Annotated in this window: 46 protein-coding genes, 26 tRNA genes, 3 rRNA genes and 1 riboswitch (1 of these 76 only partly in view); of the genes, 11 read left to right on the forward strand and 64 right to left on the reverse strand. The window is 42.0% G+C overall.

The genetic code is table 11. The annotated features are described in order from the left end of the window. From ACYQ1I_RS11715 to ACYQ1I_RS11735, 5 genes are all read right to left on the reverse strand, one after another. Window positions 1-373: the start of a response regulator gene (locus ACYQ1I_RS11715; RefSeq protein ID WP_459765556.1), read on the reverse strand. The gene continues 530 nt to the left of window position 1, outside the view; 373 of the gene's 903 nt are visible here — the first part of the coding sequence; it begins with the start codon at window positions 371-373; its stop codon lies off the left edge, out of view. Window positions 374-385: 12 nt separating this feature from the next. Then, the gene (locus ACYQ1I_RS11720; RefSeq protein WP_459765558.1) at window positions 386-1,651 is read right to left on the reverse strand and encodes a sensor histidine kinase; all 1,266 of its coding nucleotides are present in this window, start codon (window positions 1,649-1,651) and stop codon (window positions 386-388) included. A gap of 108 nt (window positions 1,652-1,759) precedes the next feature. Beyond that, window positions 1,760-2,386: a hypothetical protein gene (locus ACYQ1I_RS11725; protein WP_459765560.1), complete on the reverse strand. Its 627-nt coding sequence runs from the start codon at window positions 2,384-2,386 to the stop codon at window positions 1,760-1,762. Between the two features lie 177 nt (window positions 2,387-2,563). Next, on the reverse strand, window positions 2,564-4,357 hold the full coding sequence (pepF, locus tag ACYQ1I_RS11730; protein WP_459765562.1) for an oligoendopeptidase F: 1,794 nt from the start codon (window positions 4,355-4,357) through the stop codon (window positions 2,564-2,566). 118 nt (window positions 4,358-4,475) lie between these two features. Next, window positions 4,476-5,621, reverse strand: a complete 1,146-nt coding sequence (locus tag ACYQ1I_RS11735) for a dicarboxylate/amino acid:cation symporter (RefSeq protein WP_459765564.1) — start codon at window positions 5,619-5,621, stop codon at window positions 4,476-4,478. Window positions 5,622-5,875: 254 nt separating this feature from the next. Here ACYQ1I_RS11735 and ACYQ1I_RS11740 point away from each other — a divergent pair, with 254 nt between their 5' ends. Continuing rightward, complete coding sequence (locus ACYQ1I_RS11740; protein ID WP_459765566.1) at window positions 5,876-7,126, forward strand: [Fe-Fe] hydrogenase large subunit C-terminal domain-containing protein; 1,251 nt, start codon at window positions 5,876-5,878, stop codon at window positions 7,124-7,126. A gap of 32 nt (window positions 7,127-7,158) precedes the next feature. Here ACYQ1I_RS11740 and ACYQ1I_RS11745 read toward each other — a convergent pair whose 3' ends face one another. The 8 genes from ACYQ1I_RS11745 to ACYQ1I_RS11780 form a co-directional block, all read right to left on the reverse strand. Next, window positions 7,159-7,824 (reverse strand): HD domain-containing protein, encoded by a 666-nt coding sequence (locus tag ACYQ1I_RS11745; protein WP_459765568.1) that lies wholly within the window; start codon window positions 7,822-7,824, stop codon window positions 7,159-7,161. A 146-nt stretch (window positions 7,825-7,970) separates the two neighbouring features. Then, window positions 7,971-8,321, reverse strand: a complete 351-nt coding sequence (locus ACYQ1I_RS11750) for a GIY-YIG nuclease family protein (protein ID WP_459765570.1) — start codon at window positions 8,319-8,321, stop codon at window positions 7,971-7,973. Window position 8,322: 1 nt separating this feature from the next. After that, entirely contained in the window at window positions 8,323-9,249 is a 927-nt protein-coding gene (locus ACYQ1I_RS11755; protein ID WP_459765572.1) for a CGNR zinc finger domain-containing protein, read from the reverse strand. A 241-nt stretch (window positions 9,250-9,490) separates the two neighbouring features. Further along, complete coding sequence (locus tag ACYQ1I_RS11760) at window positions 9,491-9,949, reverse strand: FMN-binding protein (RefSeq protein WP_459765574.1); 459 nt, start codon at window positions 9,947-9,949, stop codon at window positions 9,491-9,493. A 20-nt stretch (window positions 9,950-9,969) separates the two neighbouring features. Beyond that, a complete protein-coding gene (locus ACYQ1I_RS11765) occupies window positions 9,970-10,278 on the reverse strand; it encodes a hypothetical protein (RefSeq protein ID WP_459765576.1) in 309 nt (102 codons plus the stop codon). Window positions 10,279-10,356: 78 nt separating this feature from the next. Beyond that, window positions 10,357-10,941, reverse strand: a complete 585-nt coding sequence (locus ACYQ1I_RS11770; RefSeq protein ID WP_459765578.1) for a TetR/AcrR family transcriptional regulator — start codon at window positions 10,939-10,941, stop codon at window positions 10,357-10,359. 298 nt (window positions 10,942-11,239) lie between these two features. Beyond that, window positions 11,240-11,315 (reverse strand) — tRNA-Val (locus ACYQ1I_RS11775). Window positions 11,316-11,385: 70 nt separating this feature from the next. Then, window positions 11,386-12,024 carry a non-canonical purine NTP pyrophosphatase gene (locus ACYQ1I_RS11780; protein WP_459765580.1) on the reverse strand — a complete coding sequence of 213 codons (639 nt, stop codon included), beginning with the start codon at window positions 12,022-12,024 and terminating at the stop codon, window positions 11,386-11,388. Between the two features lie 203 nt (window positions 12,025-12,227). Between ACYQ1I_RS11780 and ACYQ1I_RS11785 the strand changes: the two genes are divergently transcribed. Genes ACYQ1I_RS11785 through ACYQ1I_RS11805 form a run of 5 tightly spaced genes read left to right on the forward strand, consistent with a single transcriptional unit; the run spans window position 12,228 to window position 16,157 of the window. Further along, window positions 12,228-13,193, forward strand: a complete 966-nt coding sequence (locus ACYQ1I_RS11785; protein ID WP_459765582.1) for an RnfABCDGE type electron transport complex subunit D — start codon at window positions 12,228-12,230, stop codon at window positions 13,191-13,193. Continuing rightward, window positions 13,190-13,807 (forward strand): RnfABCDGE type electron transport complex subunit G, encoded by a 618-nt coding sequence (locus tag ACYQ1I_RS11790; RefSeq protein WP_459765584.1) that lies wholly within the window; start codon window positions 13,190-13,192, stop codon window positions 13,805-13,807. Before ACYQ1I_RS11785 ends, ACYQ1I_RS11790 begins: the two co-directional genes overlap by 4 nt. Continuing rightward, window positions 13,800-14,441, forward strand: coding sequence for an NADH:ubiquinone reductase (Na(+)-transporting) subunit D (locus ACYQ1I_RS11795; RefSeq protein WP_459765586.1), 642 nt, complete (start codon window positions 13,800-13,802; stop codon window positions 14,439-14,441). Before ACYQ1I_RS11790 ends, ACYQ1I_RS11795 begins: the two co-directional genes overlap by 8 nt. Then, the gene (locus ACYQ1I_RS11800) at window positions 14,441-15,031 is read left to right on the forward strand and encodes an NADH:ubiquinone reductase (Na(+)-transporting) subunit E (RefSeq protein ID WP_459765588.1); all 591 of its coding nucleotides are present in this window, start codon (window positions 14,441-14,443) and stop codon (window positions 15,029-15,031) included. The genes ACYQ1I_RS11795 and ACYQ1I_RS11800 overlap by 1 nt, the downstream gene beginning before the upstream one ends. Before the next feature lie 16 nt (window positions 15,032-15,047). After that, window positions 15,048-16,157, forward strand: a complete 1,110-nt coding sequence (locus tag ACYQ1I_RS11805) for an NADH:ubiquinone reductase (Na(+)-transporting) subunit F (RefSeq protein WP_459765590.1) — start codon at window positions 15,048-15,050, stop codon at window positions 16,155-16,157. Window positions 16,158-16,205: 48 nt separating this feature from the next. On the opposite strand, the gene lysA is transcribed toward ACYQ1I_RS11805, so the two are convergent. The 11 genes from lysA to ACYQ1I_RS11860 form a co-directional block, all read right to left on the reverse strand. Further along, on the reverse strand, window positions 16,206-17,435 hold the full coding sequence (gene lysA / locus ACYQ1I_RS11810) for a diaminopimelate decarboxylase (protein ID WP_459765592.1): 1,230 nt from the start codon (window positions 17,433-17,435) through the stop codon (window positions 16,206-16,208). Next, window positions 17,422-18,627, reverse strand: coding sequence for an aspartate aminotransferase family protein (locus ACYQ1I_RS11815; protein WP_459765594.1), 1,206 nt, complete (start codon window positions 18,625-18,627; stop codon window positions 17,422-17,424). Before ACYQ1I_RS11815 ends, lysA begins: the two co-directional genes overlap by 14 nt. After that, window positions 18,624-19,844 carry an aspartate kinase gene (locus ACYQ1I_RS11820; RefSeq protein ID WP_459765596.1) on the reverse strand — a complete coding sequence of 407 codons (1,221 nt, stop codon included), beginning with the start codon at window positions 19,842-19,844 and terminating at the stop codon, window positions 18,624-18,626. Before ACYQ1I_RS11820 ends, ACYQ1I_RS11815 begins: the two co-directional genes overlap by 4 nt. A gap of 14 nt (window positions 19,845-19,858) precedes the next feature. Continuing rightward, a complete protein-coding gene (gene dapD, locus ACYQ1I_RS11825) occupies window positions 19,859-20,572 on the reverse strand; it encodes a 2,3,4,5-tetrahydropyridine-2,6-dicarboxylate N-acetyltransferase (RefSeq protein ID WP_459765598.1) in 714 nt (237 codons plus the stop codon). 42 nt (window positions 20,573-20,614) lie between these two features. After that, window positions 20,615-21,334 (reverse strand): 4-hydroxy-tetrahydrodipicolinate reductase, encoded by a 720-nt coding sequence (gene dapB, locus ACYQ1I_RS11830; RefSeq protein ID WP_459765600.1) that lies wholly within the window; start codon window positions 21,332-21,334, stop codon window positions 20,615-20,617. A 13-nt stretch (window positions 21,335-21,347) separates the two neighbouring features. After that, window positions 21,348-22,220 (reverse strand): 4-hydroxy-tetrahydrodipicolinate synthase, encoded by an 873-nt coding sequence (gene dapA, locus ACYQ1I_RS11835; RefSeq protein WP_459765602.1) that lies wholly within the window; start codon window positions 22,218-22,220, stop codon window positions 21,348-21,350. Between the two features lie 17 nt (window positions 22,221-22,237). Then, window positions 22,238-23,236: an aspartate-semialdehyde dehydrogenase gene (locus ACYQ1I_RS11840; protein ID WP_459765604.1), complete on the reverse strand. Its 999-nt coding sequence runs from the start codon at window positions 23,234-23,236 to the stop codon at window positions 22,238-22,240. A 275-nt stretch (window positions 23,237-23,511) separates the two neighbouring features. Beyond that, window positions 23,512-23,696, reverse strand: a riboswitch (Lysine riboswitch). A gap of 159 nt (window positions 23,697-23,855) precedes the next feature. Then, the gene (locus ACYQ1I_RS11845) at window positions 23,856-24,755 is read right to left on the reverse strand and encodes a cell wall hydrolase (RefSeq protein WP_459765606.1); all 900 of its coding nucleotides are present in this window, start codon (window positions 24,753-24,755) and stop codon (window positions 23,856-23,858) included. Window positions 24,756-24,836: 81 nt separating this feature from the next. Beyond that, window positions 24,837-25,049: a DUF3006 domain-containing protein gene (locus tag ACYQ1I_RS11850; RefSeq protein ID WP_459765608.1), complete on the reverse strand. Its 213-nt coding sequence runs from the start codon at window positions 25,047-25,049 to the stop codon at window positions 24,837-24,839. A 40-nt stretch (window positions 25,050-25,089) separates the two neighbouring features. Next, the gene (locus ACYQ1I_RS11855; protein WP_459765610.1) at window positions 25,090-26,112 is read right to left on the reverse strand and encodes an alpha-hydroxy-acid oxidizing protein; all 1,023 of its coding nucleotides are present in this window, start codon (window positions 26,110-26,112) and stop codon (window positions 25,090-25,092) included. 99 nt (window positions 26,113-26,211) lie between these two features. After that, complete coding sequence (locus ACYQ1I_RS11860; RefSeq protein WP_459765612.1) at window positions 26,212-27,054, reverse strand: carbon-nitrogen hydrolase family protein; 843 nt, start codon at window positions 27,052-27,054, stop codon at window positions 26,212-26,214. A 145-nt stretch (window positions 27,055-27,199) separates the two neighbouring features. Between ACYQ1I_RS11860 and ACYQ1I_RS11865 the strand changes: the two genes are divergently transcribed. After that, on the forward strand, window positions 27,200-27,913 hold the full coding sequence (locus ACYQ1I_RS11865; protein ID WP_459765614.1) for a lysophospholipid acyltransferase family protein: 714 nt from the start codon (window positions 27,200-27,202) through the stop codon (window positions 27,911-27,913). 4 nt (window positions 27,914-27,917) lie between these two features. Here ACYQ1I_RS11865 and ACYQ1I_RS11870 read toward each other — a convergent pair whose 3' ends face one another. Next, window positions 27,918-28,529: a DNA-3-methyladenine glycosylase gene (locus ACYQ1I_RS11870; RefSeq protein ID WP_459765616.1), complete on the reverse strand. Its 612-nt coding sequence runs from the start codon at window positions 28,527-28,529 to the stop codon at window positions 27,918-27,920. A 102-nt stretch (window positions 28,530-28,631) separates the two neighbouring features. On the opposite strand from ACYQ1I_RS11870, the gene ACYQ1I_RS11875 reads away from it, so the two are divergent. Then, entirely contained in the window at window positions 28,632-29,450 is an 819-nt protein-coding gene (locus tag ACYQ1I_RS11875; protein ID WP_459765618.1) for a ZIP family metal transporter, read from the forward strand. 89 nt (window positions 29,451-29,539) lie between these two features. Next, window positions 29,540-30,532, forward strand: coding sequence for a lipoate--protein ligase (gene lplA, locus ACYQ1I_RS11880; protein WP_459765620.1), 993 nt, complete (start codon window positions 29,540-29,542; stop codon window positions 30,530-30,532). A 51-nt stretch (window positions 30,533-30,583) separates the two neighbouring features. Here the strand turns inward: lplA and moaC are convergent, their stop codons facing one another. The 4 genes from moaC to ACYQ1I_RS11900 all read right to left on the reverse strand — a co-directional run bounded on the left by moaC (window position 30,584) and on the right by ACYQ1I_RS11900 (window position 34,202). After that, a complete protein-coding gene (moaC, locus tag ACYQ1I_RS11885) occupies window positions 30,584-31,072 on the reverse strand; it encodes a cyclic pyranopterin monophosphate synthase MoaC (RefSeq protein ID WP_459765622.1) in 489 nt (162 codons plus the stop codon). Window positions 31,073-31,092: 20 nt separating this feature from the next. After that, window positions 31,093-32,268, reverse strand: coding sequence for a tRNA uracil 4-sulfurtransferase ThiI (thiI, locus tag ACYQ1I_RS11890; RefSeq protein ID WP_459765624.1), 1,176 nt, complete (start codon window positions 32,266-32,268; stop codon window positions 31,093-31,095). A gap of 7 nt (window positions 32,269-32,275) precedes the next feature. Further along, complete coding sequence (locus ACYQ1I_RS11895) at window positions 32,276-33,430, reverse strand: cysteine desulfurase family protein (RefSeq protein ID WP_459765626.1); 1,155 nt, start codon at window positions 33,428-33,430, stop codon at window positions 32,276-32,278. Between the two features lie 160 nt (window positions 33,431-33,590). After that, window positions 33,591-34,202 carry a lactate utilization protein gene (locus ACYQ1I_RS11900; protein WP_459765628.1) on the reverse strand — a complete coding sequence of 204 codons (612 nt, stop codon included), beginning with the start codon at window positions 34,200-34,202 and terminating at the stop codon, window positions 33,591-33,593. 381 nt (window positions 34,203-34,583) lie between these two features. On the opposite strand from ACYQ1I_RS11900, the gene ACYQ1I_RS11905 reads away from it, so the two are divergent. Beyond that, window positions 34,584-35,576: an asparaginase gene (locus tag ACYQ1I_RS11905; protein ID WP_459765630.1), complete on the forward strand. Its 993-nt coding sequence runs from the start codon at window positions 34,584-34,586 to the stop codon at window positions 35,574-35,576. Window positions 35,577-35,623: 47 nt separating this feature from the next. Here the strand turns inward: ACYQ1I_RS11905 and ACYQ1I_RS11910 are convergent, their stop codons facing one another. Both ACYQ1I_RS11910 and ACYQ1I_RS11915 read right to left on the reverse strand, forming a co-directional pair. Then, on the reverse strand, window positions 35,624-37,660 hold the full coding sequence (locus ACYQ1I_RS11910) for an ATP-dependent helicase (RefSeq protein ID WP_459765632.1): 2,037 nt from the start codon (window positions 37,658-37,660) through the stop codon (window positions 35,624-35,626). Between the two features lie 142 nt (window positions 37,661-37,802). Then, the gene (locus ACYQ1I_RS11915; protein ID WP_459765634.1) at window positions 37,803-39,209 is read right to left on the reverse strand and encodes an S-layer homology domain-containing protein; all 1,407 of its coding nucleotides are present in this window, start codon (window positions 39,207-39,209) and stop codon (window positions 37,803-37,805) included. 248 nt (window positions 39,210-39,457) lie between these two features. On the opposite strand from ACYQ1I_RS11915, the gene ACYQ1I_RS11920 reads away from it, so the two are divergent. Then, complete coding sequence (locus ACYQ1I_RS11920) at window positions 39,458-40,495, forward strand: ribonuclease H-like domain-containing protein (RefSeq protein ID WP_459765636.1); 1,038 nt, start codon at window positions 39,458-39,460, stop codon at window positions 40,493-40,495. 86 nt (window positions 40,496-40,581) lie between these two features. On the opposite strand, the gene ACYQ1I_RS11925 is transcribed toward ACYQ1I_RS11920, so the two are convergent. The 33 genes from ACYQ1I_RS11925 to ACYQ1I_RS12085 form a co-directional block, all read right to left on the reverse strand. Next, window positions 40,582-40,657, reverse strand: a tRNA-Phe gene (locus tag ACYQ1I_RS11925). A gap of 8 nt (window positions 40,658-40,665) precedes the next feature. After that, window positions 40,666-40,742, reverse strand: a tRNA-Ile gene (locus ACYQ1I_RS11930). Window positions 40,743-40,765: 23 nt separating this feature from the next. Then, window positions 40,766-40,857 (reverse strand) — tRNA-Ser (locus ACYQ1I_RS11935). A gap of 16 nt (window positions 40,858-40,873) precedes the next feature. Then, window positions 40,874-40,962: transfer RNA gene (locus tag ACYQ1I_RS11940), tRNA-Ser, on the reverse strand. Window positions 40,963-40,981: 19 nt separating this feature from the next. Beyond that, a tRNA-Gly gene (locus ACYQ1I_RS11945) sits at window positions 40,982-41,055 on the reverse strand. Window positions 41,056-41,065: 10 nt separating this feature from the next. Then, window positions 41,066-41,141, reverse strand: a tRNA-Thr gene (locus tag ACYQ1I_RS11950). A gap of 5 nt (window positions 41,142-41,146) precedes the next feature. Then, window positions 41,147-41,235: transfer RNA gene (locus ACYQ1I_RS11955), tRNA-Leu, on the reverse strand. Between the two features lie 5 nt (window positions 41,236-41,240). Beyond that, a tRNA-Asn gene (locus ACYQ1I_RS11960) sits at window positions 41,241-41,315 on the reverse strand. A 323-nt stretch (window positions 41,316-41,638) separates the two neighbouring features. Further along, a tRNA-Arg gene (locus ACYQ1I_RS11965) sits at window positions 41,639-41,715 on the reverse strand. 1 nt (window position 41,716) lies between these two features. After that, a tRNA-Cys gene (locus tag ACYQ1I_RS11970) sits at window positions 41,717-41,791 on the reverse strand. Window positions 41,792-41,798: 7 nt separating this feature from the next. Continuing rightward, window positions 41,799-41,874 (reverse strand) — tRNA-Lys (locus ACYQ1I_RS11975). A gap of 3 nt (window positions 41,875-41,877) precedes the next feature. Beyond that, window positions 41,878-41,953, reverse strand: a tRNA-Gln gene (locus tag ACYQ1I_RS11980). A 10-nt stretch (window positions 41,954-41,963) separates the two neighbouring features. Beyond that, window positions 41,964-42,039 (reverse strand) — tRNA-His (locus ACYQ1I_RS11985). A 6-nt stretch (window positions 42,040-42,045) separates the two neighbouring features. Beyond that, window positions 42,046-42,120: transfer RNA gene (locus ACYQ1I_RS11990), tRNA-Gly, on the reverse strand. 26 nt (window positions 42,121-42,146) lie between these two features. Further along, window positions 42,147-42,229: transfer RNA gene (locus ACYQ1I_RS11995), tRNA-Leu, on the reverse strand. A gap of 13 nt (window positions 42,230-42,242) precedes the next feature. Next, window positions 42,243-42,327 (reverse strand) — tRNA-Tyr (locus ACYQ1I_RS12000). A 5-nt stretch (window positions 42,328-42,332) separates the two neighbouring features. After that, a tRNA-Thr gene (locus ACYQ1I_RS12005) sits at window positions 42,333-42,408 on the reverse strand. Between the two features lie 14 nt (window positions 42,409-42,422). Beyond that, a tRNA-Asp gene (locus ACYQ1I_RS12010) sits at window positions 42,423-42,499 on the reverse strand. A gap of 29 nt (window positions 42,500-42,528) precedes the next feature. Beyond that, window positions 42,529-42,604: transfer RNA gene (locus ACYQ1I_RS12015), tRNA-Val, on the reverse strand. A 44-nt stretch (window positions 42,605-42,648) separates the two neighbouring features. After that, window positions 42,649-42,723: transfer RNA gene (locus tag ACYQ1I_RS12020), tRNA-Glu, on the reverse strand. Between the two features lie 9 nt (window positions 42,724-42,732). Then, window positions 42,733-42,809 (reverse strand) — tRNA-Met (locus ACYQ1I_RS12025). Between the two features lie 8 nt (window positions 42,810-42,817). Continuing rightward, window positions 42,818-42,893: transfer RNA gene (locus tag ACYQ1I_RS12030), tRNA-Met, on the reverse strand. Window positions 42,894-42,907: 14 nt separating this feature from the next. After that, a tRNA-Leu gene (locus ACYQ1I_RS12035) sits at window positions 42,908-42,996 on the reverse strand. 5 nt (window positions 42,997-43,001) lie between these two features. Next, a tRNA-Asn gene (locus ACYQ1I_RS12040) sits at window positions 43,002-43,076 on the reverse strand. A gap of 6 nt (window positions 43,077-43,082) precedes the next feature. Continuing rightward, window positions 43,083-43,199: ribosomal RNA gene (gene rrf, locus ACYQ1I_RS12045) — 5S ribosomal RNA — on the reverse strand. 176 nt (window positions 43,200-43,375) lie between these two features. Further along, window positions 43,376-46,454, reverse strand: a 23S ribosomal RNA gene (locus ACYQ1I_RS12050). A 123-nt stretch (window positions 46,455-46,577) separates the two neighbouring features. After that, window positions 46,578-46,653 (reverse strand) — tRNA-Ala (locus tag ACYQ1I_RS12055). A 173-nt stretch (window positions 46,654-46,826) separates the two neighbouring features. Next, window positions 46,827-48,453 (reverse strand): 16S ribosomal RNA (locus tag ACYQ1I_RS12060). Together the 16S, 23S and 5S rRNA genes with 25 tRNA genes alongside form the textbook arrangement of a ribosomal RNA operon. Window positions 48,454-48,893: 440 nt before the next feature. Next, entirely contained in the window at window positions 48,894-49,811 is a 918-nt protein-coding gene (locus ACYQ1I_RS12065; protein WP_459765638.1) for a bifunctional enoyl-CoA hydratase/phosphate acetyltransferase, read from the reverse strand. 183 nt (window positions 49,812-49,994) lie between these two features. After that, window positions 49,995-51,122 carry a tetratricopeptide repeat protein gene (locus tag ACYQ1I_RS12070; protein WP_459765640.1) on the reverse strand — a complete coding sequence of 376 codons (1,128 nt, stop codon included), beginning with the start codon at window positions 51,120-51,122 and terminating at the stop codon, window positions 49,995-49,997. Between the two features lie 16 nt (window positions 51,123-51,138). Continuing rightward, complete coding sequence (locus tag ACYQ1I_RS12075; RefSeq protein WP_459765642.1) at window positions 51,139-51,630, reverse strand: GNAT family N-acetyltransferase; 492 nt, start codon at window positions 51,628-51,630, stop codon at window positions 51,139-51,141. Between the two features lie 29 nt (window positions 51,631-51,659). After that, complete coding sequence (locus tag ACYQ1I_RS12080; RefSeq protein ID WP_459765644.1) at window positions 51,660-52,409, reverse strand: hypothetical protein; 750 nt, start codon at window positions 52,407-52,409, stop codon at window positions 51,660-51,662. 23 nt (window positions 52,410-52,432) lie between these two features. Continuing rightward, window positions 52,433-54,193: a B12-binding domain-containing radical SAM protein gene (locus ACYQ1I_RS12085; protein ID WP_459765646.1), complete on the reverse strand. Its 1,761-nt coding sequence runs from the start codon at window positions 54,191-54,193 to the stop codon at window positions 52,433-52,435. Window positions 54,194-54,370: the final 177 nt, after the last annotated feature.

A 54,370-nucleotide genomic window follows, 5' to 3' on the forward strand; every position in this document is an offset into this window, starting at 1 on the left:
GACGATGCTTTTCAATAACCTTTTTCATAATAGAAACCACTTCGTTAACATTGATGGGCTTGTTAATAAAATATTCAATACCAGCTTCATAGGCCTTAGCAACCATGTCCTTGGCAGAAACCTGGGAAATCATAACGAAAAGCATATCCTTTGTAATGGATTTCGCCTTACTAACCAGCTCTATTCCATCCAGGGTAGGCAGTAACAGGTCAACAATAATGATATCAGGCTTTAGTAGGACCAGTTCCGTTAAGGCCGCTTCACCATCATGGGTTTCTCCAACTATATTTCCAAGCTGATTAGTCATAATAATATTTTTAATGATTTGTCTTATGCTTATGTCATCATCAATAATATAAATATCTAATTCCATTAACCATTCCCCCTATAGATTGGTTATAGGCAACTCAACTGAAAAGCATGTTCCCCCTTTTATTTCAGAAAAAACATCAATTCGACCGTTAAAATGAACGGTAACCAGATGCTGTACATGGGTCAATCCGATTCCTGTACTCATTTTTCCTGTTAGTTGGTCAAACTTTGTAGTGTAGCCGGGTTCAAAGATAATATCATATTTGTCAGTTCCAATACCCGGTCCCTGGTCACGAATTACAATTTTTAGGTGCTGCCCTTTCACAAAGGCCTCGACCCGTACTTGTCCTTGTTCTGGGCTGGCTTCGATGGCGTTTGTAATTAAGTTATTAATAATTGAGATCAGCTCGTAGGCCCTTTTAATGAATACATTTCCCATCGGCTTAAAGTGTAAACTGATCTGTTTATTATCCTTAGCAATTGTTTTTTGAAAGCTGTCTTCTATTACATTGAATATATCTTTTAGATACATTCCCCCGTAGGCCTTCATTTCAGGCATGACCTTTTCCAAGCCCGCTGTTACCCTTAAATAATCCTTCTTTATCTCATGAATATCCTTCGCCACCGAAAGGGCACAAAAGGAAAGGTCCTTTAAATCAGGATACTGAAGCTCCTTTAATTGATGATATAGCCCATAGCTTTTGGCCATGGCTTCTTCTATGTCCTCCATAGACTTCCTTAAAAAAAATATTTCTGATTTTAAATTAGCTGTTAATAGAATAAGTTGCTTGTAACGAGCTTCATGCTGTTCCTTTACTAAAAGCATTTTATAGTATTTTAATGCCTCTATTACCAATAGGGTCACCAGGCCTCGAATCAAACCAGCTAATAGTAATGCAAAAATGGTCTGGCTAATGGTAGCTTCCTGCCTAATTATAATTTCAGTTAGATTCGCCAGGGTATCAGCCGCAATAAGTAATAGAATAAAGCTGCGCCTGTCTTGATGCAGGTACCGAAAATTAAATATTCGTAAGAACATTCCAAAGACAAGATAATAAATAACAACAGGAAAATGTACTCCCATCAGGGTCAGGAAGGACCCTGCCCCTGGCTGGGTAAATTGTATTAATGTTCTAAAAAACCATAGGAACACCCCTGTTATAAGGGAAACCGGTACAATCTCCAATTCCTGATACCAATATATAAATAAAGCAAAGGCAACAACACTTAATGAAAATCTAAAATCACTGTCAAAGGGATTTACATAGATTTGACCCATAAAGGTTGTTGCCAAACAGAGCAAAAGGAGTCTTCTTACCTTAGCATTAAGACATTTCAAATCTTATCACATCCTGCCTAAGGGTATATCCTTTTTAAAAGGCTTTTTACAATTTTGTTGTTATATTAATTGTCACTTACATTATATAGCATAATCAATGTATACACATTATTTATTTAATTCTTCAAAGATAAAATTTGCTTGGGTTTCGACCCATTGCCTGTGTTCCTGATGATTTTTAAAGAAGGTTAGAGTCTGACTGGGCCAAGAAAAACGCCACTCACCCATTCCCTTTTCATAATCCTCTCTGGCTAAAAACCCTTCCAGTATCATGAAATTTTCCTGATAATTTTCCTTGTATATCTCTTTTAAAGATGTTCCTTCCGCATTTAAGTGCTGATAGGTATCAATTGCCATTGCCCTTAAGGCCCATTCCAGCTGCCTCATTGTAGAAACCATTAAGGACATATAATACCCACGCTCTAAAAACACATGGGTTTCTATGTCTTCAGTGGCATTAAAATCTGAATTAAGCTCTTCAAAGGCCCTCTGGCTTACCTTAATCCAGCCTGCCTTTCGGAGCTTCTCTTTAATACTGTCTAGTATTTCTTGCTTAGCCAGGGAAATTTCCTCTAAAAGAATTTTCTCATCATAGCTATCGTAATCTAATACCTCCATAAACAAGTCCATTAAGGTTTCTTCGTTAACCCATATCCATTTTTCATAATGTAGTGCTTGTCCGAAAAGATCCTCTGCACTATATGGCGCTAGTAATTCCAACGGTTTAATCTTCACTTGTTTCACCCTCTATCTAGTACCCTGTTTTAATTGCCACGGGGATAATCTGTTTAACATATATAAAACTATACCATAAATCTATAGATATTGGTGGATTTGTATAATAAAAAATATAATTTTAATGGGCTGTTTAAGCAGCCCATTAAAGTTACCTGTTTAATCGCAATGATAATTTCATCCCATCTGTTCTAATTGATCCAATAGCTTTTCAAATACCTCAAGGGCTTGAATAATTGGTTTTGAGGTAGTCATATCAGCACCGACCCTTTGTAGTACATTAATGGGATAATCACTGTCTCCTGCCCTTAAAAATTCCAGATAGGCTGCCACAGCAGGCTCTCCCTTTTCAAGTATATTTTTAGATAGAGCAATGGCCGCTCCATAGCCTGTTGCATATTGATATACGTAAAAGTTCCTGTAGAAATGAGGTATTCTAGCCCACTCTATGGCAATTTCATCATCAACCACCATATCTTGGCCAAAGTATGCTAGATTTAAATCATAATAAATTTTACTAAGCTCCTCGGCATTCAAGCTTTGGCCTGAAGCCACCTTTTCGTGGGTTATTTTTTCAAATTCGGCAAACATCACCTGTCGAAAGATGGTCCCTCTGAACTGTTCCAGATATTGATTAATGTAATACATCTTTTCTTTAGGTTCTTCAGTGTTCCTAATCATATAATCCATTAACAGGGCTTCATTGACCGTTGAGGCCACTTCGGCAACAAATATCTTGTACTGGGAATAAAGAAAGGGTTGATTCCGGGCTGTATAATAGCTGTGTAATGAATGGCCCATTTCATGGGCCAGCGTAAACATGTCTCCCACCTTGCCTTGATAATTCATTAAAACAAAGGGATACGAGTCATAGGTACCCCATGAATAAGCTCCTCCTGTTTTTCCTTTATTTTCGTAGACGTCCACCCACCGATTTTCAAATCCAAACCTTAATAAATCAACATATTCCTCTCCTAGAGGAGCAAGACCCTTTAATATTGTTTCCTTAGCCACTTCATAGGGAATTTTGATATCAATTCCTGTCACGACAGGGGTATACAGATCATACATATGCAGCTCATCCAAATTTAAAAGCTCCTTCCTCAGTCTTACATAGCGATGAAGCAGCGGCAGCTTCTGATGAACGGCTTCTATCAATTGATCGTATACGGTAGTGGGTATATTTCCATTGAATAAAGAGGCTTCCAGGGACGATGAAAAGTTTCGAACCCTTGCATAAAAATAATCCTTCTTTAGATTGGTGGAATAGATGGCGGCCAGCGTATTTTTCATTTTTTCATAGCTGTTATGAAGGGCTGAAAAGGCTTCTTTTCTTACTCTCCTGTCGGCACTTTCCAACAGGGTAATGTAGTTGCCTTTTGTCAGCTCAACCTGTTCATGCTTTTCATTTTCAATGATGGGAAACTTTATATCTGCATTATTAAACATTGAAAATATGGTCGCCGGCCCTTGAGCTATGGAACCGACCCGTGCTAATATATTTTCTTCTTTACTGGTTAGCACATGGGCTTTTCCCCTTAATATATCATCAAAAAAATGCTGGTATTTAGGGTTCCTTAATAAAAATTCCTCTAATTGATCTTCCTTGAGCTTAAGTAATTCGGGAACCAGAAAGGAAAGACTGGTTTCTGCTTCAATATAAAGGCTTTGTCCCTGATCAGCCAGTTTCTGGTATTGAGAAAGGGTATTGTCTTCATCCCTTTTCATTTTTCCATAGGCAAATACCTTCAAGCTTAACCTCATAATTTCTTCATACAGTTCCATAGCCCTTAGCAGGTTATCCTGACTGTGTAAATTACCCTCAAGCTGTTTAATTTTCTTTAATAGTACCTTTACATGATCGTAATCCTGCTTCCAATGCTGGTCTGATTCATAGATTTTTTCTATAGCCCACTTATATTGCTCCTGCTGATCCCTTCGGTCGATTAACCCCTTATTTTGATCCTTCATACTAAGCAGCTCCTTCAAAATATGATTATATTATATCTCTATTAAAATTTCCTAAAAAATTGCCTTTTTATAACAATCAATTTAATTAAAAAGGAGATCTGTAAAGACCTCCCTTTTTCTATTTTGATGCCAGCTTATTGACAATTAGAGCAATAGCGCCATCTCCTGTGACGTTGGCGGCAGTACCAAAGCTGTCTTGAGCAATATAGATTGCCATCATTAATGCAAGCTGCGGTTCATTAAAGCCCAGCATAGTCTCTAACAGACCCAGGGCCGCCACCACTGCTCCTCCCGGTACTCCAGGGGCGGCAACCATTGTCACGCCCAGCATCATAATGAAGGGAACAATTTGACCCAGTGTAACCAGTTGTCCCTCTAGGGCTAAAACGGCAATGGCACAAATGGTTAGGGTGATGGTACTACCGGCCAGGTGAATGGTGGCACATAGAGGTACTGCAAATTCAGCCACCTCATCACTCACATCGTTGGCTAAGGTTGAACGAACAGTTACCGGAATGGTTGCCGCTGAAGATTGGGTACCGATTGCTGTAAAATAGGCCGGAAGCATATTTTTTAAAGCCTTGATTGGATTACGACCAGTATAGCTGCCTGCAATAAGGTATTGTAGTAATATGTATATTAGGTGAACAGCGAACACGAGTAGTACCACTCGCCCAAAAACTGAAAGGGTCTTCACAACCTCTCCCGTATAGGCCATTCTGGCAAATATTCCTGCAATGTGAATTGGCAGCAGCGGAATAATGATAAATCTAATTACCTTATTAATAATCTCTTGAAACTCCTGCATAAAATGAAAGATGGTCTTTCCCTTTATTGATGCCATTCCTAGACCCAACAGAAAGGCGGTCACCAAGGCCGACATAACCCCCATGATCTGAGGGATCTCAATATCAAAAAATGTGCTAATGCTCTGACCTTCGCCGGCTATCTCACCACCTCCAGGGATGATGGCTGGCAAAATCAGTGAGGCAGCGAAAAAAGCAAGAATACCAGCTATGATGGTAGATAGATAAGCAATACCTGTGGTAATGCCAAGCAGCTTTCCTGCCTTACCGCCAAGCTCTGCAATACCCGGGGCCACAAAGGCTATAATCAAAAGCGGAACAATAAAGCTTAAAAAATTACCAAAGATACCACTAAAGGTGATCAACAGCCTGGTTAAAAATTCGATTCCTGTAATGCCAATTATGATTCCTGCAACAATTCCAATTACCAACCGAGGCAATAAACCTAATTTTTTCATATTTTTCCTCCATTCTGCAATATTATTTATATTTTAGCTTTCATCCGGCCATAGTAAGAAATTTTTAGCATATCATAGCACCCAGCAGAATAGTCTCCTATAAATAAAGATGCTGGCTATAGCCGAATTAAAATTGTATTACTTTTCAGAAATATAAAATATTTGCTTGATTTGATTTCACTTGTGATCGTTTTCATTGTATAATATTGATATGCTTTAAATTCTAATTTATTATTACCTTAGGAGGAGTCCTTATGCATTCTAAAATTCATGCAATTGCCCTAGATCCTTCTAAATGTGTTGGCTGTACCAACTGTTTAAAGTGCTGCCCAACAGAGGCCATACGGGTGAAATCTGGCCATTCCAAAATTGTTAAGGAACGTTGTATTAACTGCGGTCAATGTATTCAGGCATGTCCCCGTAGAGCCAGATTCGGCGTTACCGATGACCTCAGTGCCATACAGCATTATCAATATAAAATTGCCTTGGTAGACCCTGTCCTTTATGGCCAGTTCCACGAAATATATAGTCCCTCTCAGATTTTAAAGGGAATTCTAAAATTAGGCTTTGATAATATTTTTGAAATTTCCCAGGGAGCAGATTTAATAACCGAATTTACAAGGAATTTTATCGCTAAATCAACTAAATTTCCAATCATATCCTCATCCTGTCCAACGATCGTTAGGTTAATTCAAATAAGGTTCCCTGAATTAATCGACCATATTTTACCCTTTGACTCTCCTGTAGAAATATCCGCCCATTTAGCCAGAAAAGATGCCATGGAGCAGCAGGACCTTAATGAAGAAGACATCGGTGTATTTTATATTTCTCCATGTCCGGCTAAAATTTACAGCTTTCAAAAGCCTGTAGGTATTAAAAAATCGAGAGTGACCGGTACCCTATCGGTAAAATCAGTATTTCTAGAGATCAGTAAAACTATAGAGGCTGCTCAAGGCACCATCTCTGACTTTTATTCTTCAGGCAGGGGAATTGGTTGGGCCCGTTCTGGGGGACAAAGTCAAGCCCTGGCCATAAAAGAATTTTTAGCCGTTGATGGTATTCAAAATGTCATTAGTGTATTGGAAGAAATAGAATATCACAAAATTAATGACCTGACCTTTGTAGAATGCCATGCCTGTACCAATGGTTGTGTAGGCGGAAGCTTGAATATTGAAAATTCTTTTGTGGCAAGAAATCGAATTCGTCGATTGGTAGAACAATACGCCCAAACAGCCCCCAGGATACATCAGGCTTCCTTTGAAGAATATAGATTAACTGAACCCTTATTGCCTATTCAAGTTATTAAGCTGGATGAAGATATTTCTGAGGCCATCAAGAAAATGGAATCCATTGAGCGGGTTTTAGCTACATTGCCCAATATTGATTGCGGGGCCTGCGGTTCGCCTTCCTGCCGAGCTTTGGCAGAAGATATCGTACTGGGCTATGCCAAGGCTGACGACTGTATTGTTAAATTACGGCACAGGTTGGAAAAAAGCAATCAATAAGCCAGGTCTCCTGGCTTTTATTGAAGCTTCTATTATAATAATTTGGTACCATTAATGACCAATTCAAACTTAGCCCCCAGAAAGTCTGCTGCCCTTCGGCACATCATCATTCTGGTTAAGAATATCTCAAAATATTCCATTAGGGAGCATATTTTAGTATCAATGGTTAAATTCAACAGTACCGATTTAATCTCTCCATCAATGATGATCTTTGCATCCTCAACGGCATAATTGACCCGGTCGTGTATATCAAAGGTGGCGAAGTCATCATTTCTGACACGGCTTCGTCTTACATCGGTTTTATCGGCCAGAATTAAGGCAGCAGACACACTGCTTACTGGTGCCCCAGACCCCTCATCATGGTTTCCTATGGCCGCCACAATAATACCGATTTCTTCCGGTTTCATCCCAAGTCTGGTGAAAATATTAAAGGCCAGCAGGGCACCGGTTTGAGCATGATCCACCCGATTTACCATATTTCCTATATCGTGGGTATAGCCGGCAATTCGGGCCAGCTCCGCCTCCCTTTCTGTATAGCCCAGCTTTAATAATATTTTTGCTGCTGTTTCGGCAACCTTTCCTGCGTGTACATAGGCATGTTCCGTATAGCCTAAAACTCCCAAAAGATTATCCCCCATCTGAAGATAGGTTTTAATTTCCTCATTTTTTCTGATTTCCTGATAGGTTATTTCCCCCATAGATGCCTCCTTGTTAAAAATAGGTCTTATCCTATTTTACCCTTTTTTATGATAGTCAAACAACCCCTTTTATTAGCTTTTAGTCGACATATATAACTGTAGCCTACTTACCCATGGCTATCTTAAAAATTCCTCTGCTTTGTCTTTTATCTTTCATATGGTTCCATACCAGCTTTACATAATTTTTCATACCAGATCATTTTCATGATTTCCAGTTCTTCACTATAGTCTTTATTTCCCTCCTTTTCATCGTATTTCAATGGTTCCAGCACTTCAAAAACAAAGGATGCTTCTCCATATTGGTTCCAATCCAGTTGTAATTCCTTAAAACGATGGCTTCCGGCCTTAAGCTGAAACCGATCTCGATTAATCATGCTTTTGGTATCGGTTGTGGCATGAAGAAGAAACCTGTTATTTTCAATATTTTTAATTATCAAAATCCCCATGGGGGTTTTCATTTCCTTATACATTTGCTTCAGTTCCTTTTTTCTGTTCAATTTATTCACTCCCTTTATTATTATTTTTTCTGCTTCTACTTTTCTTGACATTGGCATAATTTCTACACGATGGACTACAGTACTTTTCCCTGCTGCTGTTGGCAATGAAGATCTTATCACAGTGGACACATCGACTTAATAAAATTTTTTCGTCTGTAACCCCGAAGGCATAGATTGTTTCGACGGCTGTTTTTAATGAATCAAATTGCCATGCTATAGTTGTTTTATCCAGCTGATTGATGGTAAAGCCAATTTTTTCGGCATGGAATTGCCCTGCCATAATAGTTACATTTTCAGTCAAATAGGCTGAGGAATTTCGATAGGTCAGAAGCTGATTAAAATGAGTAACAATTAATTTAGCAAAATCTGCAATCCACTTAACCTGTTCGGCGTAAAACCGGGAGAAGATTAAATCCATAACCACAGGCCGTTTTCCAAAGAATTTTGGTGATTCTTCCCATTTTACGACATCAACACTATTTCGATACGTTTTAAAAAACACTTCATCCTCTTTTACAAAGGGAATAAACAGGTCTATATATTCCTTTGCTTTCATTACCCTTTCCCGTGTTATATGATTGCCTTCAATCATTAATACAAGTTCTTCACCGATAACATTTCGATTATATACACTGCCACTAATTAAGCCCAGTAGACCATATTTTTTGGCAAAGATCACGATTGCGCTTAATAGTTCCGGATGATTTCGGTCTTCCTTTTTTTTGTCTAGCTTCAAGACAATTTGTCCGATCTCCATTAAATCTATCAGTAAATCCTCTGCCACATTAAAGGGATTATACATGCTGTAGGCTGCGTCCTTAGTAGGGACTATATAAAGGGTCCCTTTATCATTTTCTTTCAATTCATAATTACTGTATCGAATCCAGTCCGTTGCAAAGCTCCCAATTAATGCAATTTTACCGTTCATTTTTTAAACCTCCTTTTGTAATAGTATTAATATATCTAACTATTACATTAATTACAATTATTATATGTTTTTCTATTCTTAGTGTCAATTATTTTTTTTAAAAATATTAATTAACGTTTTAAGTAGTACAAGTTTTGTTTTAGGAGATTTAAAGTCGACCTTGAATAAAATACCTCCCGAAGCAGATGTTCGGGCTGTAAAAAGGCCCTCCATCGGAGAGCCTTTTGGCGATATTATTGAACTAATCCTTCATCCCTTTCCTTAGGGCGTTCTCCAATGCTTTCAGATGAGCTTTAGAGGTAAGGGTTGCTCCGCTGATAGCATCTACCTGTAATGATTTCGATCTGATCACCCTTTGAAGCAAATCATCCATAGTCATTCCGTCTGTTACTTCAACAGGATTTCCATCACTGTCCAAGGCACCTTTTAGTATTTTTATATCTGTAATTTCACCGCCGAATATCGTTACTTCGACGGTTACATCTCTAGAATTTCCCTTCGTTCCATTGTATTCCCCGACATAGGTTCCATCCTGCAGCTTATTAAAGTCAACGTTTCCGATGGTAAGCATTTGAAGCTCCTGCCGTTCAGGGGTATCAGTAAGAAGTGCAATCATTGAGCCCAGTACGCCCACACCTAATAGAATCAAAACGATAAGCCAGACTTTGATATTCTTTCTGCCTGTTTTAAAAGCTCCCATTTACATACCTCCCACCCTTTTTATTCCAGGGTAATTGTCACATGCTTGTTTTTTTCCAGTTCGTCAACATCCACCAAAGTACAGGGGAGTGAAAGCTCTCCGCTGTTCAGTTCTTCTAAAATGGTATCAATATCGATGTTTTTGAGTCTTTCCAGTTCGTCTTCATGGCTTCCTTTCTTTTTGGAGTTATCCGCCATTTGTCCGAATTTCAATCCCATCTTAACAATAAAGTACGGAATCTGCACATTTGCGGTTAATACACCATTTTCTGTGACTTGAATGCGAATACCCTTTGGCTTAACAGGTTTTGAATTTTCTTGATTTTTCATTGAAATTTCCTCCTTTATACTATATGAATGAATAATAAATTATTCGTTCATTTTCTTGGTGAAAAAATACTGCCCCATTTAGTATTCGGAGCAGTCCATCAGACCTTTCATAATTAACTCCGTCATGTGCTCCAGGAGCATCGGAAAATATTCAAGTCCGATTTCCTCCTTGTGCGTATCGACGTTTATAATTGCTGCGAAAATCATCATAATCATTTTGCTGTCAATGTCTTTACGCATTTTTCCCTGGCCCTGCCACTGCGAAACAATTTCGAGGAAGCTGTCATATAAAAAGCCTACCGCATCTACCCCATTTTCTTCTCTGTAAATCTGCTGGAGCTTTTCAAAAACACCTTTGTTATACCACTCCCTTAGAATGGGGTTTGCTCTCATTCCCTCCACATTGAGCTTCAACATTTGCTTAACCACCATCAAGGGACTTTGACTGAGGTCAAGAGTCTGAAAACAGTTTTGCTTGAGCCTTGCATTTTCTTCCAAAAAAATATCCATAAACAGTTTTTCTTTGGATGGATAATAGTTGTAAAAGGTTCCCACAGCCATCCCGGCTTTCTTAGTTATCTCTGAGATGTTCGTATCCTTAAACCCCTTTTCGCTGAACAATTCCTTTGCACAATGGTAGATTAGCGTCTTTTTATCTTCCATATGGGTACCTCCAAATTCACAAAATATGAATGAATTTCTATTTATTCATTCACATTATAGAATAAAAACCAAGAATTGTCAAGACCTGTATGCAATATAAATTTCTATATGCTGTCTATTGGTATGGAACACGGCATTTTCCTGCTTGACATATTAATAGAGGACAAGAAATTAGGCCATAGCCGAGTATTCAAATTCACTTATTAAAAATGATGATAGAAAAAATGGTATAAAAACAGAAAAAATGCAAGTTTCCAGCTTGTTCCATTGCTGAATACCTTGCATTTACGATTATTATTGGTGGGCAATAAGGGACTCGAACCCCTGACTTCCTCCACGTCAAGGAGACACTCTACCAGCTGAGTTAATTGCCCAAATATTAGTGTTTTAAGCTACAATCTATATTACCATCTTTGGAAAAGGATTTCAAGTATTAATTTAGTATTAAACAGGTTTTTTTAAACTGGTTTTTGCATATTTTTTAAGGGCGGCTTCAAAAAAACGCCTAAAACCTTCCTCCCTTACAAAATCCCATTCCGATTCAGGTTCTAAGTCATAGTAGTAGCATCCGCTGGATGGATCCACCGAAAGGGAATCTAAGGGGAATCCCTTTTCTCTTTTTTTGTGGGGTGTATCCACCAATAGAAAATAGCCTGAAGAAAGATCCTCTCCCTGGTCTTCAAAAATATGCTCAGAATCAATTACCAGGCAAATGGCATTTTTATATTGGGCCTTGAGGCTTCCTCCCCTTTTTCTTGCCATGTTTGAATAATAACTGATCATTTCCTCATCGGTTAGCTCCTTGCCATTGATTCGCCGAACAAATACCCCCGGCTGCAGCTCCGGCTCCAGGCCTTCAAAATATAAACCGCTGTCACAGGAAAAAACCGGCAAACCAGTTGCTTGATAGTAGGCCAATGCCTTTTTTCTTGCATTTTCTAGGGGATTTTTCCCATCCTCTTCAATTTTGGGTAAGCTCATCTTTAGTTCATTTAAGCCTATCATTTCAATATCGGTTTCCTTAAGCATTTCTCTCATAGCCTTAATCTTTGCAAGATTTGAGGTACCGTAGATTAATTTCATTTAGTAATACTCCTTATTGTTTTTTTCTGCATATTCTATAATGAATTTATTTTACCCAATAGCTTTAAGCTATGCAAGTCCCTTAATGTAAAATATTTTGACAGAGGTTGACAAACTCTGGAAAAGTTTTATCGTTAGTTGTTTTGTATTTTAAATCATTGGGTAGATAATTATTATCATTTAACAGACAGGAGGTCAGAATAATGGCTTTAAAAGAAAACATACGCTTTATGAAGCAGCCTCTCATGAGAAAAGTCTTACTTAGCCTTTTGCCAGTAATCATAGGTAGTATTTACTTTTTTGGCTGGAGGCCGCTGGTACTTATGACCATAGTCACATTTTTCGGTGTCATGACAGAATATCTGTTTAAACGGAAATCTGGAAAGCCTGTTACCGAAGCAGTTATTGTAACCAGTGTTCTGTTTACCCTGACCCTGCCGGCATCAACTCCCTTCTGGGTGGGGGCCGTGGGAATTATCTTCGGTGTGGCCTTTGCCAAGGAAGTCTTTGGTGGCTATGGCTTTAATGTTTTTAACCCTGCTCTGGTGGGCAGAACCTTTTTATACGTTTGCTTTCCGGAGTATCTGACTGTACAATGGAATCTTCCCGCCCAGGGCTTTCCCGGGGGCTTTACTGCCTATTTGACACCGGCCCTTGATACAGCCAGCGGTGCCACGCCCCTTACCCTTTTAAGACAGACCGGTGCAGACTTACCCCTGGGGCAACTATTTCTTGGCAATATTCCTGGTTCCTTGGGAGAGACAAGTGGCCTGTTAATTTTACTGGCAGCTACCATTTTATTAATTACAAAGACAATTGATTGGAAACTCCTGGCTGCCCCCATTATAGGCTTTACCGCTGCATCTGGCTTTTTACACATACTTCATCCCGATACTGTTCCAGGCCCCCTCTATGGCCTGCTTTCAGGAGGGTTTTTATTGGTGGCGGTTTTCTTTGTCACCGAGCCCATTACTGCCCCTAAAACAACCCCCGGAAAATGGATTTATGGTTTATTGATTGGTCTTATCACAGTATTGATACGAATTTATGGAATTTTTGTAGGGGGAGCCATGTTTGCCGTCCTGATTATGAATACCTTTGTTCCCATATTAGATGAAGGATTCAAATACCTAAAGGCAGCTCGTAAAAGAAAGCAGGTGACAGCATGAAAAAAATCAATTACCGTTCAATTCTTTTCATGATTGCAATTACAGTAATCTTTACGGGTACCCTGGCCACCATTAATGAGCTGACAAAAAATCAAATTGACCTCAATGAAGCCCTTAAGCAGCAAAAATCCCTGCTGTATGTGTTAGATTTCCCCATTGAAGATAAAAATGCCATCGAGGTAAGCAACCTTTTTTCCACCCAAATTAAGGCCGTGGAAAGGAATGGCCTTCATTACTATGAAGGGTATGAAAACGATTCTTTGGTTGGCTATATTTTCCCCATTGAAGGGGACGCTGTTTGGGGAAGTTTACAGGGCTATGTTGCATTAAGCCCTGACCTACATCAAATTTTAGGGCTAGATTTTCTTTCCCATAGTGAAACCCCTGGGCTGGGTGGCCGAATTGATGAGCCGGCTTTTAAGGAGCAATTTAGACAAATCGACATTAATCCTGATCAGAAGGACACTGACTTTATCATATATCGTCCCACCCCGGGGGGACAAGTGGATGCCATTACCGGTGCCACTGGAACCTCCAACGCCGTCAGACGGATTTTAAACAGCAACCTGCAGGAAATTATTAATCAAATGAAGGGAGGGTCTTTATATGATTAAGGGAAAGGAGCTAAAAAACATATTTGCCATGGGCATCTTTAAAGACAACCCGATTTATCGGCAGATCCTAGGAATATGCTCTGCCCTGGCAGTTACGAATTTGATGATGAATACCCTGGTAATGGGGATTGGACTAATTTTTACAACTGCCTTTTCCAGCTTGACTGTTTCGCTGCTTAGAAAACATACCCCCAGGCATATTCGTATGATGGTTCAAACTCTAATTATATCTGCCTATGTGATTATTGTTGACATTACGCTGAAGGCCTATTACCCTGCCATGAGCGAGGCCCTTGGCCCCTACGTGGGGTTAATTATTACCAATTGCATTGTAATGGGCCGCTGCGAGGCCTTTGCACAGAAAAATCCTCCCATAGCCTCCTTCTTAGACGGAATCGCCGCTGGGCTAGGCTATACCTTTGTTCTGCTGATCATCGCCTTTTTCAGAGAATTATTGGGCTTTGGCACCCTGTTTGGAATAGCCGTCATGGGGGATTGGTGGACCAACTGGATTTTTATGATTATGCCCCCTGGCGCCTTTTTCATGCTGGCCCTGGTCATATGGGCCGCCAACAGCCTTTCAGCATCCAGAGATCAAGAAGCCACAGCTTCGACTGCAGGAGGTGTTAAATAATGTCTGATATCCATCCCTTTGTCATCTTATTTGCCTCTATCTCTACCAGCAATATGGTGCTTGCTAATTTCCTTGGTATGTGCTCCTTTATTGCTGTATCTAAGGAAATTAAAACCGCCCTGGGATTAGGCCAGGCTGTTACCTTTGTTTTAACAGGCACCACCATCATTAATTATATAATCTATCATTATGTTTTGGTTCCCTTTGGCCTGGAATATCTCAGGTTTATCGTCTTCATTATCACCATCGCTGCCTTTGTACAGCTGGTTGAAATGGTCATAGAGCGATACCTGCCCAATCTATACTACTCATTAGGTATATTTTTACCTTTAATCACTGTCAATTGCGCCATTTTAGGTGTGTCTCTTTTTATGGTAATCCGTAATTATTCCTTTACCCAATCCATCGGCTTTGGTGTAGGCTCCGGCTTAGGCTGGGCCCTGGCAATTCTGGCAATGGCAGGCATTAGAACCAAGCTAAAGAAAGCACCCATTCCCAAAGGCCTTGAGGGACCTGGTATCACCTTGATTATTACTGGCCTGATGGCCCTGGCCTTTATTGGATTTTCAGGAATTGTGAGAATACAGTAGCAAGGGGGGCTGACAAATGAACACAATACTCATCACCACTGGTATTATTACTGGAATTGCAACAATACTGGCAATTATTCTAACCCTGGCCGATGCATTGATTGCCGATTATGGAGAAAAAAAGATTCGTATTAATGGTGATAAGGAACTAATGGTGGAAGGGGGAAAAACCCTCCTTTCATCCCTGGTGGGCAATGAAATTTTCATTCCCTCGGCCTGCGGCGGCAAGGGAAGCTGCGGCTACTGCAAATGTAAAATAAATCAAGGGGCAGGGCCTGTATTGGCAACCGAGCTTTCCTATTTGACCGAAGAGGACCAGCGGAATAATATCCGGCTTTCCTGTCAGATTAAGGTCAAGGAGGATATGGAAATTGAAATTCCAGAGGAGCTTTTTAATGTAAAAATGTACACAGGTGTAGTGGATACCATAGTGGATCAGACAGAAAAAATAAAGCTGTTAAGGATAAACATTACCGGTGAAAACCAACCAGAGATAGACTTTAAACCGGGCCAGTACATTCAGCTTTCTGCTCCCCCCTATCCTGGAAACCAGGAGGAGGTTTATCGGGCCTACTCCATCGCCTCACCAACCAAGCAGAAAAGGTCAATTGACCTACTAATCGGCTATGTTGAGGGCGGCATATTGACCACCTACGTTCATCAGCATCTTTCAAAGGGGGACTCAGTAAGCTTGAATGGCCCCTATGGAGACTTTTATCTGCAGAATACAGATGCTGAAATTGTTTTGGTTGCTGTGGGAACTGGTATGGCGCCAATATTAAGCATACTTTATGAGCTGCTGGAAAGAAACAGCCCAAGAAAAACCACCTTTTTCTTTGGTGCCAGAACCAGGTCTGATCTATTTATGCTGGAGCAAATGAAGCAATTTGAGGAAGAACTAGAGGATTTCACCTTTATTCCTACCCTTTCAAGGCCCACCGAAGCAGATCAATGGGAAGGAAGCGTCGGTCGGGTAAATGATGCCATTGATCGGTACCTAGCTGCTTCAAAGGCCGAACGAGAGGCCTATCTTTGCGGTAATGGGCCAATGATTCAATCCACCATTGATAGCCTAATGAAAAAAGGGTTCGATGAATCAAAAATCTATTATGACAAGTTCAACTAGAAAAAGTGCTGCAGCCAACAGGCCGCAGCACTTTTACAATTTTATTAATTAATCTCTATAATAGGCAATAACCGATTCAAAGCGCTCTCTGGGTCTTATCTCTTTAATTTCTCCATCGATCATCAAATATTCAGCAGGACGAAGAGAAAAGTTGTAGTTTGAGCTCATGGAATGACCATAGGCGCCGACGTCACAAACCACCAGGTATTGATCCTTTCCCGGAGCCTTCATCCTCCGATCCTCTGCAAAACGGTCACCGGTTTCACATAGGGGGCCCACAATATCATAAATGCCTTCTTTTCCGTCGTCAAACTGAGGATAGATATGATGATACCCTTCATACAGGCTGGGCCGTATTAAGTCTGCCATAGAGGCATCGGTCACCACAAAGGTTTTATAGGCTGTCTTCTTTACATACTCAACCCTGCCTATCAGTACCCCGGCATTTCCAATAATAAAGCGGCCCAGTTCCATAATGATTTCCATATTGAATTTCTTCAATACCGGAATTACCCTTTCCTGATAGACAGTCAGGGGAAATTCACTGCCGTCCCGCATATAGTCTATGCCCCAGCCACCGCCGATATTAATAAAGCTCAAGCTGTGATCCTTTAGGCCCTCAACAAATTCATAAACCTTGGTGTAGGCATCCTCATAGGGGCTGACCTGCAGAAGCTGTGATCCAATGTGCAGATGTAATCCGCTGATGGTAATATAGGGATGATGAAGGTATTGGGCAATCATTTCACCTGCAGCAGCTAAATCCATGCCAAATTTATTTTTCTTTAAGCCCGTAGAAATATAGGGATGGGTAATTGGATCAACGTCAGGATTAACCCTCAAGGCTACGGTGACAGGCTGCTTCATCTCTGTTACCACCTCTGCCAGGCGGGCCAGCTCCTCCCTGGAGTCCACATTAATGGCTCGGGGGCCATAAAGAACCAGCTCCCGCAATAGCTCCTTCGTTTTTCCATTGCCGTTTACAATTACCTCGCCAGGGTCAAAGGCAATTCTTTTGCAGGCTTCAAATTCTCCCTTTGAAACGATATCAATACCAACCCCTGCTTCCTTTAATTTCTTCAATAAATAGAGATTATTATTGGCCTTGGCAGCAAAGGAAATATGATATTTCATTCCATCAAATACCGATTGCACCTTTTTAATATTGGCTTCAACTTGATTCCAGGAATATAGATAAAAGGGTGTGGGTCTATTCTTTACGATTTCTGATAAAGGGATTCCCTCTATGGCCAGCTGATTGTTTTCATAGCTTATCATTGGTATCCTTCCATTCTGTTAAAATTTCAGTAAATGCCTCCAAAAACTCATCCATATGATCTTTTTCTATAATTATTGACGGTAATAATCTTAAAATGTTCCTATTTGTCATATTGACCAGAATCCTTCTTTCCATAAATTGTTCCTTAACTAACCCGACATTCTGCAAAATTACAACCCCCAGCATCAGGCCCTTTCCCCGTATTTCGCCAAGCATTTCGGGAAAGGCCTGCTGAAGCTGTCGAAGTCCCTTCACCAAATAGGCTTCCTTTTCCTGTACCGATGCCAGCAGGCCCTCCTCCAACAGCTCCAGGGTTCTTCTCCCCAGGCTGGCAGCAATAGGATTAGGTGCAAAGGTTGTTCCATGGTCACCAGGTTTAAAATAGTGACTCATTTTATCCTTAACTAAAATTCCCCCCAGGGGCAATCCGCCTCCTACCCCCTTGGCAAATAGAAGCATATCGGGAATCACCGAGGTATGCTGATAGGCGAATAGCTTTCCGGTTCTGCCCATTCCCGTCTGTATTTCGTCAAGACAAAGCAGTACATTGTGCTTATTACAGAGTACAGCCGCCTGTTCAATAAAGTCCTCTGAAACGACATTGATTCCCCCTGACCCTGAAATGGGCTCAAATAGCAGGGCGGCAGGTTTTTGGGCCAACATGATCTCGTCCAGTTTGCCTAAATCCTGCCCAGAAAGCTCATAAACCGGCATTTCAACTGTGGGGAAGTCCTGCTGTACACTGGCCATCCGGGTTAGCTTCAAGGCCCCCAAGGTTCTTCCATGGAAGCTGTCCTTAAAGACAATGATTCCTCGCCTATTATGATCCTGGCCATATTTATGGATATATTTCAGGGCCGCCTCGGTGCTTTCCGCACCTGAATTAGTAAAAAATATTTTTCCTTTAAAAGTGCTATTAATCAATTTTTCAGCCAGCAACAGGGCAGGCTGGTTATAAAAATAATTGGAAATATGAGAAAATCGGCTGGCCTGACACGCTATTTCCTTAAGCAGCGCTTCATGGCAGTGCCCCAAGACATTAACGGCTAATCCTGAAAATAAATCTAAATACCGCTGGCCCGCTACATCGGTTATATACATTCCCTTTGCTTCTTCTACCACAATGGGGAGTCTATCATAGGTGGGCAGCAAGCAGGCTTGATCTAAAGCCATCCATTTTTCTGTCATCATACCCTCACCGCCAAACCAAAGGAATTACCGATTAAATCTATTGCCTTCGTTTCATCCTCACTGTCTATGGCAAAGGTAATTTTGATTTCAGAGGTTGTTACCATTTTTACCTCCACCTTGTTTGCAGCCAATATTTCAAACACCTTTGCCGCTACCCCTGAATGGGTTCGCATGCCTAGGCCTACCACAGATATTTTTGCAATATTGTCATTGATCTCCCACAAAATATCCGGCTCCTCTTCCTTCCATTGGTTAAGCACCGCTTCTGCTACCTTCAACTCAGTTTTGGGAATGGTAAAGCTCACATACATCTTTCCATCCTCTGTAATCATTTGGGAGATCATATCTACGTTGACCTCCTCCTCTGCCATTTGGCCAAAGAGCCGATATAGGCAGGTGGTAGAAGCTGGTAAATGCAATACTGTAACCTGTATATCATCAAGACTTGATGCCATTCCCGTAATAACAGTTTCCTCCATTGGCTCTGTACCTCCGTATTCGATCATTGTACCTTTTTCCTGTGAGAAGGTTGAGGCTACGTATAAGGGAAGTCGATACTTATTGGCCAGCTCCACTGCCCGATAATGCATGACCCCCGCTCCCAGACTGGCCATTTCCATCATTTCCTCATAGCTGATACGTTCAAGCTTTCTGGCATTTTTCAGCTTTCTGGGGTCCATCGTATAGATTCCCTCAACATCAGTATAAATTTCACAGCGGCCCTCCAGCTTTGCTGCCAGGGCCACTGCTGAGGTATCACTGCCGCCCCTGCCCAGGGTGGTATATTCATTATTCTCTGTAACACCTTGAAACCCGGCTACAACAACAATTTTATTATTTTTTAGGGCCTCAAGCACCCTCGATACATCAATATCCTTAATCCGGGCTTTTTGATGCAGGGCAGTGGTCTGAATATTAAGCTGGTAACCGGTATAGGAAACCGCCGAATAGCCCTTAGCAATTAAGGCCATCGATAATAGCGAGATGGAAACCTGTTCCCCGGTGGTCAAAAGCATATCCATCTCCCGGGGGGCAGGTTCACTGGAAATTTCCCTGGCCAGGGCTATTAGTTCATCGGTGGTTTTTCCCATGGCCGATACAATTACGACTACATGATAGCCTTCATTTCTTTTTTGTATAATTCTGTCGGCAACCTTTTTTATTTTGTCTATGGAGCCAACAGAAGACCCCCCATATTTTTGTACAACAATTTTCATCGTCCTTCGCTCTCCTATGCTTCCTGAATATTGCGAAGAACCTGAACAATTTCTGTCTTGGATTTAGTTTTATCATCAATGGTTTTGATGACCCTGGCAGGTGTACCGGCCACCACCACATTGGGGGGCACATCTTCAATGACTACGGCACCGGCGGCCACCACTGATCCCTTTCCTATTTTAACACCCTCCAAGATAACAGCATTGGCTCCCACCACCACATCATCCTCAACAATAACGGGGGTGGCAGAGGGGGGCTCAATGACACCTGCCACCACCGTTCCGGCTCCTATGTGACAATTTTTTCCTATAATTCCCCTTCCTCCGATGACTGCATTCATGTCAATCATGGTACCCTCACCTATAACAGCCCCTATATTAATGACTGCCCCCATCATAATAACTGCATTGTTCCCTATTTCTACCTGCTCACGAATAAGGGCCCCGGGCTCAATTCTTGCTTGAATATTTTTCATATCTAACAAGGGTATGGCAGAATTTCTCCGGTCATTTTCAATGACATAATCCTCAATTAGCCCCTGGTTTAATTCTAAAAATGAGGATAGATCCTTCCATTCCCCAAAAACCGTTCCCGATTCAGCTCCTACAAAGGGCTTCAGGTCATATTGCTTCCAGTCTATTTTACTTAGTTCGCCCTTAATATAGGCCTTGACTGGTGTCTTCTTTACACTTTTACCAATATACTCAATAATGTAATTTGCATCCATCAATATGTTCCTCCCATATTTTCTTATGTTATATTTGATATACTATAAACCTAATACATCCTTCATATGATAACGTCCTTTATCCTGCTTGATGATGAACTTTGCAGCCACCAAAGCCCCTTGGGCAAAAACAGACCGATCATGGGCCTCATGGACTATTTTGATGGTCTCCAGGTCATTGATGAAATGAGCTTCATGTAAACCAACTATATTGCCTCCCCGTATGGCATGTATTCCAATTTCCCCCTTTTCCCTGGGGCATTGGCCCTCACGGCCATACTGATGCCTGGCAGGGGCCCCCAGGCCCTTTTCAATAGACTCCACAATAGTGACAGCACTGCCAGAGGGGGCATCCATTTTCCGGTTATGATGGACCTCTACCACTTCAATATCAACCATATCCTTTAACCGGCTTGCCACCTGCTCCACCAGTGAAAACATAATGTTCATCCCCATTGACATGTTGGTGGCCTGGATAATGGCAATTTCCCCAGCAGCCGCCTCAATCTTTTCATTTTGCTCTGCTGTAAAGCCAGTGGTGCCCATCACCAGGGGTATTCTTTGACTCAAGCAATAATCTAATACCTGATCCATAGCATCGGGATGGGAAAAATCGATCACCACATCGGGCTGAACTTTAATATTTGACAGGGGATGCTCCTGATCGACTCCCCCAATCCATGTCCAGTATGGGTCCTTTTCAGCGGCAGTCTTGATCATCTGCCCCATTCTTCCTCCAATCCCCCAAATTAATAGCTTCATCTTATCCTTCCCTTCATATGATTTCGAAATGCTTCATTTCATCCAATAATTTAAGTTTGTTTGCTTCTTCCATGGCAGTAAGGGGAAGTCTAAGCTCGTTTTCGATCAATCCCATGGCTCCCAGGGCAGCCTTTACGGGGATTGGGTTTACTTCTGAAAACAGTAAATCAATCAAATGCTTATACTTCACCTGCAGCCCAATGGCCTCCTGGATATTGCCTGATTCAAAGGCCTGGCACATGGCCTGCATTTCCTTTGGAATCACGTTGGCCGCTACAGAAATTACTCCATGACCGCCACAGGCATAGATCGGAACAACCTGATCATCATTACCCGAATAGATTTTGAAATCGGAAGGTACAATGCGTTTAATTTCCAATACTTGCGATATATTTCCGCTGGCTTCCTTGACACCAATGATATTCTCTACCTTTGACAGGGCCAATACTGTATCAGGAGTTAAGTTTACACCGGTTCGTGAAGGGACATTATATAAGATAATAGGAAGCTTCGTTGATTTTGCAATTTCTGTGAAGTGAGCAATCAATCCCCGTTGGGTTCCTTTATTATAATAGGGGGTTACCACCAATATGCCGTCGGCCCCCAGGGCCTCTGCCTGCCTAGTATATTCAATGGATTTTTGTGTATTATTGGTACCGGTTCCCACGATTACAGGAATTTTTCCCCCTGCCTGCTTAACAGCTATTTTAATCAGCATATTCCTTTCTTCATCGGTCTGAGTTGCGGCTTCCCCTGTGGTTCCCAGCACAATCAAGGCCTGGGTTTGATTATTAAGATGAAAATCAATGAGTTTAATAAAGGCCTCCTGATCAACCTTTCCCCCCTTAAAGGGAGTTACGATTGCTACTGCTGAACCATTAAACATTTCAATCCCGCTCCTTTCTACTGTTTTTGATTTTCTAAGACTTCTAAAATTTGAACTGCATTGGTGGCCGCTCCTTTTCTAAGGTTATCTGCCACTACCCATAAAGAGACGGCCCTTTCATTGTATAAATCCCTTCTGATTCTGCCCACATAGGTAGCATCGGTATTGGCCACTTCAAGAGGGGTCGGATAATGATTATTCCTTGGATCATCCATTACCACTATCCCCGGCGAAAGTTTTAATATTTCTGTGATTTCATTGATTTCAGGTTTTTCTTTAAATTCCACATAGATCGATTCACTATGACCAAATAATACTGGGATTCTAACGGTTGTGGCATTGATTTCAATATTGTTGTCCTCAAGAATTTTCTGTGTTTCATATACCATTTTCAGTTCTTCCTTGGTAAATCCGTTATCATTGAAAACATCTATATGAGGAATACAGTTGGCAGCAATTCGCTTTGGATAAACTCGATTGGGATATGCCGCATCCTTAACTTGATTTTCTAGCTCATCTATGGCTTTTTGCCCACTACCCGAAACCGCCTGGTAGGTGGAAACAATGATTTTTTTGATTCCATACCTTCTATGGAGTGGGGCCAGGGCCACCACCATTTGAATGGTAGAACAATTTGGATTGGCAATAATTCCCTTGTATCCCTTTAACGCGTGGGAATTCACCTCAGGCACCACTAAAGGAATCCCCTCTGTCATTCGCCATTGTGAGGAATTGTCAATTACAGTATTACCAGCCTTTGCTGCAATCGGGGCAAATTTTTCAGAGATGCTTCCACCGGCGGAAAATAGTAAATAATCAAAGTTTTCTGCCATGGCCGCTTCGGTTAACATCTCAACGGCAATTTGCTGATTCTGGTAGGGAATCAGGGTACCGACGGATTTTTGCGATGCAAATAACCGGAGTTTATCAATAGAAACTCCTCGCTCCTCTAATATTTCAATCATCTTACGGCCTACTGCTCCTGTGGCACCTACAACCCCAACTGTTAGTCCCATAAAAAAACCTCCTTATGTTTAAGATTAAGTAAATAAAACATGCTTTTACATAGCTACAGATTTTTCCCTGTATTAATTTATATGTGGTTATTGCCCTATCTGTTCAAATAAAAATATATTTGTACAAATCTCTTAAGTCCTATCCTGCTGATCTAATAATATTTTATATTACAGGCAACAAAAAAAACTCCCAGAATCTCGGAGTTTGTTAATGTAACACTAAGCAGACAATAGAAGCCCCCTGGAAAAGGGTCTTTTTCTTCTTAAATTACGTTTTAACAAATAGCACTCCATAGATTTTCTCTATGACAGTTATCCAGTTCTTCACTGCGATAACCAACCGCTGAATTGAAGGAAACCCAGCAATTTCGGCACGTCAGCCTTTCTATGATAGTATTGAGTATCCTTGCCCTCTTAGCACCTATCATATAATCTTCTTCAGTGCGCCTCTATTTATTAATACCTTTTTAATTGTGTATTGTACGTAGTTTATCATAAGCCTTGGGGCCTGTCAACTTTTAAATGTAAAAATATTTATCGAATTCCAGGTTATAAAAAACAGCAAGCCCTTGGCTTGCTGTCAATATAAAGCGTTATTAATGAACCCAGCTATAGTAAACTAATAGTAAAAGTCATGGTCGCCGATGGTTTTCATGAATTTGCGATTTTGGACAATCCAAAAGTTTGTTGATTTACCAGGATTTAAAAAATATAGGGCGTCTCCCACCGGTCGGCTTCCGTTGAGGGCATCCCGGGCAGCATTAATACTGTCGCTATTGGGTGTGTTGTAAATGCTTCCATCAAGTACAGGAGAAAACTGAGTATAGCCCTGCTGCTTATCGAACACAACTCCCTTTATGCTATTGGGGAACAGGCTGCTTTTTACCCGATTCAGTATGACATTACCCACAGCCACCTTGCCCTCATAGGGTTCACCCTGGGCTTCAGCATGGATAATTCTGCTTAACCAGTATAGGTCCTCTTCCCGGTTCCCCCTTGAGGCGGTTTCTTGGCCAGATGGGCTAGAGCTGCCTTCTAGGGCCTTCATAGAAAGCACCTGCCCCTTTAAAAGGGTATCACTATTCATATTGTTGTAGGACTTTAGCTGAGCTACTGTTAATCCTGCCCTTTGGGCAATTAAATATAATGTATCGTTTTCCTGCACAACGTACTGGTTAGTTGTAATGGGAGCGTGACTGGGCCCTGCCGACCCTTCTACTGGTTCTTCATTAGACCCTTGTTCAGCCTGGGTATTTTTTTCCTCCTGAGCTGTTACTTCAGGCTCTTTTTCATCTTCCGCTTCATCCTCACTACCCTGGGGGTATGTATCATCTTCTGTCTCTTCAGCCCTCTCATCCAGCAACTCCTCCAGGAGCTCCTCCTGAAGCCCAAGGTCCTCCTGATTAAGTGTAAGAATCGGCGTTTCTTGCCCCCTTAAAAGACTAAGGGCGGTTACTCCTGAAGCTCCCAATAAAAGCACCAGGCCTAAAGCAATGTATTTTTTCTGATTTTCTCTCATACGCATCAACCCAACCTTTCTATGTTCATTAAAATTCTAACATAGTCAATGGGTGATGTTTAAGCTGTAACTTTTTCCAACCTATTTAAAGAGCTTGTCCATTAATTTTTTTATTTGATCCTTCCGGGCCTCTGTTTCCCTTATATCAACGGTAATAGCGTCTCCGTCGATCATGATGACATCCCCCTCCTGGGCTGAAGGTGGCAATAATTCCCGTTTTATTCTCTCAAGGCCACCTTCAACCTCAATCACAGCATATTTTTCCTCAAACCGATCAATAATCCCCTTTTTCACCATCATTCCCCCCATTCATTCTGTTCATAATAACCTTTCTCTAGACACCAAAGGTTACATGGGTACGATTTATATCTGAAAGTCGATGGCAGCCCGTCATAATCATGGTCTCCTTTAGCTGTTGACCCAATCTTCGGGTATAAACCGCCACACCCTCGGCTCCACCCCCATAGGCAGCAACGGCATAGGGCCTGCCAATTAATACAGCGTCAGCCCCCAGGGCAATGGCTTTAAATAGATCAACACCACTTCTAAAGCCGCCATCAATCAATATTTTCATCTTTCCGCCCACTGCTTCAGCAATTTTAGGCAGCACCTCTATGGTGGCGTAGGTATGATCAAGGACCCTGCCTCCATGGTTGGATACAACAATGCCATAGGCTCCGGCCTCAAGGGCTTTTTTAGCTCCCTCTACAGTCATAATTCCCTTTAAGATCACTGGGAGCTTTGTAGATGAAATGATTTCCTTTAATTCCGCTACTGATTTTGTGGAAACCGGCTTTCCCAGCATTCCCAACAAGATCAAGCCTGCAGCATCAACGTCCATTGCAATGGCCATGGCTCCCTTTTCCTCGGCCTTTTTAATCTTGGCCAAGATTTCATCCTTTCGCCAGGGCTTAATGGTGGGAATCCCAAAACCATTACTTTCACCCACAACCTGTAGGGGCAGGTCGTAGAACTCATCCTTTACGCCATCTCCTGTAAAGCCTATAACTCCGGCCTCCTTACAGCCCTCTATAATTGCCTTGGTATATTGAAAGTCATCAAGATGATCACTGTAATTCGCTCCTACCGCCCCAATGGGAGCTGCAAAAACTGGATATTGAAAGGTATGCCCAAATAGTTCCAGGGTGGTGTCAATTTCCCCCTCTTCCACCAGGGTATCAAGATTAATTTTTACCTCGTTCACCTTTTCACGATTCCGAATAAAGGATGAACCCGAATCCTTTCCCCCAACCCCAGGGGTTTCACCTCGACAGACAACACCATTACAGTCCTTGCATACACGACATTTGGTACCGATTATTTCCTTGGCCCGAACCAGTATATCATTGTATTCCATATCCATTCCTCCTGTATGTTAAATTACAATTCTATTGTAACAATTTTAGCCCTAACTTCAAAGGACATTTTGGAAAAACCCAATGGCAGCAACGTAAATTTAAAGTTTTTTCCCATTCTGTTCCACAACAGCGTAACAGTCTTTTCTAAGATGCTGAAGAAGGGGCAATTGACTTCTGATTTTTTCTACATAGCTCAGGTCAATCTCACCATAAACCACCGCTTCTCCCTCACCAGCCTGGGCAATAGCTTGCCCCCACGGGTCAATAATGGCCGAATGACCGTAGGCATGATAGTTAGCCTTTAGGTCACGGGCGGGGGACGCTGCAACAAAATAAACCTGGTTATCCAGAGCCCTTACCTGAAGCAAGCTGCTCCAATGGGCAGGGCCAGTGGTCATATTAAAGGCAGCCGGTACAATGATCACCTTAGCTCCCTTTAATGCCATCAATCTCATTAGCTCTGGAAAACGCATATCATAGCAGATTCCCAGCCCCATGGTGCAAAATTCTGTTTCAAAGACCGTAGCCTGGCTTCCTGCCCCCAGGGTATCAGATTCCTTAAATCGTATACCATTGGGAATATCAATGTCAAAAAGGTGCATTTTACGATGTTTTCCAATTAGGTCACCATGGGGGTTATATACATAGCTGGTATTAAAAATTTGGTTATCCTGTTTCTCTGGAATAGAGCCACCAATCAAATAAATTTTTAGCTCCCCAGCCAGCCTCGACAGAAAACTGGTTGTCAAGCCTCCGTATTCCTCTGCAAATAGGGGAAAATATTGATTTTCATAGGGACAGTTAAACATCTCGGGTAAGACCACCAGCTGGGCATCCCGTTCCTTTACAGCAGTACGAATAAGTGATTCCGCCTTTTTCAGATTCTGCTCCTTATGATCAGTAACCATCATCTGACATACCGCCACAGTAAATTTTTTCACGCTGCTCTAGCCTCCTTTTCATTCTTCCTTTTATCTTTTTCAGATAAATGTTATTATGATTAATTTTATTTTATCACAGACATTTGTCAAAGCCGTCAATTCAGTTTAAAATAGACATAGGCACTACATAAAGGAGGATTTCTATATGCGCACTATCTATTGGTTTATCAGTTTTTGGATTGATACGATTTTTGTATCCTTTTCTATTCCCAGGGCAAATCGCCTTGAAAAACAGAATCGATTAGAGGAGAGACGAGGATTTGCCCATAGGGCTGCAAGAAAATGGGCTGCCCGAGTTCTTCACCGTACCGGCAGCAATATTCAAATCACCGGCCTTGATCATATTCCCCAGGATCAGCCTGTCCTTTTTGTCAGCAATCATCAGGGCAACTTCGATATACCTATTTTATTGGCCCATTTACCCAAGCCACTGGGTTTTGTAGCTAAAGTAGAACTGAAAAAGCTCCCCCTGGTCAATCGCTGGATGGAGCTTTTGGATTGTGTATTTATTGACCGTAACGACATGCGACAATCCCTCAGAACCATTACCAAGGCCATAGATCTATTAAAGGGTGGTCATTCCATGGTGATTTTTCCCGAAGGAACTCGAAGCAAGGGCGATGAAATAGGGGCCTTTAAACCCGGCAGTTTAAAAATGGCCGCTAGAGCAGGGGTCTCAATAGTCCCCATCACCATTAAGGGCTCCTATAAAATTATGGAGGCCAATGGCAACCGGATTAAGCCTGCCAATGTACAGGTCATTATAGCTAAGCCCATCGATACAACCGGCCTTGACAAATCAACCGACCTGACAGCCATGGTATTTAATCAAATTAAGACCAGCCTGGAACAATCATAATACTTTATTTTTTAGATACATAGGGATTATTTTTAATATAATACCGCCAGGGGAAATCAATGGCCTCCTGGGCATAACCTATATTAATTCGTTTTGTGGTGACTATTTCAAAGGGCTGCGCTTCTGTATCTGTAATGTAAAAGCGCTCGCTCCATAGGGCGGCTTCATTATGCTCCTTTGTTATATTAAAGGCCTTGCATAGCTTTCCAGGACCATTGGTAAGGCCCTTCAGCTGGGGTTTAGTGAGGCTGTCCAGCTCCCTTTGATACCGATTGTAGGCCATGGCTTCCATTCCTTCCAAGGGCTCAATTCCTCTAATTAATACTGCTGCTGCAGCTCCCTCAGGTTCTGTTACCACATTTAAACAATAGTACATTCCATAAATTAAATAGACGTAGGCTCTTCCCGGCTCCCCGAACATCACCCTGGTTCTGGGGGTCATTTTATTTCCATAGCAGTGGGCTGCCTTATCGATTGCTCCTATATAAGCCTCCGTTTCAACAATCCTTCCCCTTAATACGTAGTTCTTTTCTCTTTTTACAAGAACCTTTCCCAATAAATCCTTAGCAACCTCAAGGGTTGGCCTATTATAAAACTGACAATCTAATTTATCCATGCTACCATCCTTACCTTTATTCTTCTTACTATTAATTATAGCATATTTTATTCCTTGGCCTAAAAGAAAAGGTCACCAATCATCCTCTATCGCCATAATATAATGATACAGGTTAAATTGATCATGGGGGTGCAACCAAGGGTGGAATATCTATCGCAATTTAATATTATTACCATTGGCCTATTGGCAAGCTTAATTGCCGGGCTTTGTACCGGTGTAGGGGCTTTACCAATTTTTTTTACCAAAGATATCACTCACAAAACCTTAGATACCATGCTGGGCTTCGCAGCAGGGGTCATGCTGGCAGCCACCTGCTTTAGCTTAATTGTACCGGCTGTAGAATATGCCGGGGGCGGCATGGGCGGTGCTGCTATCGCAGTGATCGGAATATTGATAGGAGGTATATTTTTAGACTTCATGGATCAATACTCTCCTCACAATTTGCTGGTTAAACTGCCCAACGACAGAGACACGCAACAGCTTAGAAAGGTCTGGCTCTTTATTATTGCCATTACCCTTCATAATTTTCCCGAGGGGTTAGCTGTTGGGGTGGGCTTTGGTAATGGTGATATCGGTAATGGTTTAACCATTGCCATCGCCATAGGCCTTCAAAATATTCCTGAGGGATTGGCCGTTGCCCTGGCCCTTATAAGAGAAAAGTACAATACCAAAAAGGCCTTTTTAATCGCCCTGGCCACAGGTCTGGTGGAGCCCATCGGCGGACTGTTGGGGATTGGTCTGGTTCATGTGGCTGAGCCGGTTTTACCCTATGGCCTGGCATTTGCCGCCGGAGCCATGCTCTATGTCATTTGTGACGAAATTATTCCCGAAACCCAGCGAAACGGTTATGAGAGAAGGGCCACCTATGGACTTTTAATAGGCTTTGTTATCATGATGTTTTTAGATGTTAGCCTAGGTTAATAAAAAAATATTCTTCTCCTGTTAAAGCAACAATAATTGGGTATTAGAACCTTAGAGCCTTCTAAAAATGGACTTAAGGAGAGGATGAAATGAAATTTATCAGCAATAATCATACTGATCCCCACTACAATCTGGCCCTGGAGGAATATGTATTAAAGCATCTTGATCCCCAGGAGGATTTTGTAATCCTGTGGCAGAACAGACCCTCCATTATCATTGGCAGAAATCAAAATACTATGGAAGAAATCAATGCCGAATACGTTAAGAAAAATGATATTTCTGTAGTTCGTCGCCTTTCCGGAGGCGGTGCGGTTTACCACGATTTTGGCAATCTAAACTTTACCTTTATTGTGAAAAATGATCAAGACAGTGTCAGCAACTATCGTAAATTCACCAAGCCTGTTATCGACGCCCTGAATCGTATCGGAATTCCTGCCGAATTTTCTGGCCGAAATGACATCACCATCGAGGGGAAAAAATTTTCCGGAAATGCACAGTACTATTACCGAAATAAGTTGCTGCACCATGGTACACTGCTCTATCATTCTGAGCTGACTCGCCTTCAGGAGGCTCTAAAGGTTCGTGCCGACAAAATTTCCTCTAAAGGAATTAAATCGGTGAGGAGCCGTGTCACCAATATTGCCGATTACATGGATCGTATCGTGCCCATTAATGAGTTTCGTGACCTGTTATTAAAATATATTTTTGAATACCAGCAGCAAACACCTCAGGAATATATTTTAACAGACCAGGATCAACAAGGTATATTGGAAATTATGAACAACCGCTACATGACCTGGAATTGGAACTTCGGAGAATCACCTGATTTCCACATTCAAAAATCGAAACGCTTTACAGGGGGTCTATTGGATATACGCTTTGATGTACAGCAGGGGAAGATCAGTCAGCTGAAAATTTACGGCGATTTTCTAAGCTCCAGTGATGTATCGGGACTGGAGGAAAGGCTGACGGGCCTAACCTACGAAGAAACGGCCATCACTGATGGATTAAAGGATCTTGAGCTGAGCAATTTTCTGGGTCAAATTACCCTTGATGAACTAATTGAATGCCTATTTTACTAAAAGAAAAGGAGCACCAAATGATTATATTAATCATCAGGTGCTCCTTTAGTCTTATTCCTGTCGAATAAAATCTCCAGATTTTCCACCGGTTTTTTTAACTAGCTTAATGTCGGTGATGGTCATTCCTCGATCTACAGCCTTACACATATCATAAATGGTCAATGCAGCCATCGAGACCGCTGCCAAAGCCTCAATTTCAACACCAGTTTTACCTGTGGTTCTTACTACCGCCTCAATATCGATTTTACTATTTTCTTTATCAATGGAAAAGTTAATATCTGCCCCGGTTAAAATGATATTATGACACATGGGAATCATGCTGCTGGTCTGCTTAGCAGCCATAATGCCCGCCACCTGGGAAACTGCAAGAACATCTCCTTTACTAATGTCTTTATCAATGATTTTTGCAAGGGTTTCTGGCATCATATAGATTTTTCCTGTAGCCACAGCCTCCCGTTTAGTGTTGAGCTTATCTCCCACCTCAACCATTTTAGCCCTTCCCGCCTCGTTAAAATGGGTAAATTCCTTTGACTCATTCATCCTTAATGCTCCTCCTTGAATTAATCTTCAAAAACGATTTCCTCTACTTCCATATTGCTTATAGCTTCCTCGATTAAAGTCTCTGCATCCAGCCGAGCTTCAGACTTTAATATTCTATCAAGCCTGGGTTTTGTTACGGGCCTTTTTGGTAAAAACACCGTACAGCAATCCTCGAAGGGTTGAATAGAGGTATCATACGTTCCGATATTCCTGGCAATTTCTATGATATCCACCTTGTCCATAGCAATCAAGGGCCTGAATACCGGCATTGAAACCGCTGCATTGGTAGTATTCAAGCTTTCGATGGTCTGACTGGCCACCTGCCCTATGCTTTCACCTGTAACCAGGGCTTGGGCATTTTGTTCTTGGGCGATTTGCTCGGCAATTTTCATCATAAATCTACGAGATAAAATGGTCATTTCATCTTCAGGGCATTTTTCATTAATTTCTTTTTGAATGGGCAGCAGGTTCACTGAAAATAGCTTAAATGATCCGATGTATTCCGATAACAGTCTGGCTAAATCCAATACCTTTTCTTTGGCCCGCTGGCTGGTAAAGGGATAGCTATGGAAATGAACCGCCTGGATTTCTACTCCCCGCTTGGCCACCATCCAGCCTGCCACAGGACTGTCTATTCCACCTGAAAGAAGCAGCATGGCTTTTCCATTGGTGCCCAGGGGCAGTCCCCCCAGTCCCATGACCCTTTCACTGAATACATAGGCTTCTTCCCTGACTTCAACATATACTTTGACATCCGGCTGATGTACATCCACCTTTACCTGTTCCTGCTTCGATAATAGATAACCGCCAATCTCTCGGCTAAGTTCCAGTGAAGAAAGGGGAAAGCTTTTATCAACCCGTTTGCTCTCCACCTTAAAGGTTCTAATTCCCCTGGTTTGCTCTTGAAATTTGAGTTCCTCCAGGGCCACCTCTTTGATTTTATCCAGCTCTACGGGAAATCGCTTGGCAGGGCTGATCAAAGTAACCCCAAAGACCTTTTTAATTCGTTCTATAAGCTGTTTCTCATCATAATGATCGACATCAACATAAATACGGCTATGTTTTTTATAAACCGTTGGCCTGCCTAAATCCCTTAGGGCATGGCGAATATGTCTTACCAGCTTGTCCTCAAAAAATCGTTTATTGCTTCCCTTCAGCATTACCTCTCCATATCGGACAATAATTACCTTTTCCACCAACAAATCACCTCATAATCTTTCTTAATGCTTCCACATGGTACTTAATTCTATCAATTGCATAGCTTAATTGTTCTATGGTTGTTTCATCGCTAATGCTTAATCTCAGGGTACTATCTATCAGCTGTTCCCTTAGGCCCATGGCCTTTAATACATGGCTTTGGCCCTTTTTCTTTGAGGAACAGGCGGAACCAGCTGAAACGTAAATTCCGTCTTCCTCCAGGCTGTGAAGTAAAACTTCACTTTTTACACCAATAAAGGCCACCGATAGGATATGATCTGCAAAGGACTGGTCAGCTCCGGTCAAGATTTCAATGTTTTCGATGGCAGTACTGAGGTTTTTGATGAGATATTCCTTTAAATCCTTCAGCCTTTTCATTTTGGCAGGATGATCCTGATCCATTTCTTCCACTGCCTTACCAAGGCCAAATATGCCAGGTACATTTTCTGTTCCTGAACGGATTCCCGTTTCCTGGTTGCCTCCGGTAACCACCGGTCTCAGCCTAACTCCCTTTTTCACATAAAGGCCGCCAATGCCCTTGGGGCCATGGATTTTGTGGCCGCTAAAGGAAAGCATGTCTATGGGAAGGGTATTGACGGGGATTTTGATCTTTCCAAAGGATTGAATGGCATCAACGTGAAATAGGGTATTTTTGTTTTTTCTTTTTAATTCCCTTCCAAGGATTTCAATTGGCTGAATACTGCCTACTTCATTATTAACATGCATGATGCTGACCAAAATGGTATCTTCCCTGACGGCCGATAACAATTGATCTAAATCAATTAATCCCCTCTTATCTACATCAATATAGGTTACCTCATAGCCCTTGGCCGCCAAATCCTCCATGGTGTTCAATACCGACGGATGCTCAATTTTTGAGGTGATTAAATGTCTTCCCCTGCGGCCATAGGCCTCTGCTGCTCCTCTAATGGCCATGTTATTGGATTCTGTACCACCTGAAGTAAAATACAATGTCTGATCCTGACAGCCTAAAAACCTTGCAATGTTCTTACGTATTTGCTTGATATGCTTCTCGACCATTACTCCCTTGCCATGAAGGGAGGAAGGATTTCCATAAAGCTCTTCCATTCCGTAAACGACAGCCTGAACCACAGATTTTCTTGGCTTTGTGGTGGCAGCATTATCTAAGTACACTTCCATGTTTTTTCACCTTCATTCAGTTCATTCATACCTTAATTCAGATTTTATCATAACGAAATAATACTGTTTTGTAAAGAAGCCTTTTTGTTGTAGTATACCCCAAATAAATCCCTATATTGAAGAGGGCAGCAGAAAAAAAGAAAGGTATTGGGCACCTTTCTTAGTATCCTAACGCTTCACCAACAATATAAACATTCAAATCAACTGTCATGGGTTTATGATTAATGATGGTTGTGATATTACACATACGATCTTCACTTAAACAATCATTGCAATTACCTGTTATTGCACAGGGAGTCTTTAAATTCAGCCGCATTGCATTCCCCGGACAGGCCTTAGATTTAATTCTGTCAATGGCCGAAATTAAATCACTGGTAATCTTGTTAATACCGCAGATAACAATCACACGCTTTGGGCCATAGAACATGGCACTAACCCGATTGCCTACCCCATCAATGTTGACTAATTCGCCACCTTCGGTTATGGCATTGGTACTGGTTAAATATAACTCTGCCTTTCCTGCCTGTTCCCTCACCTGAGGTCTTTCTTCCGGCGGTACCAGCCAATGCCAGTATACTTGTTTTCCCCTTTGGGCCAGCTGCTCGTGTAATTTCAGATCGAAAATTGTCATTGAGCCCCCCACTCCAATTGTCGACACAGCATCGGCCTCATCCATAATAGCCTTAACGGCTTCTTCCTTAGTATTAAAATATTTAGTCCCGATTTCTTTTTTTTCTAAGTTATTCATTAGATTTTGAACTTGTTCCTTCACTTTGAAACCCCCTTTTTAAATTATCAAAATTGCTATTATGATAACATTATACAACAATCATTTCCAAACGCAAAATTAATTTAAAAAAAGTTGCTGTCAAAGCCTTGCACTATTTGTCGAGATTTGTTATAATTTTTTTGTGGTTATCCCCCTGGTAACCTCGATTATATAATCTCTATTCCCAATACCCCTTTTGAAAATCACATTTTATAAATGTGAACCTGGGTCCACGACCCAGTTTTTTTTTACCCTTTTTTACATTACTTCCCTTAACTTAAACCTAAACTTAGTACAATATTCTTATTTTTTCATTCACAAACCCACCCACATCATATATAATTATTCTTGCAGACGTAGACAAAAATAGAGGGAGGTATCGCATTGAATAAACCAAAAGTAGCTGTCATTTTTACAGGTGGTACAATTTCCATGTCGGTTGATCCAAGGATTGGTGCTGCAATTCCTTCTCTTTCCAGTCAGGAAATATTATCATTGGTGACTAATATTGATCGATATGCTGAAATAGAAACCATTAATTTTTCAAAGCTCCCAGGACCCCAAATGGATTTGACCCTTATGATGAATCTTAGGGCCCTGGTGGTTGAAACCCTGGATCGCTACGATATTGCCGGCGTTGTCATTACCCATGGCACTGATACCCTGGAAGAAACCGCCTACCTTTTGGATTTATCGATTCAGTCTTCTAAGCCCATTGTAGTGGTTGGTGCCATGCGAAACAGCTCTGAATTGGGCTACGACGGTCCCAGTAATTTAGCCGCTGCAGTGTGTACTGCCATTTCTCCCCATGCTGTCAATAAAGGGGTTTTGGTAGTAATGAACAACGAGGTAAATGCCGCCAGTGAGGTGACCAAATTTAATACTTTAAGCCTAGATACCTTTAAATCTTTAGAGTTCGGCCCTCTGGGTATTGTTGATAATGATGAGCTTATCTTTCACCGAGCCATTGTCAATCGACAGCAAATCGTAACTGATCAATTAGAAACCAGAGTAGAATTAATTAAAAGCGCTGCTGGGATGGATTCCAGCTTAATAAAATATTGTGTTGATCGCGGCTCAAAGGGGATTGTAATTGAAGCCATGGGACGGGGCAATGTTCCTCCCACCATGCTGGAGGGAATTATCTATGCCTTGGAGAAGCAGGTGGCTGTTGTCATTACATCCCGCTGCCCCACCGGCCGGGTGTTGGATTCCTACGGCTATGAAGGTGGCGGCAGACATCTGCGCAACCTTGGAGTAATATTAGGTGGCGATTTACCCGGACAAAAATTAAGAATCAAATTAATGCTGGCCCTTAGTGTCACCGATGACCCAAAGGAGCTAAGGGATATTATTGAAGGCCGGCAATATCATTAATACGATTGAAAGCCAACCATAGGAAGATTTGGCCCTGTGGTTGGCTTTTATTGCTGTAAAATCCTGTTTCTAATACAGGTCTGAAGATCAAAATCCTTAATTTGATTACTGTTTAAGAAGCGTATCTTGACAATCTTATCGGTTATTCCTTCAATCAAGCCCTTTCCAAAGAGCCGATGATAAATGGCTTTTCCTATAGTCAATCCATCCTTCACAGGGGTCAACTGCTTCATTTCGTCAACAAATCGTGATGTCTCTGCTCTTTTATTGTAGCGAAATTGGGGTGAAGAAACATAAAGATTTTCCTTTGCCCTGGTAATGGCAACATAAAACAGCCTTCGTTCCTCCTCTATGGCTTCCTCTGTCTCTAGCACCTTGTTATGGGGTACAATTCCCTCGATAGCGCCTATAATAAAAACGATTTTAAATTCCAGCCCCTTGGCCCCGTGCATAGTCAATAAATTAACTTCGTCTTGATTTTTTATTTTGTTTTTATGCTGTTTGATCTGGGCTTTAAAATTGCTAATATATTGTAGGAAGGCACCTTGCTCTGAAAATTTTGCACTGGATTCCTCCACCTCATCAAGGATTTCAAAGATGCCATTACTGGAGATTTTCTTTTCTACGCAATAGTTTTCTATGTATTGATCATAGCCCACCTGTCTACGAATATAACCGATGGCCTGATGGGTGCTTAAATTTCCTATATTTTTTAAATCCAGCTGGAGCTGGTCTAAATGTTTGGTCTGATAAGACTTCAGTTCCCCCTTAACCTTTAAGGCGGTAATAAAATCCTTATGATAGTTCAAGGCGGCCTCCATGGCCTTTTTCGATATATAACGGGTTGGGCGGTTAATGATGGAAGCCATACCTCGGCTATCCATCGGATTTTGGCCAAGATTCAAATAGGTTAATAGATCCCTGGCGGCCCAGTGTTCATAAATATTGTAAATTTGGTCCTTACAATAAAAGGGAATCTGATTTTCCAGCAATTCACCAACCATAGCTGCCCCCAGCATATTGGTACGATAAATAATTGCCATATCGCCATAGCTAACCCCTGATCTATGCCAATCCTTTATTAAACTGCTGACAAGGCGATTTTCTTCCTCTCTGCTTTTAGGTATCATGTAGCGTATTTCTTCCTTCGGACTATGGTAGGCTACAATGTTTTTAGGAATTCGTACCTTGTTATTGGTTATTAAAGCGTTGGCACCCTTAATGAGGTTTCCCTGGGAGCGATAATTAACATCGATTACGATTTTATTGCTGTTGGGAAAATATTTTTCAAAATCTAAAATAAAATCAGGTCTTCCGCCCCGAAAGCTATAGATGGACTGATCATCATCTCCCACCACAAATAGATTGTATTGAGGAGCACTTAATAGCTTGATAATTTCAAATTGAATTTGATTAATATCTTGAAATTCATCTATTAATATATATTGGAATTGATTTCTTAAAAGCTTAAGGACCTTGGGATTTTCATTTAAGAGCCGATAGCATTTGATAAGCATATCATCAAAGTCAATTTTTTGATGGTCATTTTTATAATTTTCATAGCAATCAATTAAGCGCAAAAAATCCTTTGTTAAAATACATTGGGAGGTGAAATTTTGCCTGCCTGTATAATTGCTATAATAAAGGGCCATTTCCAACAGCAGCTCTTTAATTAGCTCATCATCATCTGCATAGTCTATCATCAAGGTTTTGGCTATATTTTTAATTACGGTGTATTTTTCTCCTTCATCAAGTATTTGCCCTAAGCCATACCCCCAATGACTTCTGATGATGCGAAAAAAAACCGAGTGGAAGGTTCCAAAATGTACCCTGCCAGCCCCAGGTATTTCATCCTTAACCAGGCTGTAAAATCTTTGCTTCATTTCCTCTGCTGCAGCCTTGGTAAAGGTAATAACCAGTATATGATTTGGATTAACCCGGCAGGCCTTAATTAAGTGCTTAATTCGATAGGTTATAACGGTGGTCTTGCCGGAACCAGGCCCGGCATAAACCATACATGGTCCCTGCCCATGGAGTACTGCCTTTTTTTGCTGTTCATTCAGTCTATTAAGATACTTTTCCATGCTACACCCCTACATCTATACATAATCATTCTTCTTTTAGTGTTTCTTTTCATTTTAAAAGTTTATCATATCTAACCATGATAAACAAATCTTAAAATAAAAAGGATCGTTTCTCTATAAGAAACCATCCTCTAAAATAGTATTATTGTTTTTCTGCCAGCAGCTTTTTTAAGAGACCTGTAATTAATTGTTGGGTTTCGCTGTTTTTATAGCTGCTATCTTTATTGAATTCAGAATTAAGCTCCTTTAATTCATTAATGGCTGAGGCTGTACCACTGTACTGCTGCAGTAAGTAGCTGTAATTACGAATTAGCTGTTGCTTTATCTTTTCCGAAATATCCATTGACAATAGTTGTCGATAAGCCTCCCTTGCCTGTTGAATATTTCTGTTTTTTATAGACTCCTCCGCCGTAAAAACTCCCGTGACTAACTTTGTGTCTTTATTTGTGGTGCTTCTATTAAGCTCACTGGCAAACTTCAGCACCTCTTGTCCGGGTATTAGCTTGGCAGCCTCCTTTAAGAACAGGTCTAAGCCTTCAACAGTTTCATTTTTTCTGGCGAGAAGGTGCTGCATGGCTTCTTGAATAAGTTCGATTTTTCTTATATTACCTGTATTTTTATCGTAAACAATTAAATAATAGTTATTTCCCACTACATTGTCATAGTCTTCGTTTTTTAATTGCCATAGGGTTTCAATAGGATTACTGTCATATAAATGGGCTTCATTATGGGGTATGTATCCAATAAATGACATATATTCCAGGGAGCTGATGGCCTTTATAAATTGTTGATTTTGTCTATCTGCCTTTTGACTTCCCTTTGCTAACGTAAAGGTAGGCTGCTGTTTTCCAAAATTATTGAATGTAATTGGCTTAAAGGCCAAATCTTCAAGCAGATACTGAAAATCTTTATTGACTCGACTCAGAATTACTGCGGCTTCCGCCCTTGTAACCTGCCTGTGGGGTCTAAAGGTTTGATCTCCATAGCCCTGTATTATGCCATTACTCACCAGCTCCATCAGTTCTTGATAATAGGGTAGGCTGGTAGCCACATCATGGAACCGAAGATTCTTCATTTCAATAGGTGGCGTCGTCACAGCCCTGGCCAGCAAAGCTGCTTCGTAACGATTAATGGCCCTTTGGGGTTGTAGTTGGGCTCCCTTGAAAATATCCTCCAGGCTCAATTCCGTATTGCTGTAATATTTTATGTAGATGTTAAGCTCATGCAGGCTGTAGTAAAGCTCTGACTGCCGATCTATATCCTGATAAGGAATTGTGTCGTTATAAAGGATAAAATCTACTTTTTCATAAACCTTACTTTGATGAAGTAAATGATTAAGTCCTATGATGTAATCCCCTCGAGTCATAGCCTGGTCTGGCCTAAAGGCACCACCTTCATATTCTTTGATTATACCCATTTCATCAGCCGCCCATTTGATATAACTCTGCCCCCAGTGGCCTTCAATATCATTTAGGGCATAGGAAAAGCTAGCGCCAGCACCGATTAACAGTATAACTGATAAAATCACAATTCCCTTTATTTTCTTCATGTATGTACCGCCCCCCCAAATATTTCTTTTTATTTCCTTATTATTCATCGTATCATAAAGCCACGATATATAATTTTACATTTCTATAACATCTTATATCATTTTATAATTATATACCCCATTTTATCGTTTCATCAAACATTTTTCCGCTAATACGCTAGTCTATTTATAAGACGACAAATATTCTAATAAGTTGCAAAATATGTTAAAATAGACTTGCTTAAATTTTACCATCTAAGGAGGCAGTTATGAAAACGATCTATCGTCGCCTTGAAAACAATCAAGCCTTACCTTCCAGTCTGAATCATTTATTTCTTTCAGAGAAATTCTGTATTGTTGATATAGAAACAACAGGCCTAAGTCACCGATATCATCATGTTATTCTAATCGGCCTGTTATACATAGAAGAAGAAGATATCGTTGTTAAGCAATTTCTGGCTGAAAACGTCAGGGAAGAAAAACAGGTTTTGTCTGCCTTCCTGGAAGCATCCCGGGAGATTCCCTATACCATTACCTATAATGGGGCATCCTTTGACGTTCCCTTTCTGAAGGAAAGATTTAAAAAGTACGGAATTCAATGGCCCTTTAACGATATTAAGCATTTAGACCTGCTGCAATTAATCAAGCGCTACCGCCGATCTCTTTCTCTGGAAAATTTGAAACTTAAAACCGTTGAAAAGTTTTTAGGAATCAACAGACGAGACACTATCAGCGGTAAGGAAAGTGTTGATCTTTATTTACAATATCAGCAAGAGCCTTCCCCCAGCCTGGAAAAGACAATTCTGCTGCATAATTTTGAGGATATTTTCTATCTTTTAAAGGTAACCCATATCATAGAGTATTTTCCTCCATCCTTTTTACTGTTGTCTAAAACCTGCTATTCAATTAGCTATTCTGGTAAAAAAATAGATTTATTGTATTATCCAGAGGATGTCACCATCAAAAAGAACACACTATACCTTAAGGGTCGAACCAGTACTGTTAAGGATCTGCCTGAAGAAATTCACTATACATCCCAGTACCATTTTCAATGGTCTCCGGTTTCGGGCAGCTTTACACTGGAGCTTCCCTTAGAGCATTTTAAGCTACCCACAAAGGAAAAAATCTATTGCCTGGATTTTAAGACCTTTCCCTTTAATTTTGAGGAACTGACTTCTTCTTCCATTGCCAGGGATGTTATTTATGAAGGTATGATGGAGGTAAGTGTGACCAAGGAAGAAAATCATAGCTTTCTGATTGAATTTATCAATCATCTCATCAGGGGAATATTAAATAATCAAGGCTAGTACTCCGTCCTAGGGGGAAGCAATATAAATACACAATAAAAAAACCACTTAATAATGATTATTAAGTGGTTTTTTACTGAATAAACTGGTGCCCAGAGGCGGAATCGAACCACCGACACGGGGATTTTCAGTCCCCTGCTCTACCGACTGAGCTATCTGGGCATAAAAAATGGTGGGCTTAAGTAGACTCGAACTACCGACCTCACGCTTATCAGGCGTGCGCTCTAACCTGCTGAGCTATAAGCCCACAATTTAATATTGTTACCTGGCTGGCGGAGAAGGCGGGATTCGAACCCGCGCGCCGCTTACACGACCTAACGGTTTAGCAAACCGTCCTCTTCAGCCTACTTGAGTACTTCTCCAATTTAAATTTAATGCTGGCGGAGAGGGTGGGATTCGAACCCACGGCCCCTTGCGGAGTCACTGGTTTTCAAGACCAGCTCCTTAAACCACTCGGACACCTCTCCAAATTTATAGCGTTTAAATTGGAGCGGGTGAAGGGAATCGAACCCTCGCGGTCAGCTTGGAAGGCTGAAGTTCTACCACTGAACTACACCCGCATTACATAGTTGGAGCTGGTGATGGGACTCGAACCCGCAACCTGCTGATTACAAATCAGCTGCTCTGCCAATTGAGCTACACCAGCTTGGATGGTGCCGAAGACCGGAATCGAACCGGTACGGTCTTGAGGGACCGCAGGATTTTAAGTCCTGTGCGTCTGCCAGTTCCGCCACTTCGGCATATTTGGCTCCAGAGAGAGGACTCGAACCTCCAACCTACCGGTTAACAGCCGGGTGCTCCACCATTGAGCTACTCTGGAATATTAATTTGATACGCCATAGAAATTTTAGTTCCCAATCATTTGATGTGCCGTTTCTCTGTAGCGACAAGTATTATTATACGACAAATTTAATCAATTGTAAACACTTTTTTCCTAACAAGAACTAACTGAATAATATTTATTATAACCTATTTATTATCAAAAAATCCTTCCTTTTATTTAAAGGCGCTATTAATTCAGTTGCAGCTTCAATATTCAAGATTGTCCTTTGTAAAGACCTGATGAATTAGGATTGATAACTTTTAAAATTAAATGATATGAAAAAATCAAGGTGATCACCTTGATTTTTTGCATTTTTAAACTGGTGCGCCCAGAGAGATTCGAACTCCCGACCTTCTGATTCGTAGTCAGACACTCTATCCAGCTGAGCTATGGGCGCATGGAGGCGACACCCAGATTTGAACTGGGGAATAAAGGTTTTGCAGACCTCTGCCTTACCACTTGGCTATGCCGCCGTAAAAATGGTGATCCATCCGCGACTCGAACGCGGGACACCCTGATTAAAAGTCAGGTGCTCTACCGACTGAGCTAATGGATCAAATGGCTGGGATAGCAGGACTCGAACCTGCGAATGACGGAGTCAAAGTCCGTTGCCTTACCGACTTGGCTATATCCCAATATATTTAATGGGGTGGATGATGGGATTCGAACCCACGCATGCAGGAGCCACAATCCTGTGTCTTAACCGCTTGACTACACCCACCATATTTGGAGCGGAAGACGGGACTCGAACCCGCGACCCTCGCCTTGGCAAGGCGATGCTCTACCACTGAGCCACTTCCGCATTTTCTTAAAATAATTTTTCTTTTATGGTGCGGGTGGAGGGACTTGAACCCCCACGGTCGCCCGCTAGATCCTAAGTCTAGTGCGTCTGCCAATTCCGCCACACCCGCATGTATTTTTAAATGGTGGAGGGAGAAGGATTCGAACCTTCGAAGTCGTCGACAACAGATTTACAGTCTGCCCCCTTTGGCCACTCGGGAATCCCTCCACTTATGGAGCTGGTGATGGGACTCGAACCCGCAACCTGCTGATTACAAGTCAGCTGCTCTACCAGTTGAGCTACACCAGCATATTAAATTAATATGGCGACCCGGAAGGGGCTCGAACCCTCGACCTCCAGCGTGACAGGCTGGCATTCTAACCAACTGAACTACCGGGCCATAATGCATGTTGTTTGAAAATTCTAATATGGTGGGCACAACAGGGATCGAACCTGTGACCCCCTGCTTGTAAGGCAGGTGCTCTCCCAGCTGAGCTATGCGCCCATATCCTAGAGGTCAAAACTGACTTGACCTCTGATTTCTTAAAATGGTGACCCCTAGGGGAATCGAACCCCTGTTACCGCCGTGAAAGGGCGGTGTCTTAACCGCTTGACCAAGGGGCCAAATATAGTTGGTAGCGGCAACGGGGATCGAACCTGTGACCTTTCGGGTATGAACCGAACGCTCTAGCCATCTGAGCTATGCCGCCATATTTGTTGGTTGCGGGGGCAGGACTTGAACCTGCGACCTCCGGGTTATGAGCCCGACGAGCTGCCAACTGCTCCACCCCGCGATATTTTTTTAAAATGGTGCCGAAGACCGGAATCGAACCGGTACGGTCTTGAGGGACCGCAGGATTTTAAGTCCTGTGCGTCTGCCAGTTCCGCCACTTCGGCACGTTTGGCTCCAGAGAGAGGACTCGAACCTCCAACCTACCGGTTAACAGCCGGGTGCTCCACCATTGAGCTACTCTGGAACATTCATGCCGCAACGTCCTACTCTCCCAGGAGGCTGCCCTCCAAGTACCATCAGCGCAGAAGGGCTTAACTACTGTGTTCGGGATGGGAACAGGTGTGACCCCTTCGCTATTGTCACGGCATTTTTTTAATTAAATTTTTGAGGTTAAAAATTAATTAGCTCATCTAGTATATCATAAACCTAAGGATATGAGCAACTTAATTTTTAACTAAGCAACTGCCACGAAATTATAAATTTCGGCCATCTGCTTATATTCCCTCAAAACCACACAATGTCAAGTAAGCTGAATATATTTTTTTGGTCAAGCCCTCGACCTATTAGTATCGGTCAGCTCAGTACATTACTGCACTTACACCTCCGACCTATCAACCAGATAGTCTGTCTGGGGTCTTACTCCTTTCGGATGGGAAATCTTATCTTGAGGGGGGCTTCGTGCTTAGATGCCTTCAGCACTTATCCCTGCCATACATAGCTACCCAGCGATGCCCTTGGCAGAACAACTGGTACACCAGAGGTATGTCCATCCCGGTCCTCTCGTACTAAGGACAGCTCCTCTCAAATTTCCTACGCCCGCGACGGATAGGGACCGAACTGTCTCACGACGTTCTGAACCCAGCTCGCGTACCACTTTAATGGGCGAACAGCCCAACCCTTGGGACCTAATACAGCCCCAGGATGTGATGAGCCGACATCGAGGTGCCAAACCTCCCCGTCGATGTGGACTCTTGGGGGAGATAAGCCTGTTATCCCCGGGGTAGCTTTTATCCGTTGAGCGATGGCCCTTCCACTCGGAACCACCGGATCACTAAGCCCGACTTTCGTCCTTGCTCGACCTGTATGTCTCGCAATCAAGCTCCCTTATGCCTTTGCACTCTACGCACGATTTCCGACCGTGCTGAGGGAACCTTTGGGCGCCTCCGTTACTTTTTAGGAGGCGACCGCCCCAGTCAAACTGCCCACCTGACAGTGTCCCAAGACCGGATTCACGGTCTATGGTTAGAACTTCAGTACTACAAGAGTGGTATCCCAAGGATGACTCCACCAAAACTGGCGTTCTGGCTTCTAAGTCTCCCACCTATCCTGTACATGTAGTACCAAAATCCAATGTCAAGCTACAGTAAAGCTCCACGGGGTCTTTCCGTCCTGTCGCGGGTAACCAGCATCTTCACTGGTATTACAATTTCACCGGGTCTATTGTTGAGACAGTGCCCAAATCGTTACGCCTTTCGTGCGGGTCGGAACTTACCCGACAAGGAATTTCGCTACCTTAGGACCGTTATAGTTACGGCCGCCGTTTACTGGGGCTTAAGTTCTGTGCTTTGGTTGCCCTAACACTTCCCCTTAACCTTCCAGCACCGGGCAGGCGTCAGCCCCTATACGTCGTCTTTCGACTTAGCAGAGACCTATGTTTTTGCTAAACAGTCGCTTGGGCCTATTCTCTGCGGCCGGATCAGGCTTACGGAGTAAATCCTTCACCTATTCCGGCACCCCTTCTCCCGAAGTTACGGGGTCATTTTGCCGAGTTCCTTAACAATAGTTCTCCCGTTCGTCTTAGGATTCTCTCCTCACCTACCTGTGTCGGTTTGCGGTACGGGCACCTAATAATCTCGATAGAGGCTTTTCTTGACAGTGTGGAATCAATCAGTTCGCTACTTAAATTTCGCTCCCCATCACTTCTCAGGATATGTTAAGACGGATTTGCCTATCCTAACTCCCTACCAGCTTAGACGCACACAACCAACGGTGCGCATGACCTATCCTACTGTGTCACCCCATCTCTCAAGCGATTACAGGTGGTACAGGAATCTCAACCTGTTGTCCATCGCCTACGCCCTTCGGCCTCGGCTTAGGTCCCGACTAACCCTGAGCGGACGAACCTTCCTCAGGAAACCTTAGGTTTTCGACGGGCAGGATTCTCACCTGCCTCTCGTTACTCATGCCAACATTCTCTCTTCTGTAAAGTCCACTGCTCCTTCCGGTACAGCTTCAACCCTTACAGAATGCTCGCCTACCACGCTGACGTAATCATTACTACTTTCATAAATAGCTTTGAGCTTAAGGTATTTGGCGAAAACATTGATTTAATCCTAGCGGATGGCTAAGTTTGTTTTCGCTAAATGTCCTCATGCGTCAGCATTGGATCATAAAAGTACTAATGATTACGTCAGCATCCATAGCTTCGGTGATACGTTTGAGCCCCGGACATTTTCGGCGCAGAATCACTCGACCAGTGAGCTATTACGCACTCTTTAAATGAGTGGCTGCTTCTAAGCCAACATCCTGGTTGTCTGTGCAACTCCACATCCTTTTCCACTTAACGTATACTTAGGGACCTTAGCTGATGGTCTGGGCTGTTTCCCTCTTGACTACGGATCTTATCACTCGCAGTCTGACTCCCAGGTAAAAGATAACAGCATTCGGAGTTTGATAGGTTTTGGTAACCGGTGAAGGCCCCTAGACCATTCAGTGCTCTACCTCCGCATCTCTAAACCTGAGGCTAGCCCTAAAGCTATTTCGGCGAGAACCAGCTATCTCCAAGCTCGATTGGAATTTCACCGCTACCCACAGCTCATCCGGTGACTTTTCAACGTCAATCGGTTCGGACCTCCACGAAATTTTACTTCCGCTTCATCCTGTCCATGGGTAGGTCGCCTGGTTTCGGGTCTATGGCATGAAACTAAGCGCCCAGTTAAGACTCGCTTTCGCTACGGCTTCGCACCTGAAGTGCTTAACCTTGCTTCATACCATAACTCGTTGGCCCGTTCTACAAAAAGTACGCGGTCACACATAAAAAGTGCTCCCACAGCTTGTAAGCAAAGGGTTTCAGGTTCTATTTCACTCCCCTTCCGGGGTTCTTTTCACCTTTCCCTCACGGTACTATGCGCTATCGGTCACCAGGTAGTATTTAGCCTTGGGGGGTGGTCCCCCCAGCTTCCCACAGGGTTTCACGTGTCCCGTGGTACTCTGGAGCACAGTCAAAGGCCTTCTTGTTTCATATACAGGACTATTACCTTCTATGGTGGGCCCTTCCAGACCTCTTCTATTACAATAGCCGCCTTCTTAAGACTGTGTCCGCAACCCCGATAGAGTAAACCCTATCGGTTTGGGCTCATCCCATTTCGCTCGCCGCTACTAAGGGAATCGATTTTTCTTTCTCTTCCTCAGGGTACTTAGATGTTTCAGTTCCCCTGGTCTACCTTCATTTACCTATGGATTCAGTAAATGATACTTGAACATTACTTCAAGTGGGTTTCCCCATTCGGAAATCACCGGATCAAAGCTTGCTTGCAGCTCCCCGATGCTTATCGCAGCTTACCACGTCCTTCGTCGGCTCCTGGTGCCAAGGCATCCACCCTCTGCCCTTATTAGCTTGACCATGCTAATAATCGTTCAGTTAATGATCAACATTAACTTAAAGAGTAATTGATGCATACAACAGCTTACGCTGTGTATTATTCTCAGCTTTACTTTTAAACATTGTGCAGTTTTCAAGGAACAATGGTGGAGACGAGGAGAGTCGAACTCCTGACCCCCTGCTTGCAAGGCAGGTGCTCTCCCAACTGAGCTACGCCCCCAGGTTTTTTATGATGTTAAAAATTCTTCCATTCATTTGTATTGCATCAAAACTATTGTTATGAATTCCAGAATTTTTAACTAAGCGGACTGCCACGAAAGTTATTTTAACTTTCGGCCATCTGCTTAAAGTCTTTCAAAACTAAACAGTATAGCTTAAGCCTAAGCTCCTTAGAAAGGAGGTGATCCAGCCGCACCTTCCGATACGGCTACCTTGTTACGACTTCACCCCAGTCATCGACTTCACCTTCGACAGCTTCCTCCTTACGGTTAGATAGCTGGCTTCGGGTGCTTCCGACTCCCATGGTGTGACGGGCGGTGTGTACAAGACCCGGGAACGCATTCACCGCGACATTCTGATTCGCGATTACTAGCAACTCCAACTTCATGTGGGCGAGTTTCAGCCCACAATCCGAACTGGGACCGACTTTATGGGATTGGCTTCAGATTACTCCTTCGCTGCCCTTTGTATCGGCCATTGTAGCACGTGTGTAGCCCTGAACATAAGGGGCATGATGATTTGACGTCATCCCCACCTTCCTCCGAGTTATCCCCGGCAGTCTCTCTAGAGTGCCCAGCCAAACTGCTGGCAACTAAAGACAAGGGTTGCGCTCGTTGCGGGACTTAACCCAACATCTCACGACACGAGCTGACGACAACCATGCACCACCTGTCTCCTCAGTCCCCGAAGGGAAAACTCCGATTAAGGAGTGGTCCGAGGGATGTCAAGTCCAGGTAAGGTTCTTCGCGTTGCTTCGAATTAAACCACATGCTCCGCTGCTTGTGCGGGTCCCCGTCAATTCCTTTGAGTTTCACTCTTGCGAGCGTACTCCCCAGGCGGAGTGCTTAATGCGTTAGCTGCGGCACTGAGGTTTGACCCCCAACACCTAGCACTCATCGTTTACGGTGTGGACTACCAGGGTATCTAATCCTGTTTGCTCCCCACACTTTCGTGCCTCAGCGTCAGTTACAGTCCAGAAAGTCGCCTTCGCCACTGGTGTTCCTCCTAATATCTACGCATTTCACCGCTACACTAGGAATTCCACTTTCCTCTCCTGCACTCAAGTCCTACAGTTTCAAAGGCTTACTACGGTTGAGCCGTAGCCTTTCACCCCTGACTTGTAAGACCGCCTACGCACCCTTTACGCCCAGTGATTCCGGATAACGCTTGCCCCCTACGTATTACCGCGGCTGCTGGCACGTAGTTAGCCGGGGCTTCCTCCCAAGGTACCGTCAAATTTCTTCCCTTAGGACAGAGCTTTACGACCCGAAGGCCTTCATCGCTCACGCGGCGTTGCTGCATCAGGCTTTCGCCCATTGTGCAATATTCCCCACTGCTGCCTCCCGTAGGAGTCTGGACCGTGTCTCAGTTCCAGTGTGGCCGATCACCCTCTCAGGTCGGCTACTGATCGTCGCCTTGGTGGGCCATTACCCCACCAACTAGCTAATCAGACGCGGGCCCATCCTGTACCGATAAATCTTTGACCTTAAAAAGATGTCTCCAAAAGGTATTATGAGGTATTAGCAACGGTTTCCCGTTGTTGTCCCTCAGTACAGGGCAGGTTGCCCACGCGTTACTCACCCGTCCGCCGCTAGCTTCCGCTCAACACTCAAAATTCAGTTCACTTTACAACATGTGTTGTCACTTAAATAACGCGTGAAGGACTCCATACTTCCGTCCTTGACGCTGGCTATTTAGACAAAATACTGAATTCTCAGTGTTGAGCGTCAGCTCGCTCGACTTGCATGTGTTAGGCACGCCGCCAGCGTTCATCCTGAGCCAGGATCAAACTCTTAATCAAAAAATTTCTGGGTGTCATTTAAAAATGACTTTTATATGCTGGCTTAATATCTATACTGTTCAGTTTTCAAAGACCTGTAAATTCAAGGCCCAAGGCCTTCCGCCCCGTAGTGGCGACTTTTATACTATATCATTTTTTTAAAACCATGTCAACATATTTTTGTTTTTATTTTTAACTTTTTATAGCATTATAGAAACGATCGTTGAAGTTATCTGGATTATTAAAGAGAAAAATCATTAATTTCTAAGCATTTTTTCATATATTCTATTAAGTAAAAACATGTAAACCCAATTTAAATAATACAAAAGATAAAATATAGGAAATACTATTATTCCTTTTTAAAAAGTCGTTATGCATTTAGAAATCATAAATTAAGGCCCCTGGTTTATTAGTTTAATATATATGACTTTACCGGGGGCACTGGCAGAACAATCAATTTACTAGTGATTACTTTGATATGCAGCAATCACACTACCCAGGGCAATGGAGTACAGCTTATTCTCGGCAGAATCTGCCCTAGAAACCAATACCACAGGAGCCTTAGCCCCCATAATGATGCCTGCAGATTTTGCACCAGCTATATAGGTTAATGCTTTGCCTACTCCGTTACCCACCTCGATGGTCGGTACCAAAATAATATCTGCTTCTCCTGCCACAGGGCTTTTGAAATTTTTAATCTGAGCAGCTTCCTTCGATACTGCTAAATCAAAGGCTATAGGACCTTCCACAGTGATTCCGGCACCAAACTTCCCTTCTTCTGCCATGACCTTCAAAGCGGCTCCGTCTACAGTTGATTTCATTTTATCGCTGACCTTTTCCTTAGCTGCAAGGCAGGCTACCTTTGTTTCATGATTACCTAATGCCCTGGAAACCAACAGTGCATTTTTTAAAATCCCCTGTTTTTCCTCCAGCGTAGGCTCAATATTCATTCCCCCATCGGTCAAAAGCATTAGCTTATGATAATTGGGGGTTTCATAAACCATGACATGACTTAAAAGGTTTTCAGTTCTTAAACCAAATTCTTTATTCAAAACGGCTTTTAGTAAAATAGAGGTATCCAATAGCCCCTTCATGACAAAATCAGCGGCTCCGGAAGATACCAGCCTGACAGATTCCAAGGCAGATTCGGCTAAATCAGGGCGATTAATAACAGTAAACTGCTCTAAGTCGAGTTTGATCTCATTGGCAATTTCCCGAATCTTACTCTCATCCCCTACTAAAATACCCTCTATTAAATTCATGTCCCGCGCTTCCTTTACTGCGGTTAATACATCTGTATCCTGGGCGGCAGCCACAACAAGCTTCATTTTGTTTTGGGTCTTTGCTGCTTTCATTAACGCTTCTAAATTTTTAATCAAGGTAATCACTCCATTATATTGATTTAATATAAATAAATTTACCCTTCTAATTTTACGCTACTGATTGTATTCGCTATTCCCTTTGATTTTCCTTCTGTTTTTTAACATTTAAAATTTTTTAATAACAAAAATATTACTGCTTAATTGGTAAAGCACCATGATTTTAGCATGGAAAAAATACCTTTAGTCTTTATATGCCCTTAAACGTTCCATACAAGCAAGGGCAATTTCGTCCTCAGGATTTAATGCCAGGGATCTTCTCAAGAACTGCTCGGCCCTTTGATAATCACCAATTTCCATATGGATTACTGCTAAATTGCATAAAATCTCACCATTTTCTCCCCCCAGCTCTAGGGCTTGAAGGGAATATTCTACAGCTTCCTGATAATCTCCTAGGCTTCCATAGCATAATCCCAGCTCTACCATGGCATCTACCTGCTCAGGCTTTTTCTCAAGTACTTTTTGAAAATATGATATACCTTCAACATACTCCCCTAGCTGTCGATAAGCTAAGCCAATAAAAAAAAGCAGATTCCACCAATCACTGTATTTTTCCTCAAGGGGCTTTAAGATTTCCAGACCTTCTTTCGGTCTTAAGGCCAGGATTGCTTGATAGCCCCTTTCATAGGTTACTAAATCTTCAATTTCATGAAGCAAATGGGTTATTTGCAGCTTCATCAGTTCATCTGTCTCTTTTTCAAGAAACTTCTGAGCGTATAGCTGGGCCTTAAGGAATTGTCTTTCCTCTTTATAAATATAGGCCAGGTGATAATAGGCCAGAGGCTCAACCTGAATCGCCAGTACCTCTTCCAGCATAGTCTTTGCCTCTTGACGAAAGACAGTAAATTCCCTTTGAGACTTACTCAGCTTTTCCACACAATATTTTAATAGTGAAACGGCATAATGAAGCATAGCCTGGGGTTCTTGCGGAGAAATCACCCGGGCTGATCGAAAAAAGATGATGCTTTCCAGTAGGCGCTGTTGATCGGTTGCCTGGATCCCTTCCTTTAAAATAAAGGCCTGTATATTTTCGTCTGAAGCCTTTAAAAACCGAATATAAGCTTCTTTATGCCTAAAGTTCGGATCGATTCCCAGGGTATACAGCATTCCTCTCATAATGGCCCCCAGTGTAATGACTTCACCTTCTTTTTTGGTTTTAATATTGTTGGCCAATTCTTCGGTTAAGAGGGGAACATCCAGGCCGCCCGGAGGGAGCTCATATCCCTCAAGCCTTAAATCAGCATCTTCTTTTAGATGTACAAAGGAAAGATCTTCTGTTCTGTTTTTTAAATATTGATCTATTAAAGACATGTGCTTCCTCCAATTTTCATTTGTTTAATTGTTTATGAAATATAATATCATCTACTAAATCACCCGTTTTAAGGCATTGATGATGTTGAAAAACACAGCCTGATACCGTGAAACCCGCTGATAGCAGCATGTTAATTGATGGCCTATTATCACTGAAGACATAGGCCCTAGCAAGGGAAATCCCTTCTCTGCTGAGCTGCTGAAGGCAATAGTTGAGAAAGGGCTTTGTCATTTGTCTGCCTCGATACTCAATAGCTACAGCAATGGTAATTAGGGCACAGTGGTCTTGATTCCCTTGACCACGGCGCCCTCTAAAGACTGAAACCAGTTGATTATTTTCAATCGCTATATAATAAAAGGTGTTTGGTAAGCTAAAATCATTCCTAAGGGATACCATGTCATGTAAATCCGCAAAGGTTACCTCCGCTGCTTCATTCTTTAATTTTTTGAACAGTTCTAATACTTTATCTATGTCCTTTTCCTGCATTGTTAGATATTGCACTGCCATACTGCCTATTCCCCCTCTGGTTCAGCCGGTTAAAATCTCCTCATAAACAATCGCTTTCTACGATTGCTGGTACTAAGTAAATCAAAAAGATACCCACGATATATCATCATGAAGGCAAACCATAGCTGTCCCAATAGATATAGTATTATTCCCAAAGGAGAAAACAACCCTCTGGTGGGTAAAATATAGTAATTGAAAATTCCCGTTAGCTGCTGGCCTGTCAGTAAGTATAACACTCCCAATAATATGATATTGGGCAAAAACCATTCCAGCCAATTTTCTCTGACATTTTCAAAGGTGTAGGTAATGCTGTCCCAGGGCTGGTAGTATTTTTGATAAACTACCTCTGGCAGTGGATTGAAAAACACCAGTATTAAAAAGGTGAAGGCCCATTGGGCTGCAAAGGAACCAATTAATCTACTGAGGAAGGGCATTGCTAAAAGACTATAGGCCAGATTCGCTACATAGCTTACAAATAAGATCCCCCAAACCTTTCTTAAATAGATTGTAAAGCCATCCTTGAAATCTTGAATGGTAATTCGATCACGCCTGATAATGCAGTTTAATAAATACAGATAATTGGAGATTAAAGCACTGGTAGCAATAATCATTACAATTCCTGCCAAAAGCCCAAATAAAGGGATGATACTATATAACAGCAATGTGGCAGTCATATAAAAGAAACCAGTAAATATAATCATCCAATTTTTTTTCAAGCTTTTTAATGTATTTTTTAATACTTCTTGATTACTATAAAACAAATCCTTTAATACATCCATCAGCTTCACCTCATCTTTTTAGTTTAACTTAAGGTTACTTTACTATAAACCGATTGCTCAAGGGCCTTGCTGTCTAAATCGTAGTGAAAGAGCACGATAATACTATCGGGTTTTTGAGCCAATAACAGGTTAGGGGCTTTTTCAATGGCCAGTACATCGTAGGTAAATTGCTCAAAATGTACCCTTTTAATAATTTGCTTGGCAGTCATTCCTGAAAACTGGGGTAGATATTGAGCTATATTTTCTTCCCGCTGAAGAAATTGATGACATTTGTTTTTAAAATCTGCCAGCACATTACGATGTAAAAATGCTGGTATGGAAGGACTTCTGGTATTTTTTAGATAATCTAGCTTCAACACCTCTTTAAAAACCTCAATAGGTTGGTGCCTCTGTTCTATAAAAAAATTCAGCAATGTCTCATACAGCATCATTTTATTATGGGCCCTATGATGATAACCCTTATTCTCCCAATAGCGCCATAGCCCTTCAAAAAAGCGAAAGGGACTCTGATAGAAGTTGTGTATCAGCACTTCAATTGATGTCTTGAACATCCCCGAATTCCAATAGTTCTCTACCATTTCTTCAATCCCCTTCAGTCTCGATATTTCACCAAAGGACAATACGGAGGTTTCTAATATTTCATAGGGAGCTTTGTCTTGATACACAAATCCATACTCCTGGGCTTTGGCCCTTAACCCCGATCCTTTTAACAGCTTTAAAAATCCAACTTGAAGCTTTTGTGGTCTAAGGGCGAAAACATCGTCAAAGGATTTTCTAAAGGAATAATAATCCTCGAAGGGCAGTCCTACAATTAAATCTAAATGCTGATGAATGTTCTGAAAGGAAGCGATGGTGCCAACCCGATCTTTCAATCTTTCAAAATTAACCCTTCGATCAATGGCCCTGAGGGTTTCCTCATTGGTTGACTGAACCCCTATTTCCAATTGAAATAAGCCTACAGGAGCAGATTGAAGGGCCTCCATTATTTCATCATCTATTCTATCGGCTGTCACCTCAAAGTGAAAATTAGTGCCGCCTCGATGATGGGCTATAATGAATCGAATAATCTCAAGGGCAAATTCCTTTCGAGCATTAAAGGTTCGGTCAACAAACTTAATTTGTCTTACACCGGCTTCCATCAAATATAGCAGCTCCTTTTTTACCCGATCCAATGGCAGGTACCTAACCCCTTGATTTGCTGAAGATAAACAATATTGACAATTAAAGGGACATCCCCTTGAGCTCTCATAATATATGATTTTATCGGGGCTTAATGCCTCTCCTGTATAAGGAAAAGGAACTTCCTCAAGGGATACTGTCAAGGGAGGGCCTTCAGGAACAAATACCTGCCCCCTGGCTCGATAGGCAACCCCTGGCAGTTGAGTGTAGTCTCCATCATCTAATAATTTTTGTACCAACCAATAGAGGGCGCCTTCCCCTTCTCCCATTATTACAAGATCAATATAGTCGTATTTCGTCATTAATTCCTTTGTTCCATAGGAAACCTCTGGCCCGCCCAGAACAATTAATGTGTCGGGCATAATCTTTTTTATGGTATTGGCGATTTCCAGTGTCATTTCTATATTCCATATATAACAAGAGAAGCATATTAACTCAGGCTGACTTTTATAGATTTCTGATATGATATAGTCTAAATGATGATTAATTGTATATTCCTGCAATTCAACCTGCTGTCCCAGGGGATTCAAGACCTGCTTCAAATAACGAATCGCTAAATTGGTATGAATATACTTTGCGTTTAGAGTTGATAGTATAATTTTCATCCTGGAACCTCACTTTTCGTAATCAAAAAACTATTTATAATAGCACTGCAATATCCCTTGTGAACTTTAATAGCGCTATTATAGGATATGCCCATTCTGTATAATTTCATACAGAACATACAAATGAATCAATCTAATTCAATTCTTGGACATTATTTCCTTAAATATAATATCTAT

The sequence above is a fragment of the Alkaliphilus crotonatoxidans genome (assembly GCF_054658015.1).

Coding starts and splice junctions, on each gene's coding strand:
- ACYQ1I_RS11770 (WP_459765578.1), bottom strand. CDS start 10,941: ATGGAAGATAAAAAGACGCTAATCTACCATTGTGCAAAGGAATTGTTC.
- ACYQ1I_RS11820 (WP_459765596.1), bottom strand. CDS start 19,844: ATGAAAATTGTTGTACAAAAATATGGGGGGTCTTCTGTTGGCTCCATA.
- ACYQ1I_RS11895 (WP_459765626.1), bottom strand. CDS start 33,430: ATGGAAGTGTACTTAGATAATGCTGCCACCACAAAGCCAAGAAAATCT.
- dapA (WP_459765602.1), bottom strand. CDS start 22,220: ATGTTTAATGGTTCAGCAGTAGCAATCGTAACTCCCTTTAAGGGGGGA.
- ACYQ1I_RS11845 (WP_459765606.1), bottom strand. CDS start 24,755: ATGAGAGAAAATCAGAAAAAATACATTGCTTTAGGCCTGGTGCTTTTA.
- pepF (WP_459765562.1), bottom strand. CDS start 4,357: ATGAAGGATCAAAATAAGGGGTTAATCGACCGAAGGGATCAGCAGGAG.
- ACYQ1I_RS11790 (WP_459765584.1), top strand. CDS start 13,190: ATGAAAAAAATCAATTACCGTTCAATTCTTTTCATGATTGCAATTACA.
- ACYQ1I_RS11805 (WP_459765590.1), top strand. CDS start 15,048: ATGAACACAATACTCATCACCACTGGTATTATTACTGGAATTGCAACA.
- ACYQ1I_RS11920 (WP_459765636.1), top strand. CDS start 39,458: ATGAAAACGATCTATCGTCGCCTTGAAAACAATCAAGCCTTACCTTCC.
- ACYQ1I_RS12080 (WP_459765644.1), bottom strand. CDS start 52,409: ATGGATGTATTAAAGGATTTGTTTTATAGTAATCAAGAAGTATTAAAA.
- dapB (WP_459765600.1), bottom strand. CDS start 21,334: ATGAAGCTATTAATTTGGGGGATTGGAGGAAGAATGGGGCAGATGATC.
- ACYQ1I_RS11875 (WP_459765618.1), top strand. CDS start 28,632: ATGATACAGGTTAAATTGATCATGGGGGTGCAACCAAGGGTGGAATAT.
- ACYQ1I_RS11800 (WP_459765588.1), top strand. CDS start 14,441: ATGTCTGATATCCATCCCTTTGTCATCTTATTTGCCTCTATCTCTACC.
- ACYQ1I_RS11795 (WP_459765586.1), top strand. CDS start 13,800: ATGATTAAGGGAAAGGAGCTAAAAAACATATTTGCCATGGGCATCTTT.
- ACYQ1I_RS11760 (WP_459765574.1), bottom strand. CDS start 9,949: ATGGGAGCTTTTAAAACAGGCAGAAAGAATATCAAAGTCTGGCTTATC.
- lplA (WP_459765620.1), top strand. CDS start 29,540: ATGAAATTTATCAGCAATAATCATACTGATCCCCACTACAATCTGGCC.
- ACYQ1I_RS11870 (WP_459765616.1), bottom strand. CDS start 28,529: ATGGATAAATTAGATTGTCAGTTTTATAATAGGCCAACCCTTGAGGTT.
- ACYQ1I_RS12075 (WP_459765642.1), bottom strand. CDS start 51,630: ATGGCAGTGCAATATCTAACAATGCAGGAAAAGGACATAGATAAAGTA.
- ACYQ1I_RS11915 (WP_459765634.1), bottom strand. CDS start 39,209: ATGAAGAAAATAAAGGGAATTGTGATTTTATCAGTTATACTGTTAATC.
- ACYQ1I_RS12085 (WP_459765646.1), bottom strand. CDS start 54,193: ATGAAAATTATACTATCAACTCTAAACGCAAAGTATATTCATACCAAT.
- ACYQ1I_RS11745 (WP_459765568.1), bottom strand. CDS start 7,824: ATGGGGGAAATAACCTATCAGGAAATCAGAAAAAATGAGGAAATTAAA.
- ACYQ1I_RS11910 (WP_459765632.1), bottom strand. CDS start 37,660: ATGGAAAAGTATCTTAATAGACTGAATGAACAGCAAAAAAAGGCAGTA.
- ACYQ1I_RS11740 (WP_459765566.1), top strand. CDS start 5,876: ATGCATTCTAAAATTCATGCAATTGCCCTAGATCCTTCTAAATGTGTT.
- ACYQ1I_RS11785 (WP_459765582.1), top strand. CDS start 12,228: ATGGCTTTAAAAGAAAACATACGCTTTATGAAGCAGCCTCTCATGAGA.
- ACYQ1I_RS11735 (WP_459765564.1), bottom strand. CDS start 5,621: ATGAAAAAATTAGGTTTATTGCCTCGGTTGGTAATTGGAATTGTTGCA.
- ACYQ1I_RS12070 (WP_459765640.1), bottom strand. CDS start 51,122: ATGTCTTTAATAGATCAATATTTAAAAAACAGAACAGAAGATCTTTCC.
- ACYQ1I_RS11855 (WP_459765610.1), bottom strand. CDS start 26,112: ATGGAATACAATGATATACTGGTTCGGGCCAAGGAAATAATCGGTACC.
- dapD (WP_459765598.1), bottom strand. CDS start 20,572: ATGGATGCAAATTACATTATTGAGTATATTGGTAAAAGTGTAAAGAAG.
- ACYQ1I_RS11780 (WP_459765580.1), bottom strand. CDS start 12,024: ATGAAATTAATCTACGGTACCTCAAATCTTGCAAAGATTAAGGCTATG.
- ACYQ1I_RS11765 (WP_459765576.1), bottom strand. CDS start 10,278: ATGAAAAATCAAGAAAATTCAAAACCTGTTAAGCCAAAGGGTATTCGC.
- ACYQ1I_RS11865 (WP_459765614.1), top strand. CDS start 27,200: ATGCGCACTATCTATTGGTTTATCAGTTTTTGGATTGATACGATTTTT.
- moaC (WP_459765622.1), bottom strand. CDS start 31,072: ATGAATGAGTCAAAGGAATTTACCCATTTTAACGAGGCGGGAAGGGCT.
- ACYQ1I_RS11755 (WP_459765572.1), bottom strand. CDS start 9,249: ATGAACGGTAAAATTGCATTAATTGGGAGCTTTGCAACGGACTGGATT.
- ACYQ1I_RS11840 (WP_459765604.1), bottom strand. CDS start 23,236: ATGGGACTAACAGTTGGGGTTGTAGGTGCCACAGGAGCAGTAGGCCGT.
- ACYQ1I_RS11815 (WP_459765594.1), bottom strand. CDS start 18,627: ATGATGACAGAAAAATGGATGGCTTTAGATCAAGCCTGCTTGCTGCCC.
- lysA (WP_459765592.1), bottom strand. CDS start 17,435: ATGATAAGCTATGAAAACAATCAGCTGGCCATAGAGGGAATCCCTTTA.